This window comes from Novosphingobium sp. MD-1, from assembly GCF_001014975.1.
Lineage (GTDB): Bacteria > Pseudomonadota > Alphaproteobacteria > Sphingomonadales > Sphingomonadaceae > Novosphingobium.
In genome coordinates this window covers 112,220-169,890 of record NZ_BBXA01000034.1, presented here as the reverse complement: position 1 = coordinate 169,890, position 57,671 = coordinate 112,220, and the positions used below count along the sequence as shown (strand labels likewise).

General features: G+C 68.0%; 50 protein-coding genes and 1 tRNA gene (2 of these 51 running past the window's edge). 41 read left to right on the top strand and 10 right to left on the bottom strand.

Going from position 1 to position 57,671, the window contains the following annotated elements; translation table 11 throughout:
- From NMD1_RS20845 to NMD1_RS20825, 5 genes are all read left to right on the top strand, one after another.
- Nucleotides 1-824, top strand: partial view of a threonine ammonia-lyase gene (locus tag NMD1_RS20845; protein ID WP_125957158.1) — the 3' portion only. The gene continues 439 nt to the left of window position 1, outside the view; the window shows 824 of its 1,263 coding nt (coding positions 440-1,263); its start codon lies off the left edge, out of view; its stop codon occupies nt 822-824.
- A gap of 228 nt (nt 825-1,052) precedes the next feature.
- Nucleotides 1,053-1,895: an arginyltransferase gene (locus tag NMD1_RS20840; RefSeq protein ID WP_124808997.1), complete on the top strand. Its 843-nt coding sequence runs from the start codon at nt 1,053-1,055 to the stop codon at nt 1,893-1,895.
- 16 nt (nt 1,896-1,911) lie between these two features.
- Entirely contained in the window at nt 1,912-4,161 is a 2,250-nt protein-coding gene (locus NMD1_RS20835) for an autotransporter assembly complex family protein (protein WP_233497905.1), read from the top strand.
- Nucleotides 4,161-8,408, top strand: a complete 4,248-nt coding sequence (locus tag NMD1_RS20830) for a translocation/assembly module TamB domain-containing protein (protein ID WP_125957155.1) — start codon at nt 4,161-4,163, stop codon at nt 8,406-8,408. The genes NMD1_RS20835 and NMD1_RS20830 overlap by 1 nt, the downstream gene beginning before the upstream one ends.
- A gap of 63 nt (nt 8,409-8,471) precedes the next feature.
- Nucleotides 8,472-9,806 (top strand): glycosyltransferase, encoded by a 1,335-nt coding sequence (locus NMD1_RS20825; RefSeq protein ID WP_125957152.1) that lies wholly within the window; start codon nt 8,472-8,474, stop codon nt 9,804-9,806.
- A gap of 225 nt (nt 9,807-10,031) precedes the next feature.
- On the opposite strand, the gene NMD1_RS20820 is transcribed toward NMD1_RS20825, so the two are convergent.
- Nucleotides 10,032-11,459 carry an aldehyde dehydrogenase family protein gene (locus NMD1_RS20820; RefSeq protein WP_125957150.1) on the bottom strand — a complete coding sequence of 476 codons (1,428 nt, stop codon included), beginning with the start codon at nt 11,457-11,459 and terminating at the stop codon, nt 10,032-10,034.
- A 240-nt stretch (nt 11,460-11,699) separates the two neighbouring features.
- Between NMD1_RS20820 and NMD1_RS20815 the strand changes: the two genes are divergently transcribed.
- Nucleotides 11,700-13,919, top strand: a complete 2,220-nt coding sequence (locus NMD1_RS20815; RefSeq protein WP_233497904.1) for a bifunctional diguanylate cyclase/phosphodiesterase — start codon at nt 11,700-11,702, stop codon at nt 13,917-13,919.
- A 10-nt stretch (nt 13,920-13,929) separates the two neighbouring features.
- Here NMD1_RS20815 and NMD1_RS20810 read toward each other — a convergent pair whose 3' ends face one another.
- The 5 genes from NMD1_RS20810 to NMD1_RS20790 all read right to left on the bottom strand — a co-directional run bounded on the left by NMD1_RS20810 (nt 13,930) and on the right by NMD1_RS20790 (nt 18,558).
- A complete protein-coding gene (locus NMD1_RS20810; protein WP_125957284.1) occupies nt 13,930-14,361 on the bottom strand; it encodes a hypothetical protein in 432 nt (143 codons plus the stop codon).
- Nucleotides 14,362-14,632: 271 nt separating this feature from the next.
- Entirely contained in the window at nt 14,633-16,042 is a 1,410-nt protein-coding gene (glnA, locus tag NMD1_RS20805) for a type I glutamate--ammonia ligase (protein WP_124809002.1), read from the bottom strand.
- A 153-nt stretch (nt 16,043-16,195) separates the two neighbouring features.
- On the bottom strand, nt 16,196-16,534 hold the full coding sequence (locus NMD1_RS20800) for a P-II family nitrogen regulator (RefSeq protein ID WP_124809003.1): 339 nt from the start codon (nt 16,532-16,534) through the stop codon (nt 16,196-16,198).
- 301 nt (nt 16,535-16,835) lie between these two features.
- The gene (map, locus tag NMD1_RS20795; protein ID WP_125957146.1) at nt 16,836-17,666 is read right to left on the bottom strand and encodes a type I methionyl aminopeptidase; all 831 of its coding nucleotides are present in this window, start codon (nt 17,664-17,666) and stop codon (nt 16,836-16,838) included.
- Between the two features lie 37 nt (nt 17,667-17,703).
- Nucleotides 17,704-18,558 (bottom strand): DUF4163 domain-containing protein, encoded by an 855-nt coding sequence (locus NMD1_RS20790; protein WP_233497902.1) that lies wholly within the window; start codon nt 18,556-18,558, stop codon nt 17,704-17,706.
- 51 nt (nt 18,559-18,609) lie between these two features.
- Here NMD1_RS20790 and NMD1_RS20785 point away from each other — a divergent pair, with 51 nt between their 5' ends.
- From NMD1_RS20785 to argC, 3 genes are all read left to right on the top strand, one after another.
- Entirely contained in the window at nt 18,610-20,016 is a 1,407-nt protein-coding gene (locus NMD1_RS20785) for a M17 family metallopeptidase (protein ID WP_125957280.1), read from the top strand.
- Nucleotides 20,017-20,110: 94 nt separating this feature from the next.
- A complete protein-coding gene (locus NMD1_RS21300; RefSeq protein ID WP_307547488.1) occupies nt 20,111-20,488 on the top strand; it encodes an SH3 domain-containing protein in 378 nt (125 codons plus the stop codon).
- Nucleotides 20,485-21,414, top strand: a complete 930-nt coding sequence (gene argC / locus NMD1_RS20775; protein ID WP_125957144.1) for an N-acetyl-gamma-glutamyl-phosphate reductase — start codon at nt 20,485-20,487, stop codon at nt 21,412-21,414. The genes NMD1_RS21300 and argC overlap by 4 nt, the downstream gene beginning before the upstream one ends.
- Before the next feature lie 151 nt (nt 21,415-21,565).
- On the opposite strand, the gene NMD1_RS20770 is transcribed toward argC, so the two are convergent.
- Complete coding sequence (locus NMD1_RS20770) at nt 21,566-21,883, bottom strand: 2Fe-2S iron-sulfur cluster-binding protein (RefSeq protein ID WP_124809006.1); 318 nt, start codon at nt 21,881-21,883, stop codon at nt 21,566-21,568.
- Between the two features lie 114 nt (nt 21,884-21,997).
- Between NMD1_RS20770 and NMD1_RS20765 the strand changes: the two genes are divergently transcribed.
- Nucleotides 21,998-22,615: a DNA-3-methyladenine glycosylase gene (locus NMD1_RS20765; RefSeq protein ID WP_124809007.1), complete on the top strand. Its 618-nt coding sequence runs from the start codon at nt 21,998-22,000 to the stop codon at nt 22,613-22,615.
- Between the two features lie 93 nt (nt 22,616-22,708).
- Complete coding sequence (locus tag NMD1_RS20760) at nt 22,709-23,512, top strand: SDR family oxidoreductase (protein ID WP_125957142.1); 804 nt, start codon at nt 22,709-22,711, stop codon at nt 23,510-23,512.
- A 142-nt stretch (nt 23,513-23,654) separates the two neighbouring features.
- Here NMD1_RS20760 and NMD1_RS20755 read toward each other — a convergent pair whose 3' ends face one another.
- Nucleotides 23,655-23,945 (bottom strand): 4a-hydroxytetrahydrobiopterin dehydratase, encoded by a 291-nt coding sequence (locus NMD1_RS20755; protein WP_125957140.1) that lies wholly within the window; start codon nt 23,943-23,945, stop codon nt 23,655-23,657.
- Nucleotides 23,946-23,992: 47 nt separating this feature from the next.
- Here NMD1_RS20755 and ccmA point away from each other — a divergent pair, with 47 nt between their 5' ends.
- From ccmA to NMD1_RS20640, 23 genes are all read left to right on the top strand, one after another.
- The gene (gene ccmA, locus NMD1_RS20750; protein WP_125957138.1) at nt 23,993-24,568 is read left to right on the top strand and encodes a heme ABC exporter ATP-binding protein CcmA; all 576 of its coding nucleotides are present in this window, start codon (nt 23,993-23,995) and stop codon (nt 24,566-24,568) included.
- A complete protein-coding gene (gene ccmB, locus NMD1_RS20745; protein WP_124809011.1) occupies nt 24,565-25,227 on the top strand; it encodes a heme exporter protein CcmB in 663 nt (220 codons plus the stop codon). Before ccmA ends, ccmB begins: the two co-directional genes overlap by 4 nt.
- Before the next feature lie 94 nt (nt 25,228-25,321).
- Nucleotides 25,322-26,332 carry a cysteine synthase A gene (locus tag NMD1_RS20740; RefSeq protein WP_125957135.1) on the top strand — a complete coding sequence of 337 codons (1,011 nt, stop codon included), beginning with the start codon at nt 25,322-25,324 and terminating at the stop codon, nt 26,330-26,332.
- A gap of 15 nt (nt 26,333-26,347) precedes the next feature.
- Nucleotides 26,348-26,743 carry a hypothetical protein gene (locus tag NMD1_RS20735; protein WP_125957133.1) on the top strand — a complete coding sequence of 132 codons (396 nt, stop codon included), beginning with the start codon at nt 26,348-26,350 and terminating at the stop codon, nt 26,741-26,743.
- Nucleotides 26,744-26,757: 14 nt separating this feature from the next.
- On the top strand, nt 26,758-27,519 hold the full coding sequence (locus NMD1_RS20730; RefSeq protein WP_125957130.1) for an ABC transporter: 762 nt from the start codon (nt 26,758-26,760) through the stop codon (nt 27,517-27,519).
- Between the two features lie 263 nt (nt 27,520-27,782).
- Entirely contained in the window at nt 27,783-28,337 is a 555-nt protein-coding gene (locus tag NMD1_RS20725; RefSeq protein WP_206694638.1) for a division/cell wall cluster transcriptional repressor MraZ, read from the top strand.
- The gene (rsmH, locus tag NMD1_RS20720) at nt 28,334-29,332 is read left to right on the top strand and encodes a 16S rRNA (cytosine(1402)-N(4))-methyltransferase RsmH (protein WP_233497901.1); all 999 of its coding nucleotides are present in this window, start codon (nt 28,334-28,336) and stop codon (nt 29,330-29,332) included. Before NMD1_RS20725 ends, rsmH begins: the two co-directional genes overlap by 4 nt.
- The gene (locus tag NMD1_RS20715) at nt 29,329-30,009 is read left to right on the top strand and encodes a hypothetical protein (RefSeq protein ID WP_125957128.1); all 681 of its coding nucleotides are present in this window, start codon (nt 29,329-29,331) and stop codon (nt 30,007-30,009) included. Before rsmH ends, NMD1_RS20715 begins: the two co-directional genes overlap by 4 nt.
- Nucleotides 30,006-31,748, top strand: a complete 1,743-nt coding sequence (locus tag NMD1_RS20710; protein WP_125957126.1) for a penicillin-binding protein 2 — start codon at nt 30,006-30,008, stop codon at nt 31,746-31,748. The genes NMD1_RS20715 and NMD1_RS20710 overlap by 4 nt, the downstream gene beginning before the upstream one ends.
- The gene (locus NMD1_RS20705; protein ID WP_125957124.1) at nt 31,745-33,226 is read left to right on the top strand and encodes a UDP-N-acetylmuramoyl-L-alanyl-D-glutamate--2,6-diaminopimelate ligase; all 1,482 of its coding nucleotides are present in this window, start codon (nt 31,745-31,747) and stop codon (nt 33,224-33,226) included. Before NMD1_RS20710 ends, NMD1_RS20705 begins: the two co-directional genes overlap by 4 nt.
- 3 nt (nt 33,227-33,229) lie before the next feature.
- Nucleotides 33,230-34,714 (top strand): UDP-N-acetylmuramoyl-tripeptide--D-alanyl-D-alanine ligase, encoded by a 1,485-nt coding sequence (gene murF / locus NMD1_RS20700; protein ID WP_125957122.1) that lies wholly within the window; start codon nt 33,230-33,232, stop codon nt 34,712-34,714.
- Complete coding sequence (gene mraY, locus NMD1_RS20695) at nt 34,715-35,779, top strand: phospho-N-acetylmuramoyl-pentapeptide-transferase (RefSeq protein WP_124809019.1); 1,065 nt, start codon at nt 34,715-34,717, stop codon at nt 35,777-35,779.
- Between the two features lie 7 nt (nt 35,780-35,786).
- Nucleotides 35,787-37,097 carry a UDP-N-acetylmuramoyl-L-alanine--D-glutamate ligase gene (murD, locus tag NMD1_RS20690; RefSeq protein ID WP_125957119.1) on the top strand — a complete coding sequence of 437 codons (1,311 nt, stop codon included), beginning with the start codon at nt 35,787-35,789 and terminating at the stop codon, nt 37,095-37,097.
- A 10-nt stretch (nt 37,098-37,107) separates the two neighbouring features.
- Entirely contained in the window at nt 37,108-38,337 is a 1,230-nt protein-coding gene (locus NMD1_RS20685) for an FtsW/RodA/SpoVE family cell cycle protein (RefSeq protein WP_124809021.1), read from the top strand.
- Complete coding sequence (gene murG, locus NMD1_RS20680) at nt 38,334-39,533, top strand: undecaprenyldiphospho-muramoylpentapeptide beta-N-acetylglucosaminyltransferase (protein ID WP_125957116.1); 1,200 nt, start codon at nt 38,334-38,336, stop codon at nt 39,531-39,533. Before NMD1_RS20685 ends, murG begins: the two co-directional genes overlap by 4 nt.
- Nucleotides 39,530-40,954 carry a UDP-N-acetylmuramate--L-alanine ligase gene (gene murC, locus NMD1_RS20675; protein ID WP_125957113.1) on the top strand — a complete coding sequence of 475 codons (1,425 nt, stop codon included), beginning with the start codon at nt 39,530-39,532 and terminating at the stop codon, nt 40,952-40,954. The genes murG and murC overlap by 4 nt, the downstream gene beginning before the upstream one ends.
- Nucleotides 40,951-41,913, top strand: coding sequence for a UDP-N-acetylmuramate dehydrogenase (murB, locus tag NMD1_RS20670; RefSeq protein WP_125957111.1), 963 nt, complete (start codon nt 40,951-40,953; stop codon nt 41,911-41,913). The genes murC and murB overlap by 4 nt, the downstream gene beginning before the upstream one ends.
- A 36-nt stretch (nt 41,914-41,949) precedes the next feature.
- Complete coding sequence (locus tag NMD1_RS20665) at nt 41,950-42,933, top strand: D-alanine--D-alanine ligase (RefSeq protein ID WP_125957109.1); 984 nt, start codon at nt 41,950-41,952, stop codon at nt 42,931-42,933.
- A gap of 3 nt (nt 42,934-42,936) precedes the next feature.
- Nucleotides 42,937-43,914, top strand: coding sequence for a cell division protein FtsQ/DivIB (locus NMD1_RS20660; RefSeq protein WP_124809026.1), 978 nt, complete (start codon nt 42,937-42,939; stop codon nt 43,912-43,914).
- A 3-nt stretch (nt 43,915-43,917) separates the two neighbouring features.
- Nucleotides 43,918-45,201: a cell division protein FtsA gene (gene ftsA / locus NMD1_RS20655; protein WP_125957106.1), complete on the top strand. Its 1,284-nt coding sequence runs from the start codon at nt 43,918-43,920 to the stop codon at nt 45,199-45,201.
- A 179-nt stretch (nt 45,202-45,380) separates the two neighbouring features.
- Nucleotides 45,381-46,832, top strand: coding sequence for a cell division protein FtsZ (gene ftsZ / locus NMD1_RS20650; RefSeq protein WP_125957104.1), 1,452 nt, complete (start codon nt 45,381-45,383; stop codon nt 46,830-46,832).
- A 115-nt stretch (nt 46,833-46,947) separates the two neighbouring features.
- On the top strand, nt 46,948-49,215 hold the full coding sequence (locus NMD1_RS20645) for an SPOR domain-containing protein (RefSeq protein ID WP_233497899.1): 2,268 nt from the start codon (nt 46,948-46,950) through the stop codon (nt 49,213-49,215).
- Nucleotides 49,216-49,396: 181 nt separating this feature from the next.
- On the top strand, nt 49,397-49,900 hold the full coding sequence (locus tag NMD1_RS20640; protein WP_124809030.1) for a YbjN domain-containing protein: 504 nt from the start codon (nt 49,397-49,399) through the stop codon (nt 49,898-49,900).
- A 6-nt stretch (nt 49,901-49,906) separates the two neighbouring features.
- Here the strand turns inward: NMD1_RS20640 and NMD1_RS20635 are convergent, their stop codons facing one another.
- Nucleotides 49,907-50,242 carry a hypothetical protein gene (locus tag NMD1_RS20635; protein ID WP_125957099.1) on the bottom strand — a complete coding sequence of 112 codons (336 nt, stop codon included), beginning with the start codon at nt 50,240-50,242 and terminating at the stop codon, nt 49,907-49,909.
- Between the two features lie 88 nt (nt 50,243-50,330).
- On the opposite strand from NMD1_RS20635, the gene proC reads away from it, so the two are divergent.
- From proC to NMD1_RS20600, 7 genes are all read left to right on the top strand, one after another.
- Nucleotides 50,331-51,140, top strand: coding sequence for a pyrroline-5-carboxylate reductase (proC, locus tag NMD1_RS20630; RefSeq protein WP_199558182.1), 810 nt, complete (start codon nt 50,331-50,333; stop codon nt 51,138-51,140).
- 185 nt (nt 51,141-51,325) lie between these two features.
- A complete protein-coding gene (locus tag NMD1_RS20625; RefSeq protein WP_124809032.1) occupies nt 51,326-52,069 on the top strand; it encodes a Bax inhibitor-1/YccA family protein in 744 nt (247 codons plus the stop codon).
- Between the two features lie 199 nt (nt 52,070-52,268).
- A complete protein-coding gene (locus NMD1_RS20620) occupies nt 52,269-53,015 on the top strand; it encodes a hypothetical protein (protein ID WP_125957097.1) in 747 nt (248 codons plus the stop codon).
- A 92-nt stretch (nt 53,016-53,107) separates the two neighbouring features.
- Nucleotides 53,108-53,183: transfer RNA gene (locus tag NMD1_RS20615), tRNA-Ala, on the top strand.
- Between the two features lie 109 nt (nt 53,184-53,292).
- Nucleotides 53,293-54,354, top strand: coding sequence for a GTPase ObgE (gene obgE / locus NMD1_RS20610; RefSeq protein ID WP_124809034.1), 1,062 nt, complete (start codon nt 53,293-53,295; stop codon nt 54,352-54,354).
- Nucleotides 54,355-54,462: 108 nt separating this feature from the next.
- On the top strand, nt 54,463-55,596 hold the full coding sequence (gene proB / locus NMD1_RS20605) for a glutamate 5-kinase (RefSeq protein ID WP_125957095.1): 1,134 nt from the start codon (nt 54,463-54,465) through the stop codon (nt 55,594-55,596).
- Nucleotides 55,597-55,609: 13 nt separating this feature from the next.
- Nucleotides 55,610-56,530, top strand: coding sequence for an NAD(P)-dependent oxidoreductase (locus NMD1_RS20600; protein ID WP_125957093.1), 921 nt, complete (start codon nt 55,610-55,612; stop codon nt 56,528-56,530).
- A gap of 193 nt (nt 56,531-56,723) precedes the next feature.
- On the opposite strand, the gene lpdA is transcribed toward NMD1_RS20600, so the two are convergent.
- Nucleotides 56,724-57,671, bottom strand: partial view of a dihydrolipoyl dehydrogenase gene (lpdA, locus tag NMD1_RS20595; RefSeq protein ID WP_125957091.1) — the 3' portion only. It continues 450 nt past the right edge of the window; 948 of the gene's 1,398 nt are visible here — the last part of the coding sequence; the start codon falls outside the window, past its right edge; its stop codon occupies nt 56,724-56,726.

Here is a 57,671-nt window from a genome sequence, read left to right as displayed (position 1 = left end):
CCTATGCCCGGTCGATGGAAAAGCAGCTCGGGCTGACCTTCGTTCATCCGTTCGACGATCCGCAGGTCGCCGCCGGGCAGGGCACCGTCGCGCTCGAGATGCTGGAGGATGCGCCCGAGATCGACATGCTAGCGGTGCCGATCGGCGGGGGCGGCCTGCTTTCGGGCATGGGCACGGCGGCGCGGGCGCTGAAGCCCGATATCGGCCTGATCGGGGTGCAGGCGCAGCTTTATCCGTCGATGTACGACAAGCTGAAGCACGCCGATCTGCCATGCGGCGGCGATACCCTGGCCGAAGGCATCGCGGTCAAGGAGCCGGGCGCCTTCACCTCGGCCGTGCTGGCCCAGCTTGTCGACGATATCGTGCTGGTCGATGAAGCCGCGCTCGAAACCGCGGTGGCGTTGCTGCTCCAGATCGAGAAGATCGTGGTCGAAGGCGCGGGGGCGGCCGGGCTCGCCGCGGTGATGCGCAACCGCGCCCTGTTCGAAGGGCGCAACGTGGGCATCGTGCTGACCGGCGGCAACATCGATACCCGCCTGCTCGCCAACGTACTGCTGCGCGATCTGGCGCGGTCGGGCCGGCTTGGCCGCCTGCGCATCGTGCTGCAGGATCGCCCGGGCGCGCTGTTCCACGTGGTCGAGGAGTTCAACCGCTACCAGGTGAACATTCTCGAAGTCTGGCACCAGCGCATCTTCACCTCGCTCCCGGCCAAGGGACTGACGGCCGAGATCGAATGCGAGGCGCGCGATCGCGAGCAGATCGACCTGCTGGTCGCGGCGCTCCGCGCCAAGGGATATGACGTGGTTCAGATCGAATTGGGCTGAAATCGCGCTTCGCCTGACCGTTCTGGAAGTGTCCGTCTCGTAAAGGATGCGCCGCCCTGTCGTCCGGAAGCGGGACAGGGCGGCGCAAACCGGGCCTGCGCCGGCCTCGAGACGGACTGAGGCGCATAATTTCGTGGTTAAGGGTCTTTCACCAAGTTCGATGCTGAGGCATTGTCGTTTTTGAACGGCGCCGGATGGTCCGGACGCCCAGAGGAAGCCCAGCAGGCCGTGACCGCGCCCGTCCGTTTTCCCCGCTTTTTCGTGACGAGCCCCGCGCCGTGCCCCTATCTTGAGGGCAAGAGCGAACGGAAGGTGTTCACCGAGCTGAAGGGGCCGCATGCCGACGACCTGAACGACGCGCTGGGCCGTATCGGTTTCCGCCGCAGCCAGACCGTCGCCTACCGCCCCAGCTGCATCGATTGCACCGCCTGCGTGTCTGTGCGCGTCGTGTCGGACGAATTTCAGCCCTCTTCGGCGCAGCGCCGGGCGATCAAGGCCAATTCGGACCTGATTGTTACTGCATGCAAGCCGTGGTCGACGCAGGAACAGTTTGACCTCCTGCGGCGTTACCTGTCGGCGCGCCACCCCGATGGGGGCATGGCGGCGATGGACGAGATGGATTTTGCTGACATGGTGGAACATACGCCAGTCAGAAGCTATGTGATTGAATACAGGGAACCGGGCGTGGGTGGCGCGCCGGGCAAACTGGTGGGAGCCTGCCTTACCGACCATCAGGGCGATGGTCTTTCGATGATCTACAGTTTCTACGATCCACATCACGAGACGCGCACCGGGCTTGGAACCTACATCATCCTCGATCACATTCTGCACGCGGCGAGAATCGGCCTGCCCTACGTCTACCTGGGGTATTGGGTCGAAGGATCTTCGCGCATGCAGTACAAGGTGCGCTTCCGTCCGCTCGAACGCCTTGGCCGCGATGGCTGGGAGCGTTTCTCGACTGATGAGCAGGCCAGTGCCATCGATCGCGCGGCCACCCCGCGGCAGGACGCTTTCGAGCGCGGGGGCAAGGATGGTCTGCACGCCGGACAGGAAATCTACCGTCCGGCCTGATCATGCTTCGTTGCGGATGTCTGGATCGCTGACGCGGATCATCGCGGCGGCGCTCGTTTTCGCGCTGGTGCCCGCGCCGATGGCGCTGGCGCAATCGCGCGATACCGACCAGGCGCTCAAGGACCTGATTCCCGATTCCGCGATCGACAATGCCGAAAGCTGGGCGCTCGATACCGATGCCGCGCGCCAGCCCGCGCCCGATGTCGCCGCGCTGCTGGGCGCGACCGAACCGTTGCAGGCGCTGACCGACATTCCCGGCATCACCATCGATTGGCCGCAGACCGCCGATCTTCCGCCGTTCAAGCCGCTCGATCCCGATCCGGACATCGCGCTGGCGCAGCAGCAGGTGGATGGCGCGGTCGATGCGCTGGATGGCGAACAGCAGCAGGTCGAAAGCGCGCGCAATGCGCTGATCCCCGATGCCTCGCTCTCGCACGTCGGGGGGCAGGTCGATCTGGCGTTCTCGCCCACCGATGCCTTCCCCGAACGCGATGAACTGGTTTCGCGGTTCTCCGGCCTCTCCAGTCTGCATTCGCTGGACGATGACGAGGACAACCTTGCCCAGCTGACCCGCCGCGCGCGCAGCGATCGCGACCTGATCGTCGAAATCCTGCGCACTTATGGCTACTACGACGCCGAGGTTTACCAGTCGATCGTCACGCCGCAGAGCGAGGCGGCGGCTTCGGCGGCGTCTGCCAGCGCGGAGGGTGGCAACGGGGCACGGCGCGGTCCGCGCCGCAATGCCATCGATCTGTCCAAGGTGGTCGTGCGGTTCGATGTGGTGCCGGGGCCGCAGTATCGCCTGGCGAAGATCGATCTCGGCGATATTGCCGGAACGGGCGCGGACTACGAGACCCTGCGCGCGGCCTTTGGTGTCCGCGTCGGCGATCCGGTCAATACCGAGAAGATCCTCAAGGGCCGCGCCGATCTTGCCGCCACGCTGGGCGACAACGGCTATGCCTTCGCCAAGGTGGGCGAACCGGCGCTGGTGATCGATCACGAACCGCGCACCGGTGATCTGACGGTGCCGGTGACGAGCGGCGGCCGCTACGTGTTCGGGCAGGTCGTCAGCGGCATGCCGCGCTTCATGGGGTCGCGCCATATCCAGCATATCGCGCGGTTCCGGCCGGGCGATGTCTATCAGACCGCCATGCTCGACGATCTGCGGCAGGCGATCCTGGCGACCAGCCTGGTCTCCTCGGTCACGGTCAAGACGCGCGAAGTAACGCCGCCCGCCGCCGGCAAGCCCGGCGTGGTCGATGTCGATGTCGATATGGCCAAGGCCCCGCAGCGCACCGTGGCGGCGCTGATCGGCTATTCCAGCGGCGAAGGCTTCCGGGTCGAGGCGAGCTGGGAGCACCGCAACCTGATCCCGCCCGAAGGCATGGTCCGCGTGCGCGGCGTGGCCGGCACCCGCGAACAGCTGCTGGGCGTGATCTATCGCCGCAACAACTTCCTGACACGCGATCAGGTGCTGACCGCCGATCTCTATGCCCAGACCAAGGTGAGCGATGCCTATCAGGCGCGCACCCTGTCGCTGGTCAGCAGCATCGAGCGGCAGACCACGCTGCTGTTCCAGAAGCCCTGGGTCTATTCGGCGGGCCTCGAAGTGGTGGCCACCAGCGAGCGCGAGGACAGTACCCAGCCGCGCAAGACCTATTTCATCGGCGCGCTGCCCTTGCGTGGGGCCTATGACGGCAGCGACAGCCTGCTCGATCCCACGCGCGGCTTCCGCGCGGCGCTGCGCGTCTCGCCCGAAATCTCGCGCCAGGCCGGTGCGAACTCGACGTATGTGAAGGTCCAGCTCGACGCGAGCCTCTATCGCCCGGTCAGCGACAGCGTGGTCATGGCCGGCCGCGTGCGGTTCGGCGCGATCCAGGGTGCGGACATCGCCAGCATCGCGCCATCGCGCCGGTTCTATGCCGGCGGCGGATCGTCGGTGCGCGGCTATGGCTATCAGCAGATCGGCCCGCGTGACACGACCGGCGCGCCCAGCGGCGGCCGTTCGCTGACCGAATTCTCGCTCGAAGCGCGCGTCAAGACCGGCCTTATGGGCGGCGCGGTCAGCGTCGTGCCGTTCGTCGATGCCGGCGCGGTGGACGAAACCACGACACCGCGCTTCCGCGACATCAAGGTCGGCGTCGGGGTGGGCATCCGCTACCAGACCAACTTCGGCCCGATCCGCATCGATCTGGGCACGCCGCTCAACCCTTCGAAGGGCGATAGCCGCATCGGCGTTTATGTCGCGCTGGGGCAGGCGTTCTGATGGCGGACGACACCGTGCCCGCCGCGTTGCCGCCGGAAGGCCCCGATGCCGGCCCCCCGCCGCCGCCACCGCCGCCGCCACCCCCGCCGGCATCCGCGTCCGGCTTCGTCTGGCGCTGGACGCGGCGGATCGGTGCGGTTCTGGCCGTGCTGGCGATGGCGCTGCTGGGCGCCTTGCTCGTACTCGATTCGCCGATCGGCCACCGCTTCGTCGCCGATCGGATCGCCACGCTGGCCCCCGCCTCGGGCCTGCGCATCACCGTGGGCCGGATCGACGGTTCGCTGTTCGGCAAGGCCGGGCTTAAGGATCTGGTGCTCAGCGATCCCAACGGCCCGTTCCTGACCGTTCCCGATGTCGACTTGGACTGGCGGCCCTACGCCTGGACGGTCAACACGCTCGACATCCGCACGCTCGCGCTGCACCGGGGCACCCTGCTGCGCCGGCCGCAGCTGAAGCCGGGTGATCCCAACGCACCGATCCTGCCGTCGTTCAATATCCGCGTCGATCGGCTGGAGATCGATGCCCTTACCATCGCGCCGGGCGTGATGGGGGAAAGACGCCGCGTCGATCTGACCGCGCGCGCCGATGTCCGCTCGGGCCGCACCCTGATCGACGCCAACGGCCGGCTGGGCGGCAAGGACCGGCTGGCGCTGCACCTTGATAGCGAGCCGGATCGCGACAAGTTCGATCTCGCGCTCGATTATGCCGCGCCGCGCGGCGGCCTGCTGTCGGCGCTGACCGGCGTGAAAAGCGATGTGGTCGCGAAAGTGGCGGGCAAGGGCCGGTTCCGCGCGTGGCGCGGCTGGGCCGTGGCCCGGCGGGACGGCGAACGGCTGGCCGGCTTCCTGATCGACAACCGCGCCGGCACTTACACTGTGGCCGGGCAGGTCTTCCCCGAAGCGCTGCTGGCCGGCGCCGCACGCCGCATCGTGGGGAACAAGCTTTCGCTGTTCTACCAGGGCACCTTCGCGGATTCGACGCTGGACGGGCGCTATTACGTGGGCGGCGCGGCGTTCCGCGCCACGGGGCAGGGCGCGGTTGATCTTACCGACAACCGGGTCGATCAGCTGGCGCTCAAGGCCGATCTGCGCCGGCCCGATCTGGTGATGGCCTCGCCCGAGCTCGCCGGCGTGCGCCTTGCCGCCACGCTCGATGGGCCGCTCCGCGATCTCGCCATCCGCCATGATTTCACCATCGACCGGCTGAAGAGCGGCACCACGCAGGCCGAAGGGCTGCACACCGCCGGCACCGCCAACTGGAACGGCAAGCGCCTGCTGCTGCCGCTGGCCGTCACCGCGAAGAAGGTGGTGACCGGCAACGGCATGATCGACCCGCGCTTCGTCGGCGCCAGCGTGAAGGGTGATCTGGTGCTGCAGGGCAGCCAGCTTTCCTCGGAACAGCTGGCGATCGATCTCAAGGGGCTGGCGGCGCGGCTGGTGCTGCGCAGCGACATGGCCAAGGGCATGTACGCGCTGGCCGGGCCGGTCACCGCGCGCGGCTTCGCGCTGCCCAATCTGGGGCTGGTCGATGCCGATGCCAAGATCGTGTTCGGCATGGGCAACGGCGTGCCCTGGTCGCTGCGCGCCAACGCGGCGGGGCGTATGGCGCGGATCGACAACGGCACGCTGGCCAACCTGACCGGCGGCAACATCCGCTTTTCCGGTGGCGTCGTAACCGGCGCGCTGATCCCGCTGCGGTTCAGTGATGCGCGCCTGTCCTCGCGCAAGCTGGCCATTGCCCTGAACGGGCAGGTCCACCCCGATGGCCGGACCACCGTGGTCGGCAAGGGGCGCCATCTCGACTATGGCGATTTCACCATCGACGCGGCCGTGGCCAAGGATGGTCCGTCCGCCGTGCTGGTCTTTGCCAATCCCTTGCCCGCCGCCGGCCTCAAGGACGTGCGCGTGGCGCTGTCCCCCGTGGCCGACGGGTTCCGGATCGAGACGAAGGGCGATTCCACGCTGGGGCCGTTCGATGGCGTGCTGGGCCTGCAATCGCCGCCCAAGGGGCCGACGCGGATCGCGATCGAGCACTTCAAGGTCTGGCAGACGGAAATCACCGGCGGGCTCGATCTTGCCACGGCCGGCGTCAGCGGCGATCTGGCGATCACGGGCGGCGGGATCGATGGCACCGTCCGGCTCGATCCAAAGGAAGGCGGGCAGGCGATCACCGCACTGGTCACGGCGCGCAACGCCCGCTTCGGCGGCGCGCGGCCGATTTCCATCGGCAACGGCAAGGTCGAGGTGAACGGCTTCCTGGCCGAGGGCAAGAGCACGATCGACGCCACCGCGCATATCGAGGGCATCGGCGCGGGGCAGCTGTTCATCGGGCGGCTGGCCGTAAACGCGAAGCTCGTCAACGGCGCGGGCAGCGTCACGGCCTCCATCGCCGGGCGGCGCGGCACGCGCTTCGCCATGCAGGGCACGGCCTCGATTGCGCCGGACAAGATCGTCGCGCTCGCTTCGGGCGATTACTCCGGCCGCGCCATCCAGATGCCGCGCCGCGCGGTGCTGGAGCGCGAGGGCGAAGGCTGGCGGCTGCAACCGACGCAGGTCAATTTCGGGCGCGGCGCGGTCATCGCCGAAGGGCACGTGCTGGGCGGGCCGACCGAACTGAAGCTCCAGATCGCGCGGATGCCGCTCTCGCTGGCGGACATTGTCGTGGCGGACCTTGGCCTCGGCGGGGCGCTTTCCGGCGTAATCGACTATCGCAACGATCATACCGGGGCGCCGTCCGGCCATGCGGCGGTGCAGGTGCGCGGGCTGACGCGCTCGGGCCTCGTGCTCACCTCGCGGCCGATGAACCTTTCGCTGGTTGCCGATCTCGATCCTTCGGCGCTGCAGGCGCGCGCGGTGTTCAAGGATGGCGGGCGGGACGGCGGCACCGTGCGCGGCGGGGTGCAGGCGCTTCTCTCCGGCCTGCCGCGTGGCGGCACCGTGCTGGAGCGCCTGCGCGGCGGCCGCCTGCAGGCGCAGGTCCGCTATGGCGGACCGGCCGAAACGCTCTGGCGCCTCGCGGCAGTGGACTTCATGGACCTGACCGGCACCATCGGCGCGCGCGCCGACATCACCGGCACGCTCGACGATCCCACGTTCGTCGGCGCCATCGCCAGCAAGGATCTGCGCGTGCAAAGCAGCGTGATCGGCACCGACATCCAGAACATCCAGGCGAGCGGCACGTTCAACGATTCGCGCCTGTCGCTGAACCGTTTCGCCGGCACCACCGCCAACGGCGGCAAGGTTACCGGCAGCGGCACCATCGATCTGTCCAACATCGTCTCGCGCGGCGTCGCGCTCGATCTGCGCATGGCCGCGCAGAACGCGCGCATCGTCAACCGGGATGACATGGCGGCCACGGTGACCGGCCCGCTGCGCATCGTCAGCGATGGCATCGGCGGCACCATCGCCGGCCGGGTGCGCATCGAACAGGCGCGTTGGGCGCTCGGCAGCGCCAGCGCGGTGGCGGAGCTGCCCTCGATCCCCACGCGCGAGATCAACCCGCGTGCCGACGTCGCGCCGGCGCGCACGCCGTCCACGCCATGGACGTTCCTGATCGACGCCTCCGGCGCCAACCGCATCGACGTGCGCGGGCTGGGGCTGGACAGCGAATGGGGCGCGGACATCCGCCTGCGCGGCACCACCGCCAACCCGCAGATATTCGGCAGCGCGGATCTGGTGCGCGGCGGCTACGAATTCGCCGGCAAGCGCTTCGACCTCACGCGCGGCCGCATCCGCTTCGCCGGCGAAATGCCGATCGATCCCCGGCTGGATATCGCGGCCAGCGGCGATGCCAACGGCGTCAGCGCCACGATCACGATCACCGGATCGGGAATGAAGCCGGTGATCGCCTTCTCCTCCACGCCTTCGCTGCCCGAAGAGGAACTGCTCAGCCGCCTGTTGTTCGGCAGCTCGATCACGCAGATTTCGGCGCCGGAAGCGGTGCAGCTTGCCGCCGCGCTGGCATCGCTGCGCGGCGGCGGCGGGCTGGACCCGATCAACAAGCTGCGCAGCGCCATCGGGCTCGACCGCTTGCGCATCCTCAACGCCGATGCCTCGATTCCGCGCGGCACCAGCGTCGCCGCTGGCAAGTACCTGGGGCGCAAGTTCTTCGTCGAACTGGTGACCGACGGGCGCGGCTACAACGCCACGTCGGTCGAATTCCGCATCACCCGCTGGCTGGCGCTGCTCGCCTCCGTGGCAACGATCGGGGACGAGAGTCTGAACTTGCGCGTCAGCAAGGATTATTGACGCCGTTCAAGGAATTTTGCCCGCGGTCGCGAAAGAGTCATAACGGATCGATTGAAGGGATCCGTGACCATCGCCGGCAACGAACTCCTGATCTGTGACCTCACGCAAAGCTATGCCCCCCAGGGCGGCGGCGGCATCGGCACGTACCTGCGCGAAAAGCGCGCCCACGTGCTGGAGCATACCGGGCACCGGCTGCTGCAGATCGTGCCGGGCGCCGAGGACCGGGTGGTGGAGAACGGCCGCCATATCTGGGTGGAGATCGGCGCCGATCCGGTGCGGGGCAGCCCCAATTACCGCTTCATCCTGCGCACGGCGGCGGTGCGCGCGGTGCTGGCGCGCTACCAGCCCGATGTGATCGAATCGCTGTGCCCCTGGGTGCTGCCCTGGACCGCGATCGATCACCGCCGCGCGTTCCCGCGCACCACCCTGGTCGCCGGCTATCACACCGATTTTCCCAATGCCCACGTCTATCGCGTCAGTTCGGAACTGTTCGGCGATTTCGTCGCGCGCGGACTGCGCAAGGTCAGCGCCGGCTATGCCGAAGCGACCTATCGTGAATTCGACCGGGTCTATACGCTGGGGCAGGACATGCGCGCGATGCTGACGTCCTATGGCGTCGAGCACGTGGACGAACTGGCGCTTGGAGTCGATCCGGCGGTGTTCCACCCCGATCGCCGCGATCCCGGATTGCGCGCGCGGCTGGGTCTGGAAGGGCAGGGGCCGCTGCTGGTTTATGCCGGGCGGCTGGACAACGAAAAACGCGCCGACCGGCTGCTGGCGATGTTCCGCGCGCTGCCGGCCGATTGCGGGGCAGCGCTGCTGCTGATCGGCGATGGCAAGCTGCGCGACCGGATGGTGGAGGAAGCGCGCGGGCTGCCCGTGGCGTTCCATGGCTTCGTCGGCGATCGTGCCGAACTGGCGCGGCTGCTGGCATCGGCCGACATCTATGTCTCCGCCATGGCGGACGAGACGTTCGGCATTTCGGTGCTGGAAGCGCAGGCGAGCGGGTTGCCGGTGGTCGGCGTCGCCTCGGGCGCGATGCTGGAACGGGTCACGCCCGCGCTGGGGCGGCTGGCGCCGGTGGATGACGTGGACGCGATGGCGCGGCTGGTGATGGAGGTCTGGCAGGGCGATTACGCCGCGATGCGCGCCGCCGCGCGGGCGCATGTGATCGACCGGTTCAGCTGGAAAGCCACGTTCGACCGCCTGCTGGGCGAAATCTATCCCCGCGCGATGGACGCCGCCGCCACCCGCGAACAGGCGCTGGCGCAACGTGCGCGCCGCTATGCCGCCCGCGCGCTCAACAGCGCGATCGCCGGCATTACCGGCGCGATGAACGGCCGCGCCCGCGCGCTTGAGGCGGCGGAGGGTGCCCGCCGCTGGCGGCAGGCCGGCTGATCCGGGCGATGGGGTGCTGCCCACCCCGCTGCGACTAACACCGCCTGCGGCGGCGCAAGTCTCGCTGCCCCTCCCGCAAGCGGGAGGGGATATCCCGAATTCTCCCCTCCCGCTTGCGGGAGGGGTGGGGGTGGGTTCCTCCAAACCCGAACGGCAAAGGCCGGCGCTTCCCTGCGGAAGCACCGGCCCTTTCGTTCCGGCGTACCGGAAATCAGAATCTGGAAATCAGAACTGGGCGATCGTCTTCACTTCCATGAAGTCCTTGAGGCCGTACTTGCCGCCCTCGCGGCCGTTGCCCGACTGCTTGTAGCCACCGAACGCGCCGCCCTTCACGCCGGCCCAGCCGTTCACCGTGACCAGGCCCGCGCGCAGCTGGCCGACCACGTCGGCGGCCGATTCCGGCGTGCCGCTGACGGTGGCAGACAGGCCGTAGCTGGTCTTGTTGGCCAGATCGATCGCCTCATCGAGGTCGGTATAGGTGGTGATCGTCGCCACCGGGCCGAAGGTTTCCTCCTTGAAGATGGTCATGTCCGGCGTCACGTCGGAAAACACCGTCGGGCGGATGAAATAGCCGCGGTTGACGTTGTCCGGCAGGCCGGGGCCGCCTTCCAGCAGGTTCGCGCCTTCGGAGATCGAGGCGTCGATCAGGCTCTGCACCTTGCTCCACTGCGCCTTGTTGACCACGGGGCCGATATGCGCGCCTTCGTCAGCCGGGCTGCCGACCTTCACGGCCGCGAAGTAGTTCTTCACGAACGCCTCGGCTTCGGCCTTGCGCGCCGCGGGGACAAGCAGGCGGGTCGGCGCGATGCAGCTCTGGCCGGTGTTGGCAACCACGCCCTGCAGCGTCGGCGGCAGGTGGGTGGCGAAATCGGCGTCTTCGAGCACGAGGTTCGGCGCCTTGCCGCCCAGTTCCTGATGCACGCGCTTGACGGTTTCGGCCGCATTCTTGGCAATCTGGATGCCCGCGCGGGTCGAACCGGTGAAGCTCACCATGTCCACGTCGGGATGCACGGTCAGCGCCACGCCCACGCCGGGGCCATCACCCTGCACGAGGTTGAACACGCCTGCCGGAACGCCGGCCGCGTCCAGCACTTCGGCGAAGATCGCCGCGTTGGTCGGGCATTCTTCCGAAGGCTTGAGCACCACGGTGTTGCCCGCCGCGATGCACGGCGCGATCTTGGCGCAGATCTGGTTGAGCGGCCAGTTCCACGGCGTGATCGCCGCGACCACGCCGACGGGTTCGTGAACCATGCGCGCGTTGGGCGTGCCGGGAATCGCTTCTTCCCATTCGAAGCCGTCCAGCGCTTCCAGCGTGCCCAGCATGTAGCCGATGCCCGCGCCAACCTGCGCCGTGCCGGCGAAGCTGACGGGTGCGCCCATTTCCTCGCTGATCGCGGCGGCGAAATCGGGGATGCGCTTCTTGTATTCGGCGATGATGCGCTCCAGCAGCGCCTTGCGCTCGGCCACCGTCGTCTTGCTGAACGTGGCGAAGGCGCGCTTGGCGGCGGCAACGGCCTTGTCGACATCGGCTTGGCTGCCCAGCGTCACGACCGCGCAGGGTTCCTCGGTGGCGGGATTGATGACCTCGTGGCGACGGCCGCCCTCGCTGTCGACCCATTTGCCGTCGATATAGTGCTGAAGCCTTTCGCGCATATCTTACTCCCGCTGAAAAAGTTAGTCTTACGAACAATTAGGAAGGCCATCGCAGATTTGCAAGTTTGAGTAGCCGATTGCAACCGTCCGGACGTGCAAAATCGTTGGCGATGGATAGTGCCGCGCTAACCATTTGTTCGGATAGGGCCTCTACCGTCCCGATGCATGGCGATTGGGTATCTGTCACGGGCAACGGCGCTGCGGCGCACGGCGGGCGTGTTGCGCTCCAGTTGGATTGTCGTGGCCACTTTCCTCGCGCTGGTGGCGTTGTCGGTCGCCTTGGTGGCCTCGTTCAGCAACTCGACTCGCATCGCCGACGAACTGGCGCAGAGCGACGAACGCGTCCGAGTCGCGCACTATCTCGACAGCTCGGCCAAACGGATACTCGCGGCGCAGAAGCTGCAGCAGACCTGGGATGACGCCATGCGCCATGCGGTGCTCGGCGACGATCCGGTCTGGACGCGGACCTACCTCGGGTACTTCTTCTGGGGCAGCCAGCGCGCCGATCACGTTTTTCTGGTGCGTGCCGATGGTTCGCTGGTGCGCGGGTGGGAGCGGGGCGAGGATGCGCCCGCCGACCGCTACGCCGGCCTGCAAACGCGTGTTGCCCGCCTGATCGCGCGCACGCGCGGCGAAAGCCGGGACGATGGAGACATCGCGCAGTGGATCACGCTCGAAGACGGCAAGTGGCCGGTCGACCGGCGCGGCTACCCGATGGAGCGCGGACTTTACGAATTTTCCCGTTACCAGGGGCGGCTGGCGATCATGACCGTCGCCGCGATCATACCCGATTCGCACGTTGACCTGTTGCAGCGCGCTCCCAACTACGTGCTGCTCGTCCGGACCATGGACGAAACCCTGCTGCAGGAACTCAGCCGCGCGGTGCTGCTCGACGATATGCGGGTGAGCGATGGTCCGCCGTCCGCGGACCAGGCGCGCAACGGCACGCCGATCGCCGATCCCAGCGGCCAGACCATCGGCTGGCTCGATTGGGCGGCGCGCCGCCCCGGCGAAGCGATCATCCGGCGGACCGCGCCCCTGCTTTCGGCCTTTATCCTGTTCTTCGTGGGGGTGCTGCTCGGTGGCGTGATGATCGTGCGCCGTCACATGCGCACCACGCGCGAACTGGTGGCGAGCGAAGCGCAAGCCCAGCACAACGCGATGCACGACGCGATGTCGGGCCTGCCCAACCGCGTGCATTACATGCAGCGACTGCGGCAGGAGCTTTCGGCCTGCATCAACGATCAGCGCCTGGGCGACGTGTTCGTCGCCTATCTCGACATCGACAGCTTCAAGGTCGTCAACGATACGCTGGGGCATCACGTCGGCGACGAACTGGTGCGGCAGGTGGCCATGCGCCTGCGCCGGGCCTTGCCGTCCACCGACTTCCTGTCGCGCTTCGGCGGCGACGAATTCGTGCTGATGCGCCGATCGCCCGGCGGACGCGCTACGGCCGACGAGCTGGGCACGCAGATCATGGATCTGATGCGCGAACCCTTCCTGATTTCCGGCAACACGCTGGAAGTCACCTGCTCGTGCGGGATCAGCTGGGGGCCGGAGCAGAGCGAGGATCCGGGCGAACTGCTGCGCCGCGCCGATATCGCGCTCTATCGCGCCAAGCAGCGCGGCCGCGCGCGCTACCGCCGCTTCACTCGCGATATGGACGCCAGCCTGAAACTGCGGCGTGAAATGGAAATGGAACTGCGCCGCGCCATCGCGCGCGACGAACTGTCGGTGGCGTTTCAGCCTATCATCGGGCTGCCCGATGGCGGCATCCACGGCTTCGAGGCGCTGCTGCGTTGGTACCATCCCGATCGCGGGGAAATCCGGCCGGGCCTGTTCGTGCCCGTGGCGGAACAGGCGGGCCTGATGATCCCGCTGGGCAACTGGGTGCTGCGGCGGGTGTTCAACGAATGCCACGCCTGGCCGTGCGACATCTCGGTCAACCTCTCGCCCTTGCAGATCATGGCCAGCGATTTCCTCGTCACGCTGCGCACCATCCTGGCCGAAACCGGCATGGACCCGCGCCGGGTGGTGCTGGAAGTCACCGAAGGCGTGATGCTGGATCGCAGCGAGCACGTTTTCTCGGTGCTGCGCGAACTCAACGGCATGGGCTTCCGCATCGCGCTCGACGATTTCGGCATCGGCTATTCGAGCCTCAGCTACCTGCGTTCGTTCCAGTTCGACCGGATCAAGATCGACCGGTCGTTCGTGCAGAATGTCGAAGGCGATGTCGACGCCCACTCGATCCTCTGCGCGATCGTCTCGCTCGGCCATACCTTGCGGATGAAGGTCGTGGCCGAAGGCGTCGAAACCGATGTCCAGCGCCAGCTCGTCCAGGCGGCCGGCTGCGAGCTGGTGCAGGGGCACCTGTTCTGGGCCGCGCTCGCGCCGCAGGAGGCGTTCGCGCTGTTGACCCGCGACGCCCAGGAGAGCGCTACGCGGCGGCTCGTCGGGTAAGCACCCGCTTTCAGCCCGCTTCCGGCGCGCGCGTTACCAGCCGGGTTTCGGTCAGCTCGATCACCGGCACTTCCCAGGGATGGGCGCGCAGGATCGCGCCGATCGCGGCATCGATCCGGTCCTGCGGCGCATCGTGCGGCAGGTGGACGGTCAGGATCACGGTGGATGACACCGCGTTTTCATCGGCGGCGCCGGCCGTGGGGCGGGCAGTGGCCGTCGGCGTGAACAGCTCCCAGCCGGGCGCGAGCTCCATGACGCCGCGATAGAGACCGAAATCGCCCAGTGGATTATCGCCCCGCACGATCGCGAGCATGGCCGCCAGCGCCGGGTCGTCCTCCAGCGCTTGGTGATCGCCCGCGAGCAGGCGCGCCAGGACCGGCTCCGCCACGGGGCAGTGGATGCGCAGGGCGCGGGCAGGGCGGAAATCATACTGGCGGGCCATCGCCCACCGATAGGCGTTATGGCCGGCGCAGGCCAGTGACACGGGGTGGGCGGCGTGCACCCTTCCAGTCTGCCTCGTGGAGTTTCCCACCCCAAACCCCTCCCGCCAGCGGGAGGGGAACGAGACTTGCGCCGCCGCAGGCGGCGTTAGGCGCAGCGGAGTGGGCTTTCCGCGCTCCGTCTTTGCAAGCGATACAATCGCCAAAGCAAAGGGCGCCCGGACCGAAGTCCGGACGCCCCCTGGTGATCGTGTCCCTTGCGGGCGGCGTGGATCAGGCGCTGTAGTACATGTCGAACTCGACGGCCGACGGCGTGGTTTCCCAGCGCATCACTTCCGGCCACTTCAGTTCGATGTAGGCTTCGATCTGGTCCTTGGTGAACACGCCACCCTGGATCAGGAAGTCGTGGTCGGCGCTCAGCGCGTCCAGCGCTTCGCGCAGCGAACCGCAGACGGTCGGCACGGCGGCGAGTTCTTCCGGCGGCAGATCGTAAAGGTTCTTGTCCATCGCTTCGCCCGGGTGGATCTTGTTCTTGATCCCGTCGAGACCGGCCATGAGCAGCGCGGCGTAGCACAGGTAGGGGTTGGCCATCGCGTCGGGGAAGCGGAATTCCACGCGCTTGGCCTTGTCGCCGGCGCCATAGGGGATGCGGCACGAAGCCGAACGGTTGCGCGCCGAATAGGCGAGCAGCACGGGGGCTTCATAGCCCGGCACCAGGCGCTTGTAGCTGTTGGTGGTCGGGTTGGTGAAGGCGTTCAGCGCCTTGGCGTGCTTGATCACGCCGCCGATGAAGTACAGGCACATGTCCGACAGGCCGGCATAGCCGTTGCCGGCGAACAGGGGCTTGCCCGCGTCCCAGATCGAGATGTGGGTGTGCATGCCCGAACCGTTGTCGGTCTTGATCGGCTTCGGCATGAACGTGGCGGTCTTGCCATAGGCATGCGCGACCTGCTGCACCACGTACTTGTAGACCTGCATGCGATCGGCGGTGGTCACGAGCGTGCCGAAGGTCAGGCCCAGTTCGTGCTGCGCCGAGGCCACTTCGTGGTGATGCTTGTCGCAGGGCAGGCCCATCTCGATCATGGTCGAGACCATTTCGCCACGCACATCGACCAGGCTGTCGACCGGGGCGACCGGGAAGTAGCCGCCCTTGGCGCGCGGACGGTGCGCCAGGTTGCCGCCTTCGTAATCCTTGTTCGAATTGGTCGGCAGTTCGATGTCGTCGATCGAGAAGCCGTTGCCGTTGTAGCCGTCGTAGAACTTCACGTCGTCGAACACGAAGAACTCGGCTTCCGGACCGACATAGACGGTATCGCCGATGCCCGAGGACTTGACGAAGGCTTCGGCGCGCTTCGCGGTCGAACGCGGGTCGCGGGCATAGAGTTCGCCGGTCGAGGGTTCGACGATGTCGCAGACCAGGATCATCATCGGCGTCGCGCTGAACGGATCGATGTAGACCGCGTCGAGATCCGGCTTGAGGATCATGTCGGATTCGTTGATGGCCTTCCAGCCTTCGATCGACGAACCGTCGAACATCAGGCCGTCTTCGAGTTCGTCTTCACCCAGGATGGAAGCAACCATGGTCAGGTGCTGCCACTTGCCCTTGGGATCGGTGAAGCGGAGATCGACCCACTCGATTTCCTCGTCCTTGATACGGGCGAGGATGTCCTTTGCACTTGCCATCGCTGGTCCTTCTTCTTGCCCCCCTCATCGGGGCATGCGGGGTGATAGTCTCTTGAAGGCTGACGGTCCCTGAGCCAGCCTCCCAAGAGGGAGCCCGCCCGCCCGGCTCCGTGGCGCCGGGCAGGCGGACAAGCCTGTCAGAAAACCGCCCTGTCAGAGGGCGGCGTCATCGCGTTCGCCGGTGCGGATGCGCAGCACGCCTTCCACGGGGATCACGAAAATCTTGCCATCGCCGATGCGGCCGGTCTGTGCGGCGGCGGCGATCGCCTCCACCACCCGGTCGACCAGGGCGTCTGCCACCACGACTTCGAGCTTCACTTTCGGCAGAAAGTCCACGACGTATTCTGCGCCGCGATAAAGTTCGGTATGGCCCTTCTGGCGCCCGAAACCCTTGGCTTCCGTGACTGTAATACCCGAAACGCCGATTTCGTGGAGCGCTTCCTTCACTTCATCGAGCTTGAAGGGCTTGATGATCGCCTCGACCTTTTTCACGTCGTTCAGACCCCTGCAACACGGGCCAAACTCCAAGCGACACGATCTGCGACCTTGTTCGCGCCAGAGTCCGGCGGTTGTCCCTGTGACACGGTACTAACAAGAATCGTGCCACGCGCTGTTTGATTGCACTAGGCCATCGCCGCAGGGCGGGAAAGCGGGAAAATCGGGGGGTGGCGAAAGAATTGAATCGGCAGCCCGCGGGCAACATTTTGCAAGTTGCGCGCGGTTGATCGAAAGATGCATAAAATTTGCGCAGCCCTGCTCAAAAAGCAGGCAGGCAGACCGCCCGAAGCGACCTTCAGGCCGAATAGGGCGGTCGGTGAAGTCCCTTCGGGCTGGCCGTGAAAATCTCGCAGCCATCCTCGGTGATGCCGATGGAATGTTCGAACTGCGCCGAAAGCGAACGGTCGCGCGTCACCGCCGTCCAGCCGTCGTCGAGAATCTTCACGGCGGGCTTGCCCAGGTTGATCATCGGCTCGATCGTGAAGAACATGCCCGGGCGCAGTTCGGGGCCGGTGCCGGGGCGGCCGACATGGACCACTTCCGGCGCGTCGTGGAACTGGCGGCCCAGCCCGTGCCCGCAGAAGTCGCGCACCACGCCATAGCGCTGCCGTTCGGCATGGGCCTGGATCGCCGCGCCGATATCGCCCAGCCGCGCGCCGGGCCTGGCGTGTTCGATGCCGATCATCAGGCATTCGTAAGTCACGTCCACCAGCCGCCGCGCCTTCAGCGGCACGTCGCCGACCAGGTACATGCGGCTGGAATCGCCATGCCAGCCGTCCAGCAGCGGGGTCACGTCGATATTGACGATATCGCCGTCCTTCAGCGTCTTGTCCGAAGGGATGCCGTGGCACACGACATGGTTGATCGAGATGCAGCACGAATGCGCATAGCCGCGATAGCCCATCGTGGCGGGCACGGCGCCGGCGTCCAGCGTCATCTGCCGCACCACGTCGTCCAGCGCAGCCGTGGTCACGCCCGGCTGCACCAGCGGGGCCAGCGCGTCGAGGATTTCGGCGGCAAGGCGGCCGGCCTTGCGCATGCCCTCGAACCCGGCCGGGCCATGAAGCTTGATGGTCCCGTCGCGCGGGAGGACTTCGGTATCGTCTGCGATCACATACTGGGTCATGCGGGCTATATAGCGCGTGTCCCGCGAAAATGCGAGATCATCGCGTCCTGAATGCGGCCCGGTATTCCGGCTTCACCGCGGCAAGCACCGCGCTCGTCACCGGGACGGTCACTTCATACGAGCCTTCGGCATAGGGGCCGGCATCGTATGGCGCCACCAGCACGCCGATGCGGTCGAAGCCCTGCTTGCCGGCCGACCCCAGGATCACCGTCTCGCCCACCGGATCGATGCAGGCGTCGAATTCGGAATCGCTGTTCGCGGGCACGGCTTCGCCGCGCTTCTTTGCGCGCTGGCGGTTGAGTTCGGCGCAGAACGGCTGGCGGATCGCCTGCGACAGCGCGGCTTTCGAGGTGAACAGGTCTGCCACGCCACGGCGCTGACCGGCGGCCTTGTCCCACAAAACCGTGTCATAGACGTAGTTCGGGTGTGCGCCGCCCGAATAGCTGCCCACGATCGTCGACAGGCTCAGCCAGCCGGGCAGGTCGGTCACGACCTTCCAGTCGAGCGAAAGCGAATGGGCGTGGAAGGGATAGTCGTTCGCCTTGGCTTCCTTGCGGTCGTCGCTGGCTTCTTTGACCAGGCCCTGCTTCTTCTCGATCAGGTCCTTGTCGAGCTGGTCGCGCAGCGCCGGGATCGCGCCGGCCGCCGCCGGATAGGCATAGTCGAACTCGTAGAGATCGTTGTTTTCGGAAACCTTGCGCGCCACGCCCGGTACGGGCTGGGGCTGGGCGGGCGGCGCCGGGGGGGCGGTCAGCGCGTGCGACGAGGACGCCGCCGCGCCCGGCTGCGTGGCTGGTGCCGGTTTGCTGCACGCGCCCGTCGCCAGCATCGCGCCGAACAGGACGGGGGCGATGGACAGGGTCGTGATCGAAACGGCAACCGGGTGCTTCATCGCAATTTCCTCTCGCGCTTGCCGCACGGCTGCGGCAAGGTCCGCCGCAACATGAACGACCGCACGCCCTTGAACCAGCCCACATTGATCCAACCTGACCGGGGACAGGCCGCCACCGCGCTCCACCTGGTCGACAAGGCGTCCTTCGCCGCATGGCAGAAGGCGCGCTCCCCCGGCCAGCGCGCGATCCTGGCCGCGCAGAAGTTCGAAGGCACGGCCGGCGAAGTCGCGATCCTGCCCGATGGCGATGGCTGGTTCGCGGCCGGCGGCGTTGCCGATGGCGCGGGGCTCACCAGCTGGTGCCTGGCGAAGCTCGCCGAAACCCTGCCCGGCGGCACGTACCGGCTGGCGAACGGAGAGGCTGGCAAGGCGCTGCACGGCTGGGTCACCGGCCAGTACCGTTTCGACCGCTACCGCAAGGATGCCAGTGGCGGCGAACCGCGCGTGCTGCTGACCAAGGATGCCAAGGCGATCGATCCGGCGCTGGCCGAGGCGGCGGCGGTCACCATGGTGCGCGATCTCGTCAACACGCCGGCCGAAGACATGGGGCCGGCGCAGCTCGAAGCCGAGGCGCGCGCGCTGGCCAAGGCGCACCACGCGCAGATCCACGTCTTCGCGGGCGACGTGCTGGAGCGCGATTACCCGATGGTCCATGCCGTCGGCCGCGCCGCCGCGCGCAGCCATGCCCCGCGCCTGATCGAGCTGGTCTGGGGCGATCCGAAGCACCCGCGCATTGCCGTGGTGGGCAAGGGCGTGTGTTTCGATTCGGGCGGGCTGGACATCAAGCCGTCCTCGGGCATGGCGCTGATGAAAAAGGACATGGGCGGCGCCGCGCACGCGCTGGCGCTGGCCGGCCTGATCATGCAGACCGGTCTCAGGATAAACCTGCATCTGCTTGTTCCGGCGGTGGAAAACGCGATTTCCGGCAACGCCTTCCGGCCCGGCGACATTCTGCGCACGCGGCAGGGGATGAGCGTGGAGATCACCAACACCGATGCGGAAGGGCGGCTGGTGCTGGGCGATGCGCTCGCGCGCGCCAGCGAGGACAAGCCTGAACTCGTGATCGATTTCGCCACGCTGACCGGCGCGGCCCGCGTCGCGCTGGGGCCGGACTTGCCCGCGATGTTCGCGCGGCAGGACGGCACGGCCGAGGCCCTGCTGCGCGCCGGGCTGGAGCGCGACGATCCGTGCTGGCGCCTGCCGCTGCATGATGGCTATCGCGAATACCTGAAGTCCGATGTGGCCGACATCATGAACAGCCACGCCAATGGTTTCGCCGGATCGAGCGTCGCCGCGCTGTTCCTCGATCGCTTCGTGGGCGAGGGGATCGACTGGGTGCATTTCGATACTTTCGCGTGGCGTCCGGCGGCCAAGCCGGGGCGGCCCAAGGGGGGCGAGGCGCTGGGCCTGCGTGCGGCCTGGGGGCTGCTGCTCGACCGCTATGGCCAGCCGGCGTAGCGCGTCCGACGGACCGGAGCGGAAGGGCCAGCCCTTGAATGAGGGGGCCGGGCCGTATAAGCGCGCGCTTTTCCGCTTCCGGGGACATGCCGAATTGACCATCGAGTCCGCCTTGATCGACCAGTCCGCCCTTTCGGGCGATGCCGTACCCGCCGAACAGCTCGCGCTGTCAGGCCCGGTGCCGCGCCTGGAAGCGGACCATATCCCGGTGCGAGGCGATCTGGCGCACATCCGTCTGGCGGGTAAAGTCTTCGTGCCGCACTATTCGGTGCCGCTGCCGCGCGTGATCGCGGCGGGCGGAACCGAGCTGCGCCGCGCCGGGCGTGACGATGCCGATGTGATGGCGCCGCTGGATGCGGGCACCGCATTCAACGTGCTCGACATGGCGGGCAACTGGGCCTGGGGGCAGGTCGGCGTGGACGGGCTGGTCGGCTACGTGCCGCTGGCCGCGCTGGCGGAGCCGGGCGCGTGACCACCTCCGTCTTCATCGATGGCGCGGCGGGCACGACCGGCCTCGAGATCGCCGATCGGCTGGCCGACCGGCCCGAATTTACCCTGATCGCGCTGGACGAGGCGCGTCGCAAGGACGATGCCGCGCGGGCCGAGGCGATCAACGCTGCCGATGTCGTGATCCTGTGCTTGCCCGATGATGCGGCGAAGGCGGCCGTGGCGATGATCGCCAACGACCGCACCCGCGTGATCGATGCCTCCACCGCGCACCGCGTGGCGGAAGGGTGGACCTATGGCCTGCCCGAGATCGTCGGGCGCGAAGCGGTCGCCAATGCCAAGCGCATTTCCAATCCGGGCTGCTACCCCACCGGCTTCATCGCGCTGGTCGCGCCGCTGGTGCGCGCGGGCCTGCTGCCTACGGCGTGGCCTTATAGCTGCAACGCCGTGTCCGGCTATTCGGGCGGCGGCAAGGCGCTGATCGCCCGCTTCGAACAGGACCGCGACATCGCCTGGCGTGGCTATGGCCTGGCCTTCGGGCACAAGCATGTGCCGGAAATGCAGCAATACGCGCACCTCGCCATCGCGCCGCTGTTCAGCCCGGCGGTGGTGCCGGCGCATCGCGGCATGATCGTGGAAGTGCCACTGCCGCTGTCGATCATTCCCGGCAACCCCGCGCCCGATCTGCTGCGCGCTGCGCTCACGCAGTTTTACGCCGGCTCGCCCATCATCACGGTGGCGCAGGAGTCGCCGGCGGACGGCGAACTGCTGTTGCGCGGATCGATGGAGCCGTGGGACGGGCTGGAACTGCACGTCATCGCCAGCGCCGACGGCGCACAGGCGCGGCTGGTGGCGCGACTCGACAATCTCGGCAAGGGCGCCAGCGGCGCGGCGGTGCAAAGCCTCAACCTGATCGCCGGCCTCGAAGAGACGGCGGGCCTGCGCCTGTAGGGGCATCCGCCTGCCCGTCATTCCAATCCCCCGTCATCCCAGCGAAAGCTGGGATCTCAGACGGCCGGGCCGAACCTATCAGGGGTTTCCATCAACGGCCCGAGATCCCGGCCTGCGCCGGGATGACGGACCTCGGGATGACGGTTGGTACTCAGTCTTCCGGCGCGATGGTGATCTTCAGGCCTTCCAGTTCGCCGGTGATCTGGATCTGGCAGGACAGGCGCGACTGGTCGTTGCGGTGGTCCGAGCTGTCGAGCAGGTCGTTCTCGTCTTCGCTCATCGGCGCGATCTTGCCGGCGAAGGCAGGGTCGACATAGACGTGGCAGGTCGCGCACGAGCAGCAGCCGCCGCACAGCGCCAGCAGTTCGTCGAAACCGTTGTCGCGGATCGCTTCCATCACCGAAAGGCCGGCGTCGGCGTCCACGGTCTTTTCTTCACCAGCACGATTGACAACGACAATCTTGGGCATCGCTTGCGTCTCCGTTCAGGGACGGAATCCGCCCCCCTGTTCCCGTTTGGAAGCGGCTGCTAATGAGTGCCCCCGGCTTTGGCAAGCCGGTCTGCGCGAAAGGATGGAACGCCCGTGGGTTTGACTGCCGATGCCATTGCCACCGGGCTCGATCACATCGCCGCGCGTTCGCCCCGGATTGCGACCGCGCTTGGCCGGGTCGGCTATCCGGAACCGCGCATCCGCGCCACCGGCTACCGCACCTTGCTGCGCACCATCGTCGGCCAGCAGGTCAGCGTTTCGGCGGCGGCGTCGGTCTGGGCCAAGCTGGAGGCGCTGCTGGGCGACGACATGCCGCCGCACGATCTGCTCGCCGCCGATTTCGACGCGCTGCGCGCCTGCGGCCTGTCACGCCAGAAGCAGGGCTACGCCCGGTCGCTGTGCGAACTGGTTGTGTCTGGCGCGCTCGATCTCGAAAACCTGCCGGCGGATGACGAGGAGGCGATCGCCGAACTCGTGCGGATCAAGGGCATCGGCCGCTGGTCCGCCGAAATCTACCTGCTGTTCGCGGAAGGGCGGCCCGACATCTGGCCGGCGGGTGATCTGGCGGTGCAGGTTGGCCTCGGCAAGCTGCTGGGGCTGGAGGAGCGGCCCGACGAAAAAAGCACCCGCGCCCTGGCCGAGGACTGGCGCCCCCATCGCGGCGCGGCGGCGATCTTCACATGGCACTGCTACAACAACCCCGCGCTCTGACCGCTCGCATCTTGTAAGTTCGCCGCCGCTGTAGGATGAGTTGCGCATAACAACGCAATTTGAACGGCCAATTACGGAGGGGCTTGGGCATTCATGGCACGCAAGGCAATCTTCATCACCGGCGGCGCATCGGGCATCGGCCGCGCCGTGGCGCAGCGGTTCGGGCGCGAAGGCTGGTTCGTGGGTATCGCCGATATCAACGAGGCGGGCATGGCGGAAACCGCCGCGCTCCTGCCGGCGGGTGCCAGTTCGATCCACAAGCTCGACGTGCGCGATCGCGCTGCGTGGGATGCGGTGCTGGCCGATTTCGCGCGCGCCGCCGGGGGCGGTATCGACGTGGTGTTCAACAATGCCGGCATCCCCATCGGCGGGCAGCTCGCCGACCTGGGCGTGGACGAGGTCGAGCGCACGCTCGACATCAACCTTAAGGGCATGATCTTCGGGGCGCAGGCCGCCTATCCCTGGCTCAAGCGGAGCGCGCCGGGAAGCTGCCTGCTCAACACCGCCAGCGCGGCCGGCATCTATGGCACGCCCGGCGCCTCGGTCTATACCGCCACCAAGTTCGGGGTGCGCGGGCTGACCGAATCGCTTGATGCCGAATGGGCGCCCGACGGCATCGAGGTCCGCGATCTGATGCCCGGCTTCATCGATACGCCATTGCTCGATCACGCACCGAACCGGGCCTCGAACGAGGATATTCGCGGCCGTGTCAAGGAAGCCGGGCTGGAAATCACGCCGGTTTCGCACGTGGCGGACGCGGCATGGGCGGCCATCCACGGCCAGACGCTGCATACGCTGGTCGGCGCTACCGCGCGCAAGCTGGCCTTCGGCGCGCGCTGGCTGCCCGGCCGCGTGCGCAAGCAGGGCCGGGCGAGCCTGCGTCCGCTGGGGGGGTGAACACGTCGCGCGGAAGGATACGCGGGCTCGCCCACCCCGCTGCGACTAACGCCGCCTGCAGCGGCGCAAGTCTCGCTCCCCTCCCGCTTGCGGGAGGGGTTGGGGGTGGGAACACTTTCGTCGTTTTCGACCTTCGTCCCGCTTAGACGAACGTCTCGATCATCGTCGCCAGCGCCACGTCGCGCGTGCTCAGGCCGCCGGCGTCGTGCGTGGTCAGCGTGATTTCCACGCGGTTGTACACGTTGAACCATTCGGGGTGGTGATCCGCCTTTTCGGCATGGATCGCCACGCGCGCCATGAAGCCGAAGGCTTGGGCGAAATCGGCGAAGCGGAACGTCTTGACGATGGCGAGTCCGTCTTCGCGCAGCGCCCAGCCGGGCAGGCGGGCCAGGGCTTCGTCGCGTTCGGCGTCGGTCAGGCGGGCAATCGACATCTGGCTCTCCTTGGCAGTTGCCGCGCTTTCCCCTATCGAGCCGGTCCATGCAAGCCTGCCATCTCGCCGCCCGTGACATCGCCTGCCGGCGCGGCGACCGCGTGCTGTTCAAGGGGCTGTCATTTTCGGTGCAGGGCGGCGAGGCGCTGCACCTTGCCGGGCCGAACGGCATTGGCAAATCCAGCCTGATCCGCATCCTCGCCGGCCTGCTGCGCCCTTTTGCCGGTACCGTCGAGCGCGAGGGCGCGCTGGCGCTGTCCGATGAACGGCTCGCGCTCGACGGGCACCAGCCGCTGGACGCGGCGCTGGCGTTCTGGCGACGGATCGACGGCAGCGGGGACGAGGGCGCGGATTTCGGCCTCGAAGACCTGCTCGACGTGCCCGTGCGCTACTTGTCCACCGGCCAGCGCAAGCGCGCCGCGCTCGCCCGCGTCGCCGCCAGCCAGGCCGCGATCTGGCTGCTCGACGAACCGCTCAACGGGCTGGACACGCAATGGGCCGCCGTGGCGCAGGAGCGCATCGCCGCGCATCTTGCGGGCGGCGGCGCGGTGGTGATCGCCTCGCACCAGCCGCTCGCGCTCGCCGGGGTGCGACAGCTGGCGCTGCGGGATTACGTCGCATGATCGCGCGTCTCTGGCCGATCTTCACGCGTGATCTGGCGCTGCTGCTGCGCGGCGCGCAGGGGCGGGGCGGGGCGGTGCTGCCGCTGCTGTTCTTCCTCGCGGTCGCCATGCTGTTTCCCTTCGCGGTGGGGCCGGACGCGCGGCTGCTCGGCCGCACCGGCGCGGGCGTGATCTGGGTGGCGGCGTTGCTCGCCGCGATCCTCCCGCTCGACCGGCTGGTGGAGCCGGACCTTGAGGCGGGTTTCTTCGATCAATGGGCCTTGCGCGGCATTGCCGAAGAGGCGCTGCTGCTGGTGCGGATCATCGCGCACTGGATCAGCTTCGGGGTGCCGCTGCTGCTGGCCGCGCCGCTTTCCGCCGGCCTGCTTTCGCTCGATGCCGGGCAGTTGCGCGTGGTCGAACTGGGGCTGCTGCTGGGCACGCCGGGGCTGGCCGCGATCGGCGTGACCATCGCGGCGCTTACCGCTGGCCTGCGCGCGGGCGCGGCGCTGGGGGGGCTGCTGGCGATCCCGTTGGCGGTGCCGCTGCTGATCTTCGGCGCGGGCTCGCTCCAGCCGGGTGGGGAGGGTGGCCTGCTCCTGCTCGCCGCGACAAGCCTGGCCGCGCTGGCCATCGCGCCCTTCGCCGGGGGCGCGGCCATCCGCGCCGGCCGGGAGTAAAGCGGTCCGGAACGATCGGTCGAAAGCGGGATTTGTCGCGGACCAAGCCGCAAACGGATTGCGGAACGCACACGGGCCGCCTAACTCCTTGACCATGACCGTACCCGTCCTTCTTCCCGACACGCTTTCGCTCATCGGCAACACCCCGCTCGTTCGGCTTAAGGGGCCAAGCGAGGAAGCGGGGTGCGACATCTTCGGCAAGTGCGAATTCGCCAACCCCGGCGCGTCGGTGAAGGACCGGGCCGCACTGTGGATCGTGCGCGATGCCGAGGAGAAGGGCCTGCTCCAGCCCGGCGGCACGATCGTCGAAGGCACGGCGGGCAACACCGGCATCGGCCTCGCGCTCGTCGCCAACGCGCTCGGCTACAAGACCGTGATCGTCATGCCCGAAACGCAATCGCGCGAGAAGATGGACACGCTGCGCGCGCTGCGCGCCGAACTCGTGCTCGTTCCCGCCGCGCCGTTTTCCAATCCCGGCCACTTCGTCCACACCTCGCGCCGCATCGCCGAGGAGACCGAAGGCGCGATCTGGGCCAACCAGTTCGACAATATCGCCAACCGCCGCGCGCACATCGAAAGCACCGCGCCCGAAATCTGGGAGCAGATGGAGCACCGCATCGACGGCTTTACCTGCGCGGCGGGCACAGGCGGCACGATCGCCGGCACCAGTCTGGGCCTCAAGGCGTTCGATGAGGACATCACGATCGCGCTCACCGATCCGCACGGCGCGGCGCTTTACAACTACTACGCCTGCGGTGAGTTGAAGGCCGAAGGATCGTCGGTGGCCGAAGGGATCGGGCAGGGGCGCATCACCGCCAACCTCGAAGGCGCGCCGATCGATACCCAGTTCCGCATCTCGGACGAGGAAGGCCTGCTGTGGGTCAGCCGCTTGCTGGCCGAGGAAGGGCTGTGCCTTGGCCTGTCGAGCGGGATCAACGTGGCCGGCGCGGTGGCGCTGGGGCGCAAGCTGGTGGCGGAAGGGCGGCCGCACCCGCGCGTGGCCACGATCCTGTGCGACACCGGCTTCCGCTACCTGTCCTCGCTCTACAACCCGGAATGGCTGAAGGCCAAGAATCTGCCGGTATTTCCATGGCTGCAACAATAGGATAATCTGCCCGGGATGGCTCTTTTCGGCTTCCCTTCGCGTCGATCCGGCCGCGCCGCGCAATCCGTGCCGGGCGCGGGCCATGGCGCGGCGCAGGCGGGCGGCATGGCGAAGGCGCCCATTCACCACGTTCCGCCCACTCCGCGCGAACTGCGCGCGCAAGTGGTCCACCGCCTCCAGATCGGGCTGTTCGGGCTGGCGGCGATGCTGCTGCTCGTAGGCCTGGCCAACGTCATTCTCGATCGCGCCTACATGGCCGATGCTTCGGCCGTGGCCGATCCCGACGCGTCCGCATCGGCCAGCACCACGCCGGCGAACGATCCGCTGGTCGACATGGGTGTGACGCCGGAACTGCCAGCGGCCAACCGTCCGGCCGACAAGACGGCGCCCGCCGCCGCGCCCCAGCACTGATTTCCGTCGCGCGCATGGCTGTATCGCGCCGGTGGCGCTTCGGTGCGGCGCTGCTGGTCTGCGCGCTGGTGGTGGGCGCGGGTGTGGCGTGGAAATCCAGCGGCTCGCGCGCGGTCTCCGCGCAGGAGCGTCCGCGCCTGATGCTGTTCACCAGCCTGCCGATCCTGTGGAACGAAACGCCGGACCTGGCCGCCATGCTGCGCGCCGATGCACCGCCGCACTGGGCGCGCCGCGCGCTGGAAGCACACTACACGCTCGTCGCGCGCGATACGCTGCTGGCCCCGCCGCTGGACGCGCGCTTCCTGCTGCTGGCGCAACCCCGTCCGCTCGCGCCGCAGGAGAATGTCGCGCTGGATGACTGGGTGCGGGCGGGGGGGCGTCTGCTGCTGTTCGCCGATCCGATGCTCACGGCGGACAGCACCTATGCGCTGGGCGATCGCCGCCGCCCGCAGGACATCGTGCTGCTTTCGCCGATCCTCGCGCGCTGGGGGCTGGAACTGCGCTTCGACGAGGATCAGCCGGCGGGCGAGCATGACGCGGCGCGGGAAAGCGCGGGCGCTGCGCTTCCCGTCAATCTGCCCGGGCAGCTCGCGCCGCGCCCGGGCGGGCATGACGCGCGATGCGCGATCGTGCGCGAAGGGCTGGTTGCGCGCTGCCGGATCGGGCGGGGCCGTGCGCTGATCGTGGCCGATGCCGCGCTGTTCGAACCCTCCGACGCCGACGGAAAGCGCGCGGCGGCGCTGGATTCGTTGCTGGAAGACGCGTTCGCGGGCTGAGCCGGCGACTCCACGGGAAAATACGGGAAAGGCGGAGGGGCTTAGGTGCGGGGTCGCACGAGTCCCGCATTTTTTGGGCGTTTCCAGATAGAAACAAATCAAGTACAACGTGCAACATTGCGATGAAGCGTGTGGAAAAAGTGCTTGGGATTCAGGTTCTGGACGTAATTTCCCGCATTTTCCCCTTTCCGCCCGTGATGTCCCCGGTTAATGATGGTCCATCGGGATGAACTCCAGGCCGTATCCGCGGGGGATCGGCCGGCTTGCGCGCGAGCGTGGGCCGGGGGTGGAGCCTTTCGTCTTCGAGCGGGGTATTCGGCGTGGCGGGAGGGCCGTCAAATTACGTGGGACAGGGCTTTTCGCCGCGCGGCGAAAAGGGTCGCTTCGTCCTGCCCTCCGATTTCCGCGCCGATGTCCGCGACGCGTCTGACGGTCAGCGCATCCTCTGCATCGACAAGCATCACCGCCTGCCCTGCCTGGTCGGCTTCGGCCTTTCCCGCAGCGAACAGTTCGCCGCCGACATCGACCGCGAAGAGGACAAGGCGCTTCGCCTCGGCCTTGACTTCGATCGCGACATGCGCGCCGCGCAGCTTTACGGCTTCCACCGCGCCAGCTTCGACGATTCCGGCCGCTTCGTCCTGCCCGACCACCTCGCCGAACTTGGCCAGGTGGAGGACGGCCTGTTCTTCCAGGGTGGCGGCACCCAGATCACCATCTGGAATCCCCGCATCCTGCTCGACATGGGGCCGGGCTGGGAAGCGGCGCAGGCCGGTTGCCGTGCCAAGATGGCGGATCTGGCGAAGGGGAAGCGCAAGTGACCGCGCCCCTGCCTTCGTCCGAAACCGGTCCCGCAACCGGATTCGGCCCGCACGTTCCCGTCCTGCTCGATGAAGTGGTGGAAGCGCTCGCGCCGTCGCCGGGCGACGTGATCGTCGATGCCACGTTCGGCGCGGGCGGCTATACCCGCCGCCTGCTTGCCGCCGGTGCCACCGTCCATGCCTTCGATCGCGATCCCGACGCGATCGCCGCCGGGCGGCGCTGGCCCGAGGCGCAGGGCGATGCGCCGCGCCTGGTGCTGCATCCGCGCCGGTTCTCGGAGCTGGCCGAAGGGCTGGCTGAAGCCGGTGTCACCGCTGTGCAGGGCGTGGTCTTCGACATCGGCGTCAGCTCGATGCAGCTCGATCAGGCCGCGCGCGGCTTCGCGTTCTCGTCGGACGGCCCGCTTGACATGCGCATGTCGCAGGACGGGCCGAGCGCGGCCGATTTCCTCAACGAGGCGGACGAGCAGGCGATCGCCGACGTGCTCTACCGCTATGGCGAGGAGCGCCAGTCGCGCCGCGTGGCGCGCGCGATCGTGGCGGCGCGTCCGCTGGAAACCACCGGCCAGCTTGCCGCCGTGGTGCGCAAGGCGCTGGGCCATCGCCCCGGCGCGCCCAAGGACCCGGCCACGCGCAGCTTCCAGGCCATCCGCATCCATGTGAACGGCGAACTCGATGAACTCGTCGCCGGGCTGGCCGGAGCGGAACGGATGCTCGCGCAGGGCGGGCGGCTCGCCGTGGTCAGCTTCCACAGCCTGGAAGACCGCATCGTCAAGCAGTTTCTGCGCGAAGCGGCCGGCGCCATGCCCGCTGGATCGCGCCATCTGCCGCAGCTTGCCAGCACCGCGAAGCCGGTTTTCGAAAAGCCTTCGTCCGCCATCCGTCCCACCTCCGCCGAAGAGGCGCGCAACCCGCGTGCCCGCTCCGCCACCTTGCGCTGGGCGGTTCGCACCGCTGCGCCCGCGCGCGCCACATCCGGGAGCCTCGCCGCATGATCGTGACCGCCAACCGCCTGCGTTCGATCGGCTGGGTCGTCCTGCTCGCGCTGTGCGGTGCGGTGGTGCTGGCGCTGTCGTTCCGCGTCAACGCGCTGCGCAGCCAGGTGCATCGCGCGGAGCAGCGCATCGTCGCGCTCAAGCAGGAGAAGATGTACCTCGAAACCGAATTCGAAACGCGCGCCAACCAGCAGCAGCTCAAGTCGTGGAACGACATCGAATTCGGCTATGTGGCACCCACCGCCGGGCAGTATCTTGAAAACGAACGGCAACTCGCCTCGCTCAGCAAGCCGGCCGATCCGGATGCACCCGCGCCGATCCGCGTCGCCTCGGCCGATGACAGCGTGATCGCCTCGGCCGCGTTCCCCACGATGGTCTCGCCGCTCACCGGCAAGTCGGCGCAGGCGGAAGAAGCGATCGCGCAGACCGACGCGCCGGCGGCGCATGTCGATCACGCCACGGCCACCGCCGCGCTGGGTGAACGGCTCGGCACGGTCGGCCGTCCGCGCGCTGCCGAAGGCGCAACGCCCGCCGCGAAGAAGAAGGCGGCCAAGACCGCTAACGGCAAATCTGTGGACAAGGGAGGCTCCGCCAAGTCCTCCGCCTCGCGCTCGGCCAGCGCCGCTGGCAAGCCCCGGACGGGAACGCCGCACAAGGAGGGCAGGATCAGCCGGTGAACGCGCTAACCGCATCCGCCGCGATCGCATCGGGCCGGGTCCAGCTGGCCAATGTCCGTCAGAGCGCGCTGCTGACGGCCAAAAAACGCGCACTCTTTATCCTGCTCGCTTTCGTGTTCCTGACGGCCACGGCGCTTATGCGCGTCGTCCAGATCGGGTTGTTCGAAGGCAGCCCTGACCGGCGCTCGATGGCCGATGCGCTGGTGCCCGAACGCGGCGAGATCACCGACCGCAACGGCGTCGCGCTGGCGCGGGCGTTTCCGTCCTATTCGCTGTGGTACAACCCCAAGGCGTTCGGCGAAAAGGGCGGCAGCCCGCTGGTCAAGACGCCCGAAGAAGTGGCGCGCGCGCTGGTCCAGATCTTTCCCGATGCGGACTATGACGATCTCGTCCGCCGCCTGAAGTCCGACAAGCCCAGCTACCTGCGCAAGCGTGTCCTGCCCGAAGAGGCCAACCACGTCTTTGCCCTGGGCGAACCCGCGCTGGAATTCCCGCGCGAGAACCAGCGGTACTATCCGCAGGGCTCGCTCGCGGCGAACGTACTGGGCTTCGTCGATCTGGCGGGCAAGGGCCATGTCGGCATGGAGCAGGTGCTGGAACCGCGCCTGCTCGATCCGGCGCAGCGCGCGAATCCCGTGGCGCTGTCGATCGATGCGCGGGCTCAGGGCGCGCTCGAAGACGAACTCGGCCGGGGTATGCTGGAAAGCAACGCCAAAGGCGCGGCCGGCATCATCCTCGATGTCGATACCGGCGAAGTGATCGCGCTCGCATCGCTGCCCTCGTTCAATCCCAACCGCAGCGATCGTGTGTTCAACGGCCTGGTGTTCAACCGCGTGTCGAACCAGGTCTATGAACTCGGCTCCACGTTCAAGCCGATTACGGTTGCCGCCGCGATCGACGCCGGGGTCATCACCGATCTGTCGGTGCGCTATCCCACCGGGCCGCTCAATATCGGCGGCTTTACCATTCACGATAGCCACAACTTCGGCCCGTCGCTGAACGTGCCCGAAGCACTGGTTCATTCGTCCAATATCGTCACCGCGCAGATCGCCGACAAGCTCGGCGGACCAGCCCTTCGTCGCACAATGATGCAGCTCGGCATGAACGAGCGGCCCACGATAGAACTGCCTGCGCGGGGCTTCCCTCTCTGGCCCCGGGGAACCGATGCCAAGGGGGACTGGGCGCGGATCACTACGATGACTGTCAGCTACGGCCACGGCATCGCAGTGACCCCGCTCCATCTCGCCAGCGCCTATGCCGCGCTCGTCAACGGCGGCATCTGGCGCCCGGCCACGCTCTACAAGGTCGATCCGGCGCGCGTGCCGCCGGGCCGCCGCGTGTTCAAGGCGTCCACCAGCGCGCGCATCCGGCAACTGCTGCGCATGATCGTGGTGGATGGCACGGGCCGCAAGGCCGACGCTTCGGGCTTCCGTGTCGGCGGCAAGACCGGGTCGGCCGAAAAGCCGGGCGCGGGCGGCTATCGACGGACCTCGCTGGTCGCCACCTTCGCGGCGGCGTTCCCGATGGACAAGCCGCGCTATGTCGTGATCGCCATGCTCGATGAACCGCAGGGCACCGTCGCCACGTCCGGGCAGCGCACGTCGGCGTGGAATGCCGCGCCGATCGTCGGCCGGGTCGTGCCGCGCATCGGGCCGCTGCTGGGCGTCGTGCCCGATGCCAGCCGCGATGTCGATATTACCGACCTGTCGCCGCTGGTCGCCAACGGAGACGGGGAATGAAGTTGGGCATCATCGCGCACGAAGCCGGTTTCGCGCTGCCGAATGGCGCGGACGGCGATGTGACCGGCTTCGCCATCGATCACCGCAAGGTTGCGCCCGGCACCGTGTTCGGCGCGTTTGTGGGCGCGCGTTTCAATGGCGAGGATTTCATCGCCGATGCCGTCGCGGCTGGCGCGGTCGCCGTCGTCGCCCGGCCCGAGGCGACCGTGGTGGGCGCTGTCCATATCGCGGATGCAGAGCCGCGCCGCGCCTTTGCCCGGCTCGCCGCGCGCTTCTTCACGCCCGTTCCCGAAACCGTGGTCGCCGTCACCGGCACCAACGGCAAGACCTCCACGGTAGAGATGACGCGGCAGCTCTGGCGCATGGCCGGCTATTCCGCCGCCTCGATCGGCACGCTGGGCGTGACCACGGCGGACGAATCCGTTTCCACCGGCCTTACCACGCCCGATATCGTCACGTTCCTTGCGAACATGACCGGGCTGGCGCGTGAGGGCGTGACGCATGTCGCCTACGAAGCGTCGAGCCACGGCCTGTCGCAGTACCGCAACGAGGGCCTGCACGTCGTGGCCGGGGCGTTCACCAACCTTAGCCGCGACCATCTCGATTACCACGCGACGATGGATGATTACTTCGCTGCCAAGATGCGTCTGTTCGATGATGTCGTGGCCGATGACGGGACGGCGGTGATCTGGGCGGACGACGATGCCTGGTCCGGCAAGGCCGTGGCCCATGCGGCGGCGCGCGGGCTCAACCTGCTGACGGTCGGCGCGAAGGGCGATGGCATCCGCCTGCTGTCGCGCACGCCCACCCAACTCGGGCAGACGCTGGAGATCGAATACGGCGCCGAAGGCCAGCGCAAGACGCGCAAGGTCAACCTGCCGCTGATCGGCGCCTATCAGGCCGCCAACGCGCTGGTCGCGGCCGGGCTGGTGCTGGCCACTGGTGGCGATGCGGACCGCGCGTTCGAGGCGCTCGGCCGGCTCCAGCCGGTGCGCGGGCGGCTGGAACGCGCCGCGATCAGCCGCGCCGGCGCGCCGGTCTATGTCGATTACGCGCACACCCCCGATGCGATCGAGGCCGCCATCGCCGCGCTTCGTCCGCACGTGAAGGGCCGCCTCATCACCGTGTTCGGCGCGGGCGGGGATCGCGATGGTGGCAAGCGCCCGGAAATGGGCCGCGCCGCCTGCGCCGGCTCCGATCTCGTCATCGTCACCGATGACAATCCGCGCGGCGAAGACCCGGCGGACATCCGCAAGGCCGTGCTCGCCGGCTGCACCGCGGGTGCGCGCGAGATCGGTGATCGCCGTGCGGCCATCGCCGCCGCCATTGCCGAGGCGACCGGGGATGACATCGTGCTGGTCGCCGGCAAGGGCCACGAACAGGGGCAGATCGTGGGCCGGGGCGACGCCACCCGCATCCTGCCGTTCGACGATGTGCAGGTGGCGCGCGAATGCGCCGGACCGGCCGGAGGGACCTGAACCATGAACGCCCACCCCGCCATGCTGAGCTGGCCGGTCGAAGCCGGTGACGATCTTGGCCTCGCCCTGTGGACCGCGCGCGACATCGCCGCCGCCACCGGGGGCACCGCATCGGGCGATTTCAGCGTCTCCGGCGTCGAGATCGACAGCCGTGCCGTGGCCGAAGGTGATCTGTTCTTCGCTCTGAAGGGCGAAGCCGCCGACGGGCACCGCTTTCTGGAAGGCGCGTTCGGGCGCGGCGCGCAGGCCGCCGTGGTCGATCGCGATGTGCCGTGGCCGCATGTCCGCGTTGCCGATACCTTCCACGCGCTCGAGGACCTGGGCCGCGCCGCGCGTGCGAGAGTCGATGCCGGGATCATTGGTGTGACCGGCTCCGCGGGCAAGACCGGGGTCAAGGAAGCGCTTTACGCCGCGCTCGATCGCGGCAGCCGGGGCCGGGCGCACCGTTCGGTCAAGAGCTACAACAACCATGTCGGTGTGCCGCTCAGCCTGGCGCGGATGCCGGCGCGCACGCGCTTCGGCGTGTTCGAGATGGGCATGAACCATGCGGGCGAGCTGTCCGCGCTGACCCGGCTGGTCCGCCCCCATGTCGCCATCGTCACCACCATCGCCCCGGCGCACATCGGCCATTTCTCCGGCGAGGAGGCCATCGCCGACGCCAAGGGCGAGATTTTCGAAGGGCTGGAACCGGGCGGCACCGCGATCATCCCGGCGGACAGCCCGCACTATGCCCGGCTGCGCGCCAAGGCGGAGCGCCACGCCGCGCGCGTGCTCGGCTTTGGTGTTTCGCGCGAGGCGCAGGTCCGGCTGATCGATGCGGTTCCTGCCCCGGCCCTGAATGGCGGGAGTGGCGGCACGCTCGTCACCGTCGATCTCGGCACGCGCAAGCTGTGCTACACCATCGCCATGCCGGGCGCGCACTGGGTCGCCAATTCGCTGGCGGTGATGGCGGCTGTCGAGGCGGTCGGCGGCGATCTTGGCGCGGCCGGGCTGGCGCTCGCGGAGATGGAAGGGCTTGCCGGGCGCGGCGCGCGCCATCGCATTCCCGCGCCGCGCGGCGATGGATCGGGCGAGGCGCTGCTGATCGACGAAAGCTACAACGCCAACCCCGCCTCGATGCGCGCCACGATCCTGCAACTGGGGGCCACGCCCGCGCGCCGGCGGATCGCCGTGCTGGGGGCGATGAAGGAACTGGGCGCCGACGAGGCACGCTATCACCGCGAACTGGCCGTGCCGCTGATCGAGGCGGGTGTCGATCGGGTGATTCTGGTCGGTGCCGAAATGGCGCCATTGGCCGAGGCGCTGGGGAAAAGCGCCGCCGCGCCGCTTGCCCGGCGAATCGAGATGGCTCATGTGGAAACGACGGCGGAAGCGGCTGAACGCCTTGCTTCCGAAGGGGTCGAGGGTGGCGACGCCATGCTCGTGAAGGGTTCGAATTCGGTCGGATTGGGAGTGCTTGTCCGCGCGCTCACGGCCAGGGAAAACTGAATGCTCTATCTGCTGGCGCACTGGCTTCACTATGAAGGCCTGACCAATCTTTTCCGTTACCAGAGCTTCCGCGCCGGCGCCTCGCTGCTGACCGCGCTGTTCGTGGGCCTGCTGATCGGCCCGCGCTTCATCAACATGCTGCGCGTGCGGCAGGGCAAGGGCCAGCCTATCCGCGAGGACGGGCCGCAAAGCCACCTCGCCAAGCGCGGCACGCCCACCATGGGCGGGCTGATGATCGTCATCGCGCTCACGCTGGGCCTGCTGCTGTGGATGGACGTGACCAGCCGCTATGTCTGGGCCTGCCTGGTCGTCACGCTCGGCTTCGGTCTGATCGGCTTCCTCGACGATTACGACAAGGTCACCAAGTACGCGCACAAGGGCGTGCCGGCCAAGGTCCGCCTGCTTGGCGAATTCGTCGTCGCGGGCGTTGCCGCCTGGCTGGTGGTGGGGGAAACCAACCTCTACGTGCCGGTGTTCAGCAACCTCTATATCCCGCTGGGGCCGTTCTACTACGTCTTTGCTGCCTTCGTCATCGTCGGCGCGGGCAATGCCGTGAACCTGACCGACGGGCTGGACGGGTTGGCGACGATGCCGGTGGTGATCGCGGCGGGCACGTTCGCGATCATCGCCTACCTCGCCGGCCGCGTGGACTATGCGCATTACCTGGGCATTCCGCACGTTCCCGGCGCGGGCGAACTGGCGATCTACTGCGCGGCGGTGATGGGCGCGTGCCTTGCCTTCCTGTGGTTCAACGCCCCGCCTGCCGCGGTGTTCATGGGCGATACCGGCAGCCTTGCGCTGGGCGGCACGCTGGGCGTGATCGCGGTATCTGCCCATCACGAGATCGTGCTGGCGATCGTCGGTGGCCTGTTCGTGATGGAGGCCGTTTCGGTCATCATCCAGGTCTCGGTCTATAAGCGCACCGGCAAGCGCGTGTTCCGCATGGCGCCGATCCACCACCATTTCGAGCAGCTCGGCTGGAAGGAATCGACCGTCGTGATCCGCTTCTGGATCGTCTCGATCGTGCTGGCGCTGCTCGGCCTCGCCACGCTGAAGGTGCGATGATCCGGGCATGATCGTCTCCTCCGCCTTTGCCGGCAAGCGCTATGCGGTCCTCGGCCTCGCCCGGTCGGGGCTGACCAGCGTGGAAACGCTGCTGGCCAGCGGTGCGCAGGTGACGGCGTGGGACAACCGCGAGGAAGCCCGCGCCACGCTGGAAGGCCGGGCCACGATCGCCGATCCGCTGACGATCGACCTTGCCGGGTTCGATGGCGTCGTCGTCTCGCCCGGCGTGCCGCTCAACCGCCACCCCATCGCGGACTATGCCCGCGCCGCCGGGGTGCCCGTGATCGGCGATATCGAACTGTTCGCGCAGGCACGCGGCGATCTGCCCGCGCACCGTGTCGTCGCCATCACCGGCACCAACGGCAAGTCCACCACCACCGCGCTGGTGCATCACTTGTGCAAGAGCGCGGCGCTGCCGGTGCGCATGGGCGGCAACATCGGCCTGCCCGTGCTGGGGCAGGAGCCGCTGCCGGCCGGGGGCGTCTATGTGCTCGAACTGTCGAGCTACCAGATCGACCTGACCTATGGCCTGGCGGCGGACGTCGCCGCGCTGATCAATCTCAGCCCCGATCACCTGGACCGCTACGATGGCTTCGCCGGCTACGCCGCGTCCAAGGCGCGGCTGTTCGCCATGCAGCGCGCCGACCAGCACGCGGTGTTCGGCTGCGGCGATCCGCACACCCTGCGCATCGCCGAAGACGTAGCGGTTGGCCGGAGCGCGGGCTTCGTTCACGTCGTCGATCCGGCGGCGCTGGCGGGGCAGGCGGACTGGCCCTCGCTGCAAGGCCCGCACAACCTGCAAAACGCGGCCATCGCCGTGGAAATCGCGCGCCTGCTAGGCCTGAACGAAAGCCAGTGGCGCCCGGCGCTGCAATCGTTCAAGGGCTTGCCGCACCGCATGGAACGCGTGGCCGAGGCGCGCGGCGTGCTGTTCATCAACGACAGCAAGGCGACCAACCCTGCCTCTACGGCGCCCGCGCTGGCCGCTTTCCCGCGCATCCACTGGATCGTCGGCGGGCTGCCCAAGGGCGACGATCTCGACGAATGCGCGCCGTTCTTCGATCACGTCGTCGCGGCCTATACCATCGGCGAGGCGGGGCCGCGCTTCGCCGAGATCCTCGAACCGGTGATGCCCGTCAGCCGCAGCGAGATGCTATGCGATGCGGTCAGCCAGGCGATCGCCGCCGCGCGGCCGGGCGATGTCGTCATGCTCTCGCCGGCCTGTGCCAGCTTCGACCAGTTCCGCGATTTCGAAGCGCGTGGCGATGCCTTCCGCCAGATCGTGGAAGCGTTGACCGGCGGGCCGGGGGAAGGGTGAACGGCCGGCGATGAACACCACTCCCACACGCCTCGTCACCACCACCACGCGCGAAGGCGGGGTCCGCCTCGTCGGTGCGGCGCATCGTTTCCGCCGTACCCGGCGCAGCGAACTGCTGATCTGGTGGCGCGAGATCGACCGGGTGCTGCTCGGCCTGATCCTCACCCTGCTCACCGTCGGCGCGGTGGCCGTGGCCGCCGCGTCGCCGGCCAGCGCGCACCGCCTGTCCACCGCGCAGAAATCGCTGGGCGACCTCTATTTCTTCTGGATCCACCTGCGCTGGCTGGCGGTGGGGCTGACCGTGATGTTCATCGCCTCGCTGCTGCCCCGCGAATCGGCGCGGCGGTTGGCGATCATGCTGTGCGGGGCGATGGTGCTGGCGCTCGTGCTGGTTCCACTGGTCGGCGGCGAGGTGAAGGGCGCCAGGCGCTGGCTTTGGATCGGCTTCAGCCTCCAGCCTTCGGAATTCCTGAAACCGGCTTTCGCGATCACCGTCGCATGGATTCTCTCGTGGCGCGTGCGCGATCCCAACCTGCCGGTCATCACCATCTCGCTGGCCCTGCTCTGCACCATTGGCGGGCTGCTCATGCTCCAGCCCGATTTCGGCTCGACCGTGCTGTTCTGCGGGGTGTGGTTCGTGCTGGTGCTGCTCTCGGGCCTGCCGATCGCGCGGTTGCTGTGGGTTGCCGGCGGGGCCGTCATGCTGGTGATCGCCGCCTACCTGTTCTACCCCAACGCCACCCACCGCATCGACAATTTCCTCAACGGCGGCAGCGAGTTCGACCAGGTTGACCTTGCCATGCGCACGCTCGTTGCCGGCGGGTGGAGCGGGGCCGGGCTGTGGCTGGGCGCGCGCAAGAACGCGCTGCCCGAGGCGCATACCGACTACATCTTTTCGGTGATAGGCGAGGAATTCGGCCTGATCGCCTGCGCGGTGATCGTGATGCTCTACTGCGCGGTTGCCGTGCGCGTGCTGATGCGGCTGGTGGAAGAGGAAGACCTGTTCACCGTGCTGGCCGCCGCCGGGCTGACCGCGCAGCTTGTCGGGCAGGCGTTCATCAACATCCTCGTCAACCTGCAACTGTTCCCGTCCAAGGGCATGACGCTGCCGCTCATCAGCTATGGCGGTTCGTCCACCATCGCCCTGTTGCTCGGGGTCGGCTTCCTGCTCGCCATTACCCGCCGGAATCCCTATCTGACGCGCGAGTCATTCACGATCGGGGAGTTCCCGCGAAAATGAGCGCGGTATCACGGCATTATGTCCTCGCCGCTGGCGGTACGGGCGGGCACTTGCTGCCCGCCTTTGCGCTTGCTGTGGAGCTGGAACGGCGCGGCCATCACGTCGCGCTCGTCACGGACGATCGCGGTGCGAAGATACCGGGCAAGCCCGCGTTCATGCCCGCGCATGTCCTGCCGGCGGGCCGGCTGGGCAAGAACCCGCTTACGCTGCTGAAGGGCTTGCGCGCGATCTGGGCTGGCCGCGCCATGGCGCTCCGCCTGTTCGAAAGCTTCGAACCGTCCTGCGTGATCGGTTTCGGCGGCTATCCCGCGTTCCCGGCGCTGATCGCCGCGCAGTCCGCCGGCATTCCCACGGTGATCCACGAACAGAACGCGGTGCTGGGACGCGTCAACCGGCTGCTGGCGAAGCGCGTCAACGCCATCGCCACGTCCTATCACGAGGTCGACCGGCTCGATCCCAAGCTGTGGGGCAAGGTCCACCTCGTCGGCAATCCGGTCCGGCCCGAAGTGCTGGCGCTGCGTAGCGAGCCGTTCCCCGAATTTACCGAGGAAGGCCTGTTCCGTGTGCTTGTCACCGGCGGCAGCCAGGGCGCTTCGGTGCTGTCCGAAGTCGTGCCCGATGGCCTCGCCATGCTGCCGCCCGCCCTGCGCCATCGCCTGCAGGTCACGCAACAGTGCCGCGCGGAAGACCTGGAGGCCGTCCGCGCCCGCTATGCGGCGCACCAGATCCCGGCCGAACTCGGCACCTATTTCGAGGACATGGCCGGCCGCCTGGCCGAAGCGCACCTGTTCATTGGCCGCGCCGGCGCCTCGACCATCGCCGAACTCACCGCCGTGGGCCGTCCCGCCATTCTGGTGCCCCTGCCGATCGCCACCGACGATCACCAGGCCGCCAACACGCGCGAGATCGTTGCCGCTGGCGGCGCGCGCGCGATCCGGCAGACCGGCTTCACGCCCAAGGAACTGGCCAAGCAGATTCAGACCATGGCGCTTCATCCCCAATCCCTCGCCAACGCCGCGCATGCCGCCTGGAACTGCGGCCTGCCCAACGCCGTCACCGATCTGGCGGATCTGGTCGAAAGCTTCGGTGCGGCGCCGCTTCAGGACGTGATCCGGATGGAAGGCGGCAAGACGGCGACTTCGGAACAGGTCGCGCTGGGCGCAAGCGCGCCGCGCAACACCGGAGTCCGCGCATGAAGGGTGTCGGCACAGATATCGGCACGATCCATTTCGTCGGCATCGGCGGCATCGGCATGTCCGGCATTGCCGAAGTCATGCACAACATGGGCTATTCGGTGCAGGGTTCGGACATCGCCGAAAGCTATGTCGTCGAAGGTCTGCGCAAGCGCGGCATCGCGGTGATGATCGGCCACAAGGCGGAGAACGTCGAAGGCGCGGCCGTGGTCGTTACTTCCACCGCCGTCCGGCGCGAAAATCCCGAAGTTGTCGCCGCCCTCGAGGCGCGCGTGCCGGTGGTGCGCCGTGCGGAAATGCTGGCGGAGCTGATGCGGCTCAAGAACACCGTGGCCGTGGCCGGCACCCACGGCAAGACCACCACTACCTCGATGGTCGCGGCGCTGCTCGATGCGGGCGGGGTCGATCCCACGGTCATCAACGGCGGCATCATCAATTCCTACGGCTCGAACGCCCGCCTTGGCGCGTCGGACTGGATGGTGGTGGAAGCCGACGAAAGCGATGGTTCGTTCCTGCGGCTCGATGGCACGCTGGCGATCGTCACCAACATCGATCCCGAACACCTCGATCACTACGGCAGCTTCGACCGGGTGAAATCGGCCTTCGTCGAGTTCATCGAGAACGTGCCGTTCTACGGCGCGGCGATGCTGTGCATCGATCATCCGGAAGTGCAGGCGATCATCCCCAAGGTGCGCGACCGCCGCGTCATCACCTATGGCTTTTCCGCGCAGGCCGACGTGCGCGGCGAGGGCGTAACGCCGATTCCCGGCGGCAACCGCTTCACCGCCGTGCTGCGCCAGCGCGACGGCTCGTTCCGCCGCATCGAGGGCATCGAATTGCCCATGCCCGGCCGCCACAACGTCCAGAACGCGCTGGCCGCCGTGGCCGTTGCCGTGGAAATGGGCGTGTCGGATGACCTCATCCGCGCCGGCTTCGGCAAGTTCGGCGGGGTCAAGCGCCGCTTTACCAAGGTGGGCGAGATCGCGGTGGACGGCGGTTCGGCCGTGGTCATCGACGATTACGGCCATCACCCGGTCGAAATCCGCGCCGTGCTCGCCGCCGCGCGCGAAGGCGTGCAGAACCGCGTCATCGCCGTGGTCCAGCCGCACCGCTTCACCCGCCTGCGCGATCACATGGAAGACTTCCAGGGCGCGTTCAACGATGCCGACGTGGTCTATGTCGCGCCGGTCTATCCCGCCGGCGAAGCGCCGATCGAGGGCGTGGACGCGGCCGCGCTGGTCGAAGGCGTCAAGGCGCGGGGTCACCGTTCGGCGCACCTGATCGCCGGGGCGGATGCGCTGGCGCAGGAACTCGCGCCGCTGGTCCAGCCCGGGGACATGATCGTCTGCCTGGGCGCGGGCGATATCACCAAGTGGGCGGCGGGCCTTGCCGATGCCATCAGGGCGCAGGGGGTGGCGGCGTGACCAACTCCGCACCATCCGTTCGTGTCGAGCGAAGTCGAGACACGGGCAGCGCGGCGCAAGGTGTCTCGACTTCGCTCGACACGAACGGGGTCAGGGGAAAGCTCACTCAAAACGCCCCGCTCGCCCCGCTGGTCTGGTTCAAGTCCGGCGGCGCGGCGCAGTGGCTGTTCGAACCGAAGGACGCGGATGACCTCTGCGCGTTCCTGCGCGATCTCGATCCTGCCGTGCCGGTCATGGCGCTGGGGCTGGGGTCCAACCTGATCGTGCGCGATGGTGGCGTTCCGGGCGTGGTGGTGCGGCTGGGCAAGGCGTTCGCGAAAGTGGCGCGGGTGGATGGCGTCACGCTCGATTGCGGCGGCGGCGCATCGGGCATTCTCGTGTCCTCCACCGCGCGCGATGCCGGCATCGCGGGGCTGGAATTCCTGCGCTCGATCCCCGGCACCGTCGGCGGCTTCTGCCGGATGAACGGCGGTGCTTACGGCTCCGAGGTCAAGGACGTGATGGTCGATTGCGACGTGGTCCTGCGCTCGGGCGAACGGGTCACGCTGCCGGTCGCGGACCTGGGCTATACCTATCGCCATTCCGAACTGCCCGAAGGCGCGATCGTGATCGGCGCGCGGTTTCGGGGCCGGCCGGGCGACGCGCAAGCGATCCAGGCCGAAATGGACCGCATTTCCGCCGCGCGCGAAGCCAGCCAGCCGCTGCGCAGCAAGACCGGCGGCAGCACGTTCAAAAACCCCGATGGGGCAAAGGCGTGGGAACTGGTTGACCGTGCCGGCTGCCGGGGTCTCACTGTGGGCGGGGCGCAGGTCAGCGAAAAGCACACCAACTTCCTCATCAACACCGGCACCGCCTCCAGCGCCGACATCGAGGCGCTGGGTGAAGAAGTGCGACGCCGGGTGAAGGAACAGTCGGGCGTGGAGTTGCAATGGGAAATCCAGCGGGTGGGCAAGCCGTGACCGGTTTGTATCTCGACACGAACGGAGACTGTTGAAGTGTCATTGCCCAAACTCCACGTCGCGGTCCTGATGGGCGGCTGGTCGAACGAACGGCCGGTCTCGTTGATGTCCGGCGAAGGCGTCGCCAGGGCGCTGGAAGAGCGCGGCCACACGGTCACGCGGATCGACATGGACCGCGCGGTGGCGCTGCGTCTGGCCGAAGCGAAGCCGGATGTGGTGTTCAACGCGCTGCATGGCGTGCCGGGGGAAGACGGCGCGGTGCAGGGGATGCTCGATCTGATGGGCCTTCCCTATACCCATTCGGGCATGGTCACTTCGGTCATCGCCATCGACAAGGAACTGACCAAGCAGGCGCTGGTGCCGCACGGCATCGCCATGCCGCAGGGCACGATGGTCCGCACTCCCGATCTCCACCGCGCCGATCCGCTACCGCGCCCCTATGTCCTCAAGCCCGTCAACGAAGGATCGTCGGTCGGCGTCGCCATCGTCACGGCCGAAGGGAACTACGGCAACCCGATCAGCGCGGAGGCCAAGGGGCCGTGGCAGGAGTTCGACGAACTCCTGGCCGAACCCTATATCCGCGGCCGGGAGCTGACCACGGCGGTCATCGCCGGCGCCGATGGCCCGTGGGCGCTGGGCGTCACCGAGCTGCGACCCAAGTCGGGCTTCTACGATTTCGACGCCAAATACACCGAAGGGATGACGGACCACATCTGTCCGGCCGAGATTCCGGCCGAGATCACCGAGGCTTGCAAGGACATGGCGCTGCGCGCGCACGTGCTGCTGGGCTGCAAGGGCACCAGCCGGTCCGATTTCCGCTGGGACGATGAACAGCCTGGCCTGTCGGGCTTGTTCCTGCTGGAAGTGAACACCCAGCCGGGGATGACCCCGCTCAGCCTCGTGCCCGAACAGGCGCGGCACGTGGGCATGAGCTATGCCGATCTGGTCGAGGCGATCGTGGCCGACGCGCTGGGCCTGACCGCCACGCAGGGCCTTGTTGCCGCGCAGGGGAAGGGCTGAACCATGGCGCAGACGATCCGGCGGAGCGGCAAGGGCGTGCGGCGCGCGGCGGCGGCCAAGGGCGCGCAGCGCAAGGTGGCCACCGCGAAGAAGCAAACCGGTAACGTCATCGACGGCGTGATGCAGTGGCTGCCGTTCAGCGAGGAGACGCTGCACCGGATCGTGCTGGCGGTGATCCTCGGCGTGGCGGCGATGCTCGTGTGGGTGGTCGCCAGCATGGCCGGCGTGCCGATGCTGGCGCAGGAAAAGCTGGCGCAGGTCGCTTCGGGCGCCGGGTTCGAGGTCAAGCGCGTCGAAGTGCGCGGCGTCAACCGCATGAACGAGCTGAAGATTTACGAAAAGGTGCTGGGCCAGCGCGATCAGTCGATGCCCCGGCTCGATATCGACGGGTTGCGCGGTGATCTGATGCAGCTTTCGTGGGTCAAGGACGCGCGCGTTTCGCGCCAGTTGCCCGATACGCTGGTGGTGGACATCGTCGAACGATCGCCCCACGCGGTGCTGCGCAAGGGCGGCAAGCTGGTGCTGATCGACGATACCGGGCACGAGCTCGAACCCGTTTCGGCCGCGCGCGCCAAGGGCATGCTGGTGCTGGAAGGCGAAGGCGCGGGTGAAAAGGTGCAGGATCTCGGGCGCCTGCTCGATGTCGCCCCGGCGCTGAAGCCGCAGGTCGCCGAAGCCGAATGGATCGGCAACCGTCGCTGGAACATCATGTTCAAGACCGGGCAGGTGCTGGCGCTGCCCGAAGGCGATGACCAGTCCGCAAGCGCACTGCTCGGCTTCGCGCGGATGGACGGGGTGAACCGCCTGCTCGGCGGCAAGGTGGCGAGCTTCGACATGCGTGCGTCCGATCGCATGTACCTGCGCGTGCCCGGTCACGCCGACGAAGTGGCGGCCGATCAGCGCGCCGCCGCCGAGGCCAAGGCCGCCGCGAAGAAGGCGGCGCAACTCGCCCGGGCGAAGGCGGCGGAGAAGGATCAGTAGGCCGTGGCGGCTCCGCGCATCACCAGGCTTTTCGCTGCGGTCAACATCGGCTCGTTCCGCGTTTCGGCGATGATCGCCGGGCTTTCGGAAACGGGCGAGATGATCGTGCTCGGATCGGGCCACCGCGCCGCGCAGGGGATCAAGCGCGGCTATGTGACCGACATGCAGGCCGCCACTCATTCGGTGCGCGACGCGATCGAACGGGCCGAGAAGATGGCCAACACCGGCGTGCAGAAGGTGTGGATCGGCTGCTCCGGCGCGGGGCTGGTGAGCACTACCGCCCGGGTCGAGGTGGACATCGGCGGCCGCCGCATCGAGCAGGACGATATCGAGCATCTGCTCGTTGCCGGGCGCGAGGTGATCCAGCCCGATGGCCGCATGGTGCTGCACGCGCAGCCCGCGCACTACACGCTCGATGGCGCGCATGGCGTGCCCAACCCCAAGGGGCTCCATGCCGAACGGCTGGCGGTGGACATCCACGTCATGCTGGCCGATGGCGCGCCCATCCGGAACCTGACCGAGACCGTGCAGAACGCGCATCTGGAGGTCGAGGCCGTGGTCGGTTCGCCGGTTGCAGCGGGTCATGCCTGCCTGACGCCGGAAGAGCGCGAACTCGGCGTCGCGCTGGTGGAATTCGGCGCGGAAGTGACGACCGTTTCGGTCTATGCCGCCGGCATGTTGCTGGGCATGCAGGTCATTCCGTTCGGTTCGGGCGACATCACGGACGCCGTTGCCTCGGCCTTCGGTATCCGCCGCTACCAGGCCGAGCGGCTCAAGTGCATGTCCGGCTCGGCCATCGCCAGCCCGGCCGATCACCGCGAGATGATCCCGGTCAACGCGCCGGGCGATCCCGAAGGCGCGGGGCCGCTGGCGCGCCACGCGGACGACAAGAACCGCATTCCCCGTGCCGAACTGATCTCGGTCATCACCCAGCAGCTCGGACACTTCACAGAAGAAGTGGGCAAGGCGCTGAAAGGCATGGGTTTCTCAGGGCAGCGCGGCCAGCAGGTCGTGCTCACGGGCGGGGGCGCGCAACTGCCGGGGCTGGCCGATTACGCGCAGTCCGCGCTCGGCCGGCCGGTGCGGATCGGCGCGCCGCCGACGATGATCGGCCTGCCGCCCGGCCTTGCCACGCCCAGTTCCTCCACGCTCGTCGGGCTGGTGCTCTATGCCGCCGCCGATCCGGTGGACATCCGCGCGGTTGGCCCAGCCTACCAGCCCAGCGCGCGCTATTCCGGCCTGGGACTCGTCACGCGGGTCTATCGGGCGTTGCGGGAATACTTCTGATGTGCGCGCCCGATCACGGCAAGTTATCCACCGCTGCGCGCCTGAATAGCGGATTTTGCGAACCATTCGGCCGCTCATCCTGTGGAAAAGGTCTATTTAACCTTTATTCGACGAATCCAACTGTGCCACAGGTCGGCTAAGTTCAACCGAAACGCACCCAACCCGAACGGGAGACCGCTATGAGCATCAACATCGGACCGCCGGCCATCGATGAGCTTCGGCCCCGCATCACGGTGATCGGTGTTGGCGGCGCGGGCGGAAACGCCATCGCCAACATGATCAGCGCCGGGATCGAAGGCGTCGATTTCGTCGTCGTGAACACCGATGCGCAGGCGCTGAACAACTCGATCGCCGAAAACCGCATCCAGCTTGGGCCGGCGATCACGCAGGGCCTGGGCGCGGGCGCGCGGCCCGAAGTCGGCCGCGCCGCCGCCGAAGAGACGATGGAAGAGATCGAGCGCGCGCTCGACGGCGTCCACATGTGCTTCATCGCCGCCGGGATGGGCGGCGGCACCGGCACCGGTGCCGCGCCGGTCATCGCCGAAGTCGCGCGCAAGAAGGGCGTGCTGACCGTGGGCGTGGTCACCAAGCCGTTCCTGTTCGAAGGCACGCGCCGGATGCGTTCGGCGGAATCGGGCATCGAGGAACTGCAGAAGCACGTCGATACCCTGATCGTCATCCCCAACCAGAACCTGTTCCTGGTCGCCAAGGCGGAAACGACCTTCAAGGAAGCGTTCCAGCTGGCCGACGAAGTGCTGCAGCAGGGCGTGCGCTCGATCACCGACCTGATGGTCATGCCCGGCCTCATCAACCTCGACTTTGCCGACGTGCGCTCGGTAATGGGCGAAATGGGCAAGGCGATGATGGGCACGGGCGAGGGCGATGGCCCGAACCGCGCGCTCGAAGCGGCCGAACGCGCCATCGCCAATCCGCTGCTCGATGGCGTGTCGATGCAGGGTGCCCGCGGCGTGATCATCTCGATCATCGGCGGCGACGACATGAAGCTGCTCGAAGTCGACGAAGCGGCCAACCATATCCGCGAACTGGTCGATCCCAACGCCAACATCATCTGGGGTTCGGCGTTCAATCCGGATCTCGATGGCAAGATCCGCGTCTCGGTCGTGGCCACGGGTATCGAGCAGAGCGCCGAAATGGCCGAACAGGCCGCGCGCCCGCTCAACCTTCCCGGCGCCTCGCGCGGTCCGGCGTTCCCGACGACGGCCCCCGTCGCCGCGCCCGAACCCGCGCCGCCCGTGCAGCAGGCTCCCGAGCCCGTTCCTGCCTGGACGCCGCCCGTGGCGGAGGCCACTCCGGAACCGGAAGCCCTCGACCTCACGCTCGATCTCAGCGAGGAACATGCCGCGCCCGTGCCGCCGGCTTCGGCGGCGGGCAACGACGAACTCGTGCTCGGCGGGTCCGAGGAAATCGGTGCTCCCCCGCGTTTCGGTGGCGAGGCATCCGAGGCCCCGGCCGAACGCGCCACCCCGCGCGTGGCGCCGGGTGGCGGTGGCAGCACGCTGTTCGAACGCATGGCCAATCTTTCGCGTGGCAGCGGCAAGGCGGCCGATGACGAGGATGATGGCGGCGCACTGAATATTCCGCGCTTCCTCGGGCGTCAGAACAACCAGTAACGCGCGTCCGGACCTCCCGCCGCCGCAATTCGGACGGCGGGAGCGCCCGTTTCGCCGATCTGTTGTCGCCGGTTCTGCGGGATGTCGATAAGGGAGCGGCAACATGAGTCGCCATTTGTCGAAACGAACCGTCTGGCCGCGCGTTGCGGTCGGGCTCCTCGCCGCCTGCAGCGCTTCGGCGCTTTTCGCGCAACGTGCCACATCGGGTCCGGTCGACGAGGATGTGGACCAGCCGGAATCCGTGTCGCGCCCTGTGGTGCAACCCATCACCGGGCAGGTCGGCGGCACGCAGGCGCTCAACGCCGCGCTCAACCGGCTGGCGCGCGATCCGCGCAATATCGATGCCCTGATCGCGGCGGGTAACGCCGCGCAGCGTGTGGGCGACAGCGATGCCGCGCTGGGCTTCTTCAAGCGCGCGGACGAGGTTGCGCCGGGCAACGGCACGGTCAAGGCGCAGATCGGCGCGGCACTGGTCCGCGACGATCCGTTCTCCGCGATCCGCTATTTCGACGATGCCGAACGGGCAGGCGCCGATCTGTTTCCGATGGCGGCGGATCGCGGGCTGGCCTACGATCTGATCGGCGACAATGCCACGGCGCAGCGCTTCTACCAGGTCGCGCTCAGCCGTGGGCCTAATGCGGAAGTCGCGCGCCGCTACGCGCTCAGCCTCGCGATCGCCGGGGATCGGCGCGGATCGGAGAACGTGCTGAACCCGCTGTTGCAGACGCAGGACCGCGCGGCGTGGCGCACGCGCACGTTTATCATGGCGATCTCCGGCCAGCAGGATGAGGCGGTGTCGGTCGCCTATGCCTCGATGCCGCAGCAGCTTGCTGCCGGCATCACGCCCTATCTGCGCTACATGCCGCGGCTGACCCCGGCGCAGCAGGCCGCCGCCGCCAACCTCGGGCGATTCCCGCGCGCGGCGGATATCGGCCGTGATGAGCCGCGCGTCGTGCAATATGCCGCGCTCCATCCGCGCGCGCCGCGTGCCGATGCCGCGCTGATTCCAACGGGCGAGGCGTTGGGGACGCAGGCGGCGGACAGGCCCAGCCGCGAAAAGCGCCGCCGTCCGGGCCGGGCGGAACCGGTGCGCGTTGCATCGGCGTCGCCCGCCCCGACGGCCTCCTCCACGACCCGCCCGGCAACGGGCGTCGGCGTGTCGTTGTTGCCCACTCCAACGCCGTCGCCAGCGCCGGCACCGGTGCCGCCCCCCGTACCCATGCCGTCGCGCACGGTCACGCAACCGCCTGTTTCGGCGGCCGCTTCGGCGCCCGTGCAGGTGGCGACGGCGGCGTCTCCATCCGTCGGCTCGACCGCCGCGTTGCAGCCGACGGGCGAGCGGCCGCTGGTGATTCCGCGCCCCTATCCGGCCTCGCGGCTCGACGGGCCGCCGCCTGCCAGCAGCATCCCGCCCGCCGCGATGGCCGCGCCGGCACCTGCCCCGGCGGCGGGTCAGGTCGCCACGGCCGCCGCTACGCCCGTCGTTACGCCGACTCCGACGCCCGCGCCAGCAACAGCGCGCACTCCCGCACCCTCCCCGGGTTTCGATCTGTCGCGGGTGCAGGGCAGCACCGCCACCGCCCAGGCTGTTCCGACACCAGCTCCGGCCGCCACGCCGCCCCCCGCGCCGACTCCGGCTCCCGTGGCCGAACCACCGGTTCAGGTCGCGGCGGTCGCGCCATCCGCGGCGCCACCGCCCACCGCGATTGTCGAACCGGCCCGGTCTTCGCCCGCAGCATCCGCGCCGCCTGCCGATGCCGCCGATTTCCGCAGCCTGTTCGAAGGGTTCCGTCCGCCCGAAGAGGAGCGGCATCAGGCCGTGGCCGCGGTCGACATCTCGCGCATCCAGCCCGCGCGGCCCAAGCCTCCCGAGGAGAAGCCGGCCCCGGTCAAGGCCGCCGAATCCAAGCCCGCCGAACCCGAACCTGCCGATCGCACGACGCGGCGTCGCGGGCGCGCTGCAGCCACCGAGGAGGAGGCCACCCCCTCGTCCGGCCCGCGCGGGCGCGAAACCGCGTCGGACATCCGGGGCAGAGGCTCCAAGGATGCGAAGGACGCCAAGGAAACCAAGGGAGCTAAAGGCAAGGGCGCGAAGGCCCGTCCGCCCGCCAATCCCAGCCGCGTCTGGGTGCAGGTGCTGACCGGCGCCAATCGCGATGTGATGGGGCGTGAATGGCAGCGCCTGGTGCGCGAGGCGTCCGTGCTGCGAGCGCGCAAGCCCTATATCACGCCGTGGCGCAGCAATTTCCGGCTGCTGACCGGTCCGTTCGACAGCGACGACGACGCGCAGGCCTTCCTCAACCAGCTGCGCCGCGCCGGCGTCAGCGGCTTCCAGTGGACCAGCCCGGCGGGGCAGGCAGTCGATCCGCTTCCCGCGCGCTAGGGCGCCCGCGCGGGCTTTCGCATCCGAACCGGATGTTCACCCCTTGTCCACATGTTATAAACAGCCTTGTCGAGTTTTGCCCAACGACGGGTTAACCGTTGATTGTCCCCGGCCCCGCGCTCCGCGATGGGTCAGGGCAGGCGAACGGCAGATTGCTCGTTTGCGATGGATGGAGTGTCTGATGCGGACCGGTCACGACGAAAGCGAACGCGATGACGCGGCGCCCGTCGACATGCTCGCCTCGCTGTTCGAGGCGCGCGGCTGGCCGTTCGAATTCGTTTCGGACGACGAGATACTGGGCGAGATCCAGGGCAGCTGGGCCAATTACCAGATTCGTTCGATCTGGCGCGCCGAGGACCACGTTCTGCAGATTCTCTGCCTGCCCGATATCCGCGTGCCCGATGACAAGAAGGGCGCGGTCTTCGAGGTCATGGCGCTCATCAACGAACAGGTCTGGCTGGGCCATTTCGATATCTGGTCGAACGGCGGCGTGCTGCTCTATCGCCACGGCCTGATGCTGGGCGATGACGGGCTGCTCAGCCTCACCCAGGCGCAGACCGCGATCGAGGCGGCGGTCGACGAATGCGACCGTTTCTATCCCGCGTTCCAGTTTATCCTGTGGGGCGACAAGACCCCGGCCGATGCCTTGGCCAGCGCGCTGGTGGACGCCGCCGGGGAAGCCTGACGGGTTTCAGCCCGCGTGCGTGAGTCCGGAAGAGGGCGGGCGCCACCCGAGATCGCGTTTCAGCACGTGCACCGTATAGCGGGCGTCGGCGTGGATTGCGTGGCGGACGGTGTGCGGAACCACGGCGAGGGCCGCCAGTGCCAGCATGCCCCACAGGGTGATTGCCAGCGGCGCGCTCCACATGAGTCCGCGCACCAGCTTTGCCCTCGTTTGCGTGTCGGTGTTGTCCATGGCGATCACCATACCGCGCCCGGCATGACCGAAGACTGAGGGCCGAATGAAAATCCGGACAGGATTGCGGCACCGGCGCCAGATGCCATCGCTTCGATCGTCATTGGCCATTTGAAAACATCCTGATCGAGCGCGCTCTTGCCTTTGGCGCGATCCTGGACCAGTCGCGGTTCCGAAATCGCGGCGCAGGAGACAGATCATGACGGTGCAGATCCTTCAGTTCGGGTGTGGCAACATGGGCGGCGCCATGCTCGCGGGCTGGCTGGCGGCGGGCTTCGATCCGGCGGCGTTCACCATCGTCGACCCCCGGCTGGAAGCCGCGCCGGCGAGCGTGCGTCTGGTGCGCTCGATCGCCGAGGCCACGGGCGCTTATGATGTGGTCCTGCTGGGGTTCAAGCCGCAGCAGTTCGCCGATGCCATGGCCACGGTGCGGCCGTTCGTGACCCAGGGAACGCTGCTTCTCTCCATTCTCGCCGGGGTCGATCTCGCCACGCTGCGTGGTGCCTTTCCCGATGCCGGGGCGGTGGTGCGCGTCATGCCAAATCTCGCCGCCGCGCTCGGCAAGTCGCCGATCGCGCTGTTCGGCGATGCGCAAGGGGATGCGCGCGCGCTCACCGATAGCCTGATGGCGCCGCTGGGGCAGGCCGAATGGCTGGCCGGAGAAGGCCAGATGGACCTCGTCACCGCGCTGGCCGGGTCCGGGCCGGCGTTCGTCTACCGCTTCATCGATGCGCTGGCAGAGGCGGCGGCGTCGCTCGGCCTCGCGCGCGAACAGGCGGATCGCCTGGCGCTGGCCATGGTCGAAGGCGCGGCGGCGCTGGCGGCCTCGTCCGACCATTCGCCCGGCGAGCTCGCCCGCCGCGTGGCGAGCCCCGGCGGCGTAACGCAAGTCGGCATCGACGTGCTCGATGCCGATCGCCGGCTGGTGCGCCTGCTCGAAGACACCCTGCGCGGCGCGCGCGATCGCAGCGCGGAAATGACCGAACAGGCGCGCGCGGCGGCGAAGTAGGTCTTGTTGGTTCGGTGTTGCCGCAAGCCTTCGATGTCCATCGAAGGCGCCGCATCACCTCTCCCGCAACAAATTCTTACAATTCGCGACCCGTTCCCGGTTCCGGTTTCGCTTGAAACCCGCCCGCGATGCTACGATATTGCCGTGTATCGGGCATCGTGCCCGGCAACGGAGTTTTGGAAACAATGGCAAACTGGAACGATCCTCAGCCCACTCGGACGGGCTTCGGCGCGTCTCCGAGCCTTTCCGGCGCCTATGGTCGCGGCGAAGTCTTCGACGCCGGCCTGCGGCGGTACATGCTTTCGATCTACAACTACATGGCTTCGGGCGTGCTGCTTTCGGGCATTGTCGCGCTGCTGTTCGCCACCACAGGCATGGCCGCGGCGGTGTTCGGCACGCCGCTGCGCTGGCTCGTCGCGCTCGCGCCGCTGGGCTTCGTCATGGTGATGAGCTTCGGCGTCAACCGCCTGTCCACCGCTGCCATGCAGGGCCTGTTCTGGGCCTTCAGCGTGGTGATGGGCATGTCGCTGTCGGCGATCTTCTTCGTCTATACCGGCCCTTCGATCGCGGTGACGTTCTTCGCCACCGCAGGCGCTTTCGCCGGTCTCAGCCTGTTCGGCTATACCACGAAGAAGAGCCTTTCGGGCATGGGCAGCTTCCTGATCATGGGCCTGTTCGGCATCCTGATCGCGTCGCTGATCAACATCTTCCTGCGCTCGCCGGGCCTTGCCTGGGGCATCAGCTTCCTGGGCGTGCTGATCTTCGCGGGTCTGACCGCCTATGACACGCAGCGCCTCAAGGAAACCTACGCGCAGGTCGCCGGCACCGATTTCGTCGGCAAGGCGGTCGTGCTGGGTGCGCTGACGCTTTACCTGGACTTCATCAACATGTTCCAGTTCCTGCTGCAGTTCATGGGCGATCGCCGCTGATCTGCGGAACGCGCGGGCATTTGTTGCCCTGAAGCGCGGGCCTGACGCGCCACAGTGTGGACAAAACGGGATGCCCGGCGGCCGGAAAGGGTCGCCGGGCATTTTCTTTGCCGTCTCGCGGGGTTACAGCGCTGCTTCATCTTGGAGACAGGCAGCGGCAGGCATGGTCGCGCGCTTCGGGCTCTTCGGGGGAGTACAGATGTTCCGTTTTTCGCGCCTTTCGGGGCCAGCTATCGTTACCGGCGGCACGGTTGCCGTTCTGACCGTCGCACTCGCGTCCTGCGCGCCCAAGGTCGTCCCACCGCCGCCTCCGCCGCCCCCGCCGCCGAAGGTGGTCATCATTCCGCCCAAGCCGATGCCGCCCAACGGCGCCAGCAGCAACCTTGCCTTCCCGGCAGCCGATGCCAACGGACTGCGCGAATCCGTCAACCGCAACATCTCGCCGTCGCAGATGCTGTGGAACCTGCGTTCGGCGTACAACGTGGCCGCGCTCAACTGCAACGAACCCAAGCACGCCAACATTCTGGTGCGCTATCGCGTGTTCCTGAAGAACCATGCGCGCACGCTCACGGCCGCGAACAAGAAGGTCGATGAGGAATTTCGCAAGAAATATGGCGCGCGCTTCACCGCTCCGCGCGAACAGTACATGACGGCGGTTTACAACCACTTCGCGCTGCCGCCCACGCTGCCTCATTTCTGCGATGCCGTGCTGGCGGTCAGCGAGGATGGCGAAGCCGTGAAGTCGGTCGATCTGGAAGCCTTCGCGGTGCGCAGCCTGCCGAACATCGAAGTGGTGTTCGACGATTTCTACCGCCGCTACGAACAGTACCGCATCGATCTGGCCGCATGGCAGGCGCAATACGGCCAGCCCGTGGCTCAGCCGGCCTCGGCCGTGGTGCTTCCGGCCACTGCGGGCGGCGGAACGGGCACCTCGCCAAAAAAGTGATTTTTGGTCTTTCATCGGCGGGAGGGCTGCGCTAAGGGGCGCGCTCCCGCCGGTCCATGGCGTGTCATGGGCAGGCGGAAGATACTGGGAACGGGGCCGTAGCTCAGCTGGGAGAGCGCGTCGTTCGCAATGACGAGGTCAGGGGTTCGATCCCCCTCGGCTCCACCAGTATTCTTAACCGGCCTCTTGTCGGGTGCTATCAAGAGGTGAGGGCGGCGGCCGCAGAGCCGCGCCGACCTCAATCGAAACAGCGCCCTACCGCCGGACACCAGGACCCATGCATTTTCTCGACCAGGCCAAGATTTTCATCCGTTCGGGCGCCGGCGGCCCCGGCGCGGTCAGCTTCCGGCGGGAAAAGTACGTCGAATATGGCGGCCCCGATGGCGGTGAAGGCGGCAAGGGCGGCGATATCGTGTTCGAGGCGGTGGCCGGCCTCAATACCCTGATCGATTTCCGTTACACCCAGCATTTCAAGGCGCAGCGCGGCATGGGCGGCGCGGGCAAGAACCGCACCGGCGCGGGCGGCAACGATCTTGTCATCAAGGTGCCGGTGGGCACGCAGGTGCTCGACGACGATCGCGAAACCGTGCTGGCAGACCTGATCGAGGCCGGCCAGCGCATCACCCTGCTGCGCGGCGGCGATGGCGGGCGCGGCAACGCCAGCTACAAGACCAGCACCAACCGCGCGCCGCGCCAGTCCGGGCCGGGCTGGCCGGGGCAGGAAATGTGGGTCTGGCTGCGGCTGAAACTGCTGGCCGATGCGGGTCTTCTGGGCCTGCCCAACGCCGGCAAGTCCACTTTCATCAACCAGATCACCAATACCAAGGCGAAGGTCGGCGCCTATGCCTTCACCACCACGCGGCCGCAGCTGGGCGTGGTGCGCCATCGCAACCGCGAATTCGTGCTGGCCGACATTCCCGGCCTGATCGCGGGCGCGGCGGACGGCGCGGGGATCGGCGATCGCTTCCTGGGGCACATCGAACGTTGCCGCGTGCTGATCCACCTGATCGATGTCCACGGCGATACCGATCCGGTGGAAGCGATGCACATCGTCGAGGAGGAACTGGAAGCCTATGGCGCCGGGCTCGATGAAAAGCCCCGCATCGTCGCGCTCAACAAGATCGATCTGGTCGATGCCGAACTGGTCGAGGCGTTCTCGCAGGAACTGCTTGAAGCCGGGGCGGACCGCGTGTTCCCCATTTCCGGCGCGACCGGCAAGGGTATGGACCGCCTGCTCGATGCCGTGCTGGACTATCTGCCCGCCGCCACCGTTACCGAACGCCCGATGGGCGAGGTGGAGGACGAGGAAGACCGCCAGCCGTGGTCCCCGCTGGGATGACCGCCCGACCGTGATGGCGGCGCGGCGGCGGTGGCACGTTCACCCGTGCCGCATTTCGCCCCGATCGCCCTTCACGTCCCGCCCCATTTCCCGTAAGCGGCGCGGACCATGAAGATTGCCCAGCTTGCCCATCTGTCCGATCCCGCCACCTGCCCGCGTCTGGTGGTCAAGGTCGGGTCCGCGCTGCTTGTCGGCAAGGACGGGCAGCCCCGCCGCGAATGGCTGACCGCGCTGGTCGCGGAAATCGCCGCCGCACGCGGGCGCGGGCAGGAAGTGATCGTGGTGTCCTCGGGCGCGATCGCGCTCGGCGCCCGCCGGCTGGGGCTGGCCAAGGGCGGACGCGGCAGCCTGTCCGATGCGCAGGCCGCCGCCTCGGTGGGCCAGATCGCGCTGGCGGGGCTGTGGGCGGAGCTCCTGGGCCAGCACGGCCTTACCGCCGCGCAGATCCTGCTGACGCTGGAAGACCTCGAAGACCGCCGCCGCTATCTCAACGTCACGGCCACGCTCGGCACGCTGCTCGCGGCCGGGGCGGTGCCGGTGATCAACGAGAACGATTCGGTCGCCACGCAGGAAATCCGCTTCGGTGACAACGATCGGCTGGCCGCGCGCGTGGGGCAGGCGGCGGGCGCGCAGGGCGTGCTGCTGCTGTCCGACATCGATGGCCTCTACGATCGCGATCCACGCCAGCCCGGCGCGGTGCGCATTCCCGTGGTGAAGGGCGTCACCCCGGAAATCCACGCCATGGCCACGGGCGGTTCCTCGTCCGGCCTTGGCTCCGGCGGCATGACCTCCAAGCTGCAGGCGGCGGAGATCGCGGAACTCGCCGGCATGGCGCTCGCCATCATCGATGGCCAGCCCGTTTCGCCGATCGGCACGGCGCTGTCCGCCGATCGCGGCACGCTGTTCCTGCCGCGCGGGCGGCGGCAGGCGCGCAAGGCATGGCTGGGCGGCAAGCTGCGCGTGCGGGGTTCGGTCGCCATCGACGAGGGCGCGGTGCGCGCGCTGCAAGGCGGCTCCAGCCTGCTCGCGGCTGGCGTCACCACGGTCGAGGGCCAGTTCCAGCGCGGCGATGCCATCGCCGTCACCGGCCCCGATGGCGCGATCCTGGCGCGCGGCCTGTCCGAATACGATGCCGCCGAATGCGCCCGCTTGCTGGGCCGCCATACGCGCGAGCACGAAGCGATCCTGGGCTATGCCCCGCGCAGCGCGCTGATCCACCGCGATCAGCTTGTCCTGTTGTGAAGGCGCGCGGCTGATGGCGGGAGAATTGCTGGCGATCACCGGGGCCACGGGCTTCGTCGGACAGGCCGTGCTGGACCACGCCGCGCGTGCCGGGCTGGAAGTGCGCGCGCTTGCCCGCCGTCCGCAGGAACCGCGCGCCGGGGTCGAATGGGTGCAGGGCGATCTGGCAGACAAGGCCGCGCTGCGCCGTCTCGTCGGCCGGGCGAGCGTAGTCCTCCACATCGCCGGCGTGGTCAGCGCGCCGGACGAGGCGGGCTTTCGCGAAGGCAACGTCACCGGCACGCTCAACGTGGTCGAAGCGGCGCTCAACGCGGGCGTGCCGCGCCTGGTCCACGTCTCCTCTCTGTCCGCGCGCGAGCCTGGGCTGTCGCTCTATGGCGCATCGAAGCTGGGGGGGGAGCGCATGGTCAAGGCCAGCTGCCTCGACTGGACGGTTGTGCGCCCGCCCGCGGTCTACGGCCCGCGCGATACCGAGATGTTCGAGCTGTTCAAGCTGGCCCGGCGCGGCGTGGTGCCGCTGCCGCCCGAAGGCCGGCTCTCGATCATTCATGTCAGCGATCTCGCCCGCCTGCTGCTGGCGCTGATCCCCGGCGGCGAGGACGTGACGCACAAGGTGTTCGAGCCGGACGACGGCCAGCCCGGCGGCTGGACCCATGTCGGGCTGGCCAAGGCGATCGGCGTCGCCGTGGGCCGCCGTGTCGCCGCCGTGCCGCTTCCGCCGGGCGTATTGCGGCTGGGTGCGCGGGCGGACCGCCTGTTCCGGGGCAAGGGCGCCAAGCTGACGGAGGACCGCGTCGGCTATATGTGCCACCCGGACTGGCAGGTTACCGAGGGCGCCCGCCCACCCGAACACGTGTGGAAGCCCCAGGTCGAAACCCGCATGGGCCTCCACGCCACCGCTGCCTGGTATCGCGAGGCCGGCTGGATGAAGTGACGGGCGGGGGTGCAATCCGTGATCCGCCCCCAACATCGTCATTGCGAGCGCAGCGAAGCAATCCAGAGTCCCGCGCGCCGCCCTGGATTGCTTCGGGGCTTTGCCCCTCGCAATGACGAAGGATGGCTCCAAACGAAAAAGCCGCCCGGTTTCCCGGACGGCCTTTCGCGCTTCCGCAACCTGGTGCGGGGCGTCAGATGTGGATCGGCTTGCCCGTCACCGCCATCGCGGCTTCCTTGATCGCTTCGGAATGCGTGGGGTGCGCGTGGCAGGTATAGGCGATGTCCTCGCTCGTCGCGCCGAATTCCATGGCCTGCGCCGCCTGCGCGATCATCGTGCCCGCCACGCTGGCGATGCACCACACGCCCAGCACGCGGTCGGTCTTGGCGTCGGCGATGACCTTCACGAAGCCGTCCGGCTCGTGGTTGGTCTTGGCGCGGCTGTTGGCGAGCATCGGGAACTTGCCGACCTTCACGTCACCGCGCTCCCTGGCCGCTTCCTCGGTCAGGCCCACGCCGGCGAATTCGGGCTGGGTATAGACCACGCCCGGAATCACGTCGTGGTTCACGATGCCGGTCAGCCCGGCGATGTTCTCGGCCACGGCGATGCCTTCGTCCTCGGCCTTGTGCGCCAGCATCGGGCCGGGGATCACGTCGCCGATCGCCCACACGCCGTCCACGGCGGTGCGGAAATCGTGGTCGGTCTCGATCTGGCCGCGCGCGTTCAGCGAGAGGCCGATCGCGTCCAGGCCCAGCCCGTCCACGTTCGGACGCCGGCCGATCGAGACGAGCACGACATCGGCGTCGAGCACTTCGGCCTCGCCACCCTTGGCCGGTTCGACGGTGACCTTGGCGGCCTTGCCCTTCACCGCCACGCCGGTCACCTTGGTGCCCAGCTTCAGGTTCAGGCCCTGCTTCTTGAAGATCTTGCCGGCTTCCTTGCGCACGTCGCCGTCCATGCCGGGCAGCAACTGGTCGAGGAATTCGACCACGGTCACCTCGGCGCCGAGCCGCCGCCAGACCGAGCCAAGCTCCAGCCCGATCACGCCGCCGCCGATCACCACCATCTTCTTGGGCACGGAGGCCAGCTCCAGTGCGCCGGTGCTGTCCACCACCACGCCGCCGGCGTTGTCGATGGTCAC

Bases quoted from the DNA above. Each gene is read 5' to 3' on its own strand.
- NMD1_RS20835 (WP_233497905.1), top strand. From the start codon at position 1,912: ATGTCTGGATCGCTGACGCGGATCATCGCGGCGGCGCTCGTTTTCGCG.
- NMD1_RS20830 (WP_125957155.1), top strand. From the start codon at position 4,161: ATGGCGGACGACACCGTGCCCGCCGCGTTGCCGCCGGAAGGCCCCGAT.
- NMD1_RS20820 (WP_125957150.1), bottom strand. From the start codon at position 11,459: ATGCGCGAAAGGCTTCAGCACTATATCGACGGCAAATGGGTCGACAGC.
- NMD1_RS20810 (WP_125957284.1), bottom strand. From the start codon at position 14,361: ATGGCCCGCCAGTATGATTTCCGCCCTGCCCGCGCCCTGCGCATCCAC.
- glnA (WP_124809002.1), bottom strand. From the start codon at position 16,042: ATGGCAAGTGCAAAGGACATCCTCGCCCGTATCAAGGACGAGGAAATC.
- map (WP_125957146.1), bottom strand. From the start codon at position 17,666: ATGACCCAGTATGTGATCGCAGACGATACCGAAGTCCTCCCGCGCGAC.
- NMD1_RS20790 (WP_233497902.1), bottom strand. From the start codon at position 18,558: ATGAAGCACCCGGTTGCCGTTTCGATCACGACCCTGTCCATCGCCCCC.
- NMD1_RS20785 (WP_125957280.1), top strand. From the start codon at position 18,610: ATGAACGACCGCACGCCCTTGAACCAGCCCACATTGATCCAACCTGAC.
- NMD1_RS20770 (WP_124809006.1), bottom strand. From the start codon at position 21,883: ATGCCCAAGATTGTCGTTGTCAATCGTGCTGGTGAAGAAAAGACCGTG.
- NMD1_RS20760 (WP_125957142.1), top strand. From the start codon at position 22,709: ATGGCACGCAAGGCAATCTTCATCACCGGCGGCGCATCGGGCATCGGC.
- NMD1_RS20755 (WP_125957140.1), bottom strand. From the start codon at position 23,945: ATGTCGATTGCCCGCCTGACCGACGCCGAACGCGACGAAGCCCTGGCC.
- ccmA (WP_125957138.1), top strand. From the start codon at position 23,993: ATGCAAGCCTGCCATCTCGCCGCCCGTGACATCGCCTGCCGGCGCGGC.
- ccmB (WP_124809011.1), top strand. From the start codon at position 24,565: ATGATCGCGCGTCTCTGGCCGATCTTCACGCGTGATCTGGCGCTGCTG.
- NMD1_RS20740 (WP_125957135.1), top strand. From the start codon at position 25,322: ATGACCGTACCCGTCCTTCTTCCCGACACGCTTTCGCTCATCGGCAAC.
- NMD1_RS20735 (WP_125957133.1), top strand. From the start codon at position 26,348: ATGGCTCTTTTCGGCTTCCCTTCGCGTCGATCCGGCCGCGCCGCGCAA.
- NMD1_RS20730 (WP_125957130.1), top strand. From the start codon at position 26,758: ATGGCTGTATCGCGCCGGTGGCGCTTCGGTGCGGCGCTGCTGGTCTGC.
- NMD1_RS20715 (WP_125957128.1), top strand. From the start codon at position 29,329: ATGATCGTGACCGCCAACCGCCTGCGTTCGATCGGCTGGGTCGTCCTG.
- NMD1_RS20705 (WP_125957124.1), top strand. From the start codon at position 31,745: ATGAAGTTGGGCATCATCGCGCACGAAGCCGGTTTCGCGCTGCCGAAT.
- murF (WP_125957122.1), top strand. From the start codon at position 33,230: ATGAACGCCCACCCCGCCATGCTGAGCTGGCCGGTCGAAGCCGGTGAC.
- mraY (WP_124809019.1), top strand. From the start codon at position 34,715: ATGCTCTATCTGCTGGCGCACTGGCTTCACTATGAAGGCCTGACCAAT.
- murD (WP_125957119.1), top strand. From the start codon at position 35,787: ATGATCGTCTCCTCCGCCTTTGCCGGCAAGCGCTATGCGGTCCTCGGC.
- NMD1_RS20685 (WP_124809021.1), top strand. From the start codon at position 37,108: ATGAACACCACTCCCACACGCCTCGTCACCACCACCACGCGCGAAGGC.
- murG (WP_125957116.1), top strand. From the start codon at position 38,334: ATGAGCGCGGTATCACGGCATTATGTCCTCGCCGCTGGCGGTACGGGC.
- murC (WP_125957113.1), top strand. From the start codon at position 39,530: ATGAAGGGTGTCGGCACAGATATCGGCACGATCCATTTCGTCGGCATC.
- NMD1_RS20660 (WP_124809026.1), top strand. From the start codon at position 42,937: ATGGCGCAGACGATCCGGCGGAGCGGCAAGGGCGTGCGGCGCGCGGCG.
- ftsZ (WP_125957104.1), top strand. From the start codon at position 45,381: ATGAGCATCAACATCGGACCGCCGGCCATCGATGAGCTTCGGCCCCGC.
- NMD1_RS20640 (WP_124809030.1), top strand. From the start codon at position 49,397: ATGCGGACCGGTCACGACGAAAGCGAACGCGATGACGCGGCGCCCGTC.
- NMD1_RS20635 (WP_125957099.1), bottom strand. From the start codon at position 50,242: ATGGCCAATGACGATCGAAGCGATGGCATCTGGCGCCGGTGCCGCAAT.
- proC (WP_199558182.1), top strand. From the start codon at position 50,331: ATGACGGTGCAGATCCTTCAGTTCGGGTGTGGCAACATGGGCGGCGCC.
- NMD1_RS20625 (WP_124809032.1), top strand. From the start codon at position 51,326: ATGGCAAACTGGAACGATCCTCAGCCCACTCGGACGGGCTTCGGCGCG.
- NMD1_RS20620 (WP_125957097.1), top strand. From the start codon at position 52,269: ATGTTCCGTTTTTCGCGCCTTTCGGGGCCAGCTATCGTTACCGGCGGC.
- obgE (WP_124809034.1), top strand. From the start codon at position 53,293: ATGCATTTTCTCGACCAGGCCAAGATTTTCATCCGTTCGGGCGCCGGC.
- proB (WP_125957095.1), top strand. From the start codon at position 54,463: ATGAAGATTGCCCAGCTTGCCCATCTGTCCGATCCCGCCACCTGCCCG.
- NMD1_RS20600 (WP_125957093.1), top strand. From the start codon at position 55,610: ATGGCGGGAGAATTGCTGGCGATCACCGGGGCCACGGGCTTCGTCGGA.